Origin of the sequence: Pseudoalteromonas sp. NSLLW24 (assembly GCF_015864725.1) — a bacterium.
Classification (GTDB): Bacteria; Pseudomonadota; Gammaproteobacteria; order Enterobacterales; family Alteromonadaceae; genus Pseudoalteromonas; species Pseudoalteromonas arctica.
In genome coordinates, this window is the sequence record NZ_JADYWQ010000012.1 from 1 (window position 1) to 57,671 (window position 57,671).

Genomic DNA, 57,671 nt, shown 5'->3' on the forward strand with positions numbered 1-57,671 from the left:
ATTGCTTTATATTGTTAAAGAACGTTTTGAGTCGCTTTAGCGTCTCAAGGGATGCGAATAATACACCCTTTATTTTTCGAGTCAACACTTAGTTTTAAACTTTCTTTTGGAAGATTTAAAACCTAAGTTTTACTTAACACCCTGAGTTGTTCGTGCCTCGCTATGCGTTGGCGTTTCCCGTCTCAGTGGGGTCGCATTATAGGGAGATCCGAAAACAGATCAACCCTTTTTTGAAGAAAACTTGAAATAATGTGCTGTTCGCACATATTTGCATCGAAATGGTTACTTTAAACACTAAAAAGGCCCTGATGGGCCTTTTTAATTAGTTTACTATGAGCTTCCACCCAAGTTTACCTTGCTGTTTAGACTCTTGTTGTAGCTCGCTGGCCATTAATGGATGATCTTTTAACCAGTTACTTTCAAACTTAAGGTCTAACACTTCATTTTTAGCAGTTAACTCAAACATAGGCAGTACATCATCTTGTCTGCGCATTGATAAGATGACTGCTATCCGTAGTAATCTCACTATATATTGCGCCAATAGACTATTTACGCCGAGTGAATTAAAACAGCCTTTTGGAAAATCAGAACGATGCGCATCTGCTACCGCTACTATTAATTTATGCTCTGACTGTGAAAAACCAGGCATATCGGTATTTTCCAAAATATAAGCGGTGTGTTTATGGTACTGCTTATATTCTATTAGTAATCCAATCTCATGGAGCTGCGCTACCGCTTTTAATAGTGGTAACCCATTTAAACGTTCAATTGGCCAATCTTTATCAATACTTACCGCTAACTGCATAGCTAAGCTTGAAACCCGACACGCTTGTTTTTGATCAACGTGATAACGACTCATAAACCCATCAACTGTGCGTTTACGAATGTCGTTATTATGAAACTCCGGAACCATGCTATATAAAACGCCTTCACGCAGTGCTCCACCCGCCAATCCCATTTTTTCTATTTCAAGAGATTCAAATAGTGCGATTAAGATTGCGAGCCCTGATACAAATACCAGTCGACGGTCTTCACTTAATCCAGGAAGGTCTAGCGCTGCAATAGTGCTAAATGCAATTGCTTGCTCTTTTATAGTGTTGAGCTTTTCAAGCGTAAGTAAATCGTCAAGATTTTGAGCGACCATAATTTCTTGAATTGCTTGCACTGTGCCAGAAGCACCAGATGCAATTTGCCATCCCGCTGTTTTATATTCTGGAGAAATTTCATCAATGACTGTACGAGCTGCTTTTATGGCTGCGTTAAAGTTACTCTTACTTAATTGGCAGTCTTTGAAATAGCGTTCAAGATAGGTAACACACCCCATATTGAGGCTTTTGTAATGTAAGGCATCAAATGCTTTACCAATTACAACTTCGGTACTTGCACCACCAATGTCAATAACAAGCTGTTTGCCAGTACAAGATGAAGTATGAGCAACACCTTTATAAATTGTACGCGCTTCTAATTCTCCGCTAATAACATTAATGTTATGGCCAAGAATCTTTTCTGCATGATTTTTGAATACTTCGGCGTTAGTTGCTAACCGTAAGGTGGCTGTTGCTACTATGGTGATGTTTTTATCTGGGATATCTTGTAGACGCTCAGCAAAAAGGGCAAGGCATTCCCAGCCTCGCTGCATTGCTTCAGTGCTCAATACGTTATCTTTATCAAGCCCTGCGGCTAATCGGACTTTGCGTTTAACACGTCCAATTGTTTGTAGACCGCCAGCAATTGATTTGGCTATAAGCATATGAAAGCTATTTGAGCCCAAATCAATAACTGCGTACACATTTTTTTGCGGTTTAAGTTGCCCCACCGTTCAAAAACCTCTAGTTACTACTACTTATACAAACGGTCGTTTACGACCGTCCTTTTTGGTAACTATTATTTGGGCGACGTCCGCTGTTATTACTACGGTTACGTGGACCTGTTGAATAGTTGCGCTTTCTTTGAATAATAGGCTGAGTTAAATCATCTAGCAATGCTGTTTTATCATAATGTGATAAAGGAATGCTGTGCTCTATATATTCTTCAATTTCATGCAGGTTATATGCATATTGCTCACATGCAAAACTAATTGCGTGGCCTGATGCACCAGCGCGGCCAGTACGACCAATACGGTGAACATAATCTTCACAATCGTCAGGTAAATCAAAGTTAAATACATGACTTACTTCTGGAATATGAAGACCACGCGCTGCAACATCAGTCGCAACTAAAAAGTCTAAGTCGCCTTTGCTAAACTGCGCTAATATAGTTTGGCGTTTTTTCTGGTTAACATCACCAGTAAGCATACCTACACGATGACCGTCTGACTTAAGCCAAGCATATACTGTTTCACAACTGTGCTTGGTATTTGCAAACACGATTGCTTTCTCTGGCCATTCTTCTTCAATTAAGGTTAACAACAGCTTAATTTTATCTTCTTGCGAAGGATGAAATAGCTCTTCTTGAATACGTTTACCCGTTTTAACGTCAGGTTCAATTTGAACATGTTCTGGGTTTGTCATGTGCTCAAAAGCTAATTCTTGTACGCGATACGATAATGTGGCAGAAAATAATAAGTTTAAACGCTTTGATGTATCTGGCATACGATCGAACATATAGCGAATATCTTTGATAAAACCTAAATCGAACATACGATCAGCTTCGTCAAGCACGACTACCTCAATTTCATTAAGGGTGTAACAGCCTTGCTTATACAGATCAATTAGACGACCTGTAGTACCAATTAAAATATCAACGCCTTTTTCTAGTTGTGCACGTTGTTTTTCGTAATCTTCGCCACCATATACTAAACCTAAGTTAAGATTACAGTGCGGCGCTAAAATTTTAGCATCTTTGTGTATCTGAATCGCAAGCTCCCGAGTAGGGGCCATGATCAGGGCTCTTGGATGTTTACTAGGTGCTTTGCTAGATTGTAATAACCGATGGCACGTGGCAGTTAAAAACGCCAACGTTTTGCCTGTACCTGTTTGAGCTTGGCCCGCGATATCGCGTCCATCACAAATAAAAGGTAGGCATTTTGCTTGAATAGGTGTGCAATATTCAAACCCATTCTCGGTTAAACCGGCAACCACTTCCGGCGCGATAGCAAAGTCTGAAAACTTTTTATCGGTTAAATGTGTCTTAGTCATAGCGTTTAAGCATAACGTTTAAACTTGCAATAAGAAACAAGAGTGTTTAAATACGCACTAAATATTTCGCCTAACTAAATCGGAGAGCGCAATGAGCGAGAAAATAATCCAAATTACTGACGATAGCTTTGAAGCTGACGTATTACAATCTGACAAACCAGTACTAGTAGATTTCTGGGCTGAATGGTGTGGACCTTGTAAAATGATCGCCCCTATTCTTCACGAAGTTGCTGATGAATACGACAGCCGTGTGACTGTTGCTAAATTAAACATTGACCAAAATGCTGGCACACCGCCAAAATTTGGTATTCGTGGTATCCCTACTTTACTTCTTTTTAAAGATGGTCAAGTAGCTGCAACGAAAGTAGGTGCTCTTTCAAAAACTCAACTTATTGAGTTTTTAGAAAACAACATCTAACTGTAAGCTAGAACAATAAAAAGGGCTTTTTGCCCTTTTTTAAATTTATTTTGTATAAAGACTGGACGCTTTGCCAGTGAACTGCTAGTTTATAAAGCCAACTAATCCTTAGTTATATTCAACAAACCTCACTCAACGATCAAAGCGATTTTGAGTATGACAACTGTAATAAAGAACCCACCAATATGCATTTACGCGAATTAAAAGACAAGTCCATTAAAGAGCTTGTAGACTTAGCTGAGTCCATGGGGCTCGAAAACGTAGCCCGCTTAAGAAAGCAAGATATCATTTTTGCCATTCTTAAATCCCATGCCAAAGGCGGAGAGAATATCTTCGGCGGCGGTGTATTAGAGATTTTACAAGATGGTTTCGGCTTCTTAAGATCATCAGAAGCCTCTTACTTAGCTGGCCCAGATGACATTTATGTTTCACCTAGCCAAATTCGCCGTTTCAGCATGCGTACTGGCGATTCAATTTCAGGTCTTATTCGTCCACCTAAAGACGGTGAACGTTACTTTGCTTTACTTAAAGTAAATGAAGTTAACTTTGATAAACCTGAAAACTCTCGAACTAAAATTCTTTTTGAAAACCTTACTCCATTACATGCAAACGAACGTTTTCGCATGGAACGTGGTAACGGCAGTAAAGAAGATATTACAGCCCGTGTACTTGATTTAGCATCTCCTATTGGCCGCGGCCAACGTGGTTTGTTAGTAGCTCCGCCAAAAGCGGGTAAAACAATGCTACTTCAAAATATTGCACAATCAATTACGCACAATCATCCTGATGTAACATTAATGGTTTTACTTATTGATGAACGTCCGGAAGAAGTAACAGAGATGCAACGCCTAGTTAAAGGTGAAGTTATTGCATCAACGTTTGATGAACCAGCTTCTCGTCACGTACAAGTTGCCGAAATGGTTATCGAAAAAGCAAAGCGCCTAGTTGAACATAAAAAAGATGTTGTTATCTTATTGGATTCAATCACTCGTTTAGCACGTGCTTATAACACCGTTATTCCTTCATCAGGTAAAGTACTTACTGGTGGTGTTGACGCTAACGCATTACATAAACCTAAGCGTTTCTTTGGTGCCGCACGTAACGTTGAGGAAGGTGGTAGCTTAACAATCATAGCTACAGCTCTTATCGATACTGGCTCTAAAATGGATGAAGTTATCTACGAAGAGTTTAAAGGTACTGGTAACATGGAACTTCACCTTAACCGTAAAATTGCGGAAAGACGTGTATTCCCAGCTATCGACTTTAACCGCTCAGGTACTCGTCGTGAAGAATTACTAACAAAACCAGATGAACTTCAAAAGCTTTGGATTTTACGTAAAATTGTTCATGACATGTCAGAAATTGATGCAATGGAATTCTTAATCGATAAACTATCGATGAGCAAAACCAATGATGAATTTTTTGATTCGATGAGACGCCAATAAAAGCGTTTTAATTGAATAAAAAAAGCGCCTTAGGCGCTTTTTTTGTGTCTGGATTAAATACAGTTTAACTTTCATTATACTTTTTAAGTACACCCTGCAGCGTATCAACGAGCGCTTTAAAGTCATTTGCACTGCTTTTTTGGCTTCTGCGTAGAAGTGCTCTGTCTAAATTTTTAGCCGATTGCGCAATTTCATCCAAACCAAACATTTGTGCAGCCCCTAAAATGCGATGGCTATCTTTTTGTAGCGCATCTAAATCTTCGCTTATAAAATGCTGCGTAATCGTTTCACTCTCCAAAGCAAAGCTCTGTTTGAAACTAATCACAAGATCGCTCATATCAACTTCATTTTGCTTTGTAATTGGCTGATCTTCTGCATTATGTAGGTGACTAGAAAGCGCTTTATAAAATGACTCTTTGTCTATCGGTTTACCTAAGTAACCAGTAAACCCTAACTCTAAATAACCATCCACTTCATGACTCATAGCATTTGCTGTTAAAGCAAAAATAGGTCGCTCAAAACCACATTGTTTTAATAGCTGAAAAGCAGAACGCCCATCCATCACTGGCATTTGAATATCGAGCAATACTAAATCTGGATATTCTTTTAAGCACTGCTCTACCGCTTGCTCACCATTTTCAACAGCAATAACCTCGAGTCCCATTGAGCGTAAATAGCGACTTATTAACCTACGATTATCAGGATGATCCTCCGCAAGTACGACACGACCTGCCAATTGCTTATTTGCCTTAGGAGCACTTTGAGTTTCAATCATGCTTTGCGATTTATTTACTTCTGCGCACGGTAAAAAGAACGAAAACTGACTGCCCTTTTTGTATTCGCTTTGTACGCTGATATAACCACCCATCATCGCAGCTAATTGTTGCGATAAGCTAAGGCCTAACCCTGTACCACCAAAGCGACGGCTAATGCTGTTATCAGCTTGGCTAAAGCATTCAAAAATAAGCTTTAACTGTTTAGAGCTCATACCAATACCGGTATCTTTTACAATAATAACTAGTCCTTGCTCACTCTTATTTAATGCAATAATGATCTGCCCAGAATGAGTAAACTTAATAGCATTTGCACATAAGTTTATAAGAATTTGCTTTACGCGTATTAAATCCAGCTTAGTGTAAAACTCATTACCCACTTGATTGTCTAAAATAAGATGTAGATTTTTTGCTTTTGCTTGGGTGATAAACATTGCGTGCACATCATTTACGAGCTCTACAATATCAAAGCACGAAATATTTAACTCTAATCTATTGGCTTCAATTTTACTTAAATCGAGTACATCATTTATTAAGCTTTTTAAATGGTCACTGTGACGCTGAATTACTCTTAATTCATCTTTAAGTGACTCAGGCTCATATAATTCATTAATTAAAGCATCTGTTTGCCCTAAAATAGCCGTTAGTGGAGTGCGAATTTCGTGACTAATATTAGCCAAAAACTGGCTTTTAACATCGTTGGCTTCTCTCAACTCTTGTGCAATTGCCTGCAATTCTGCAGTACGTTGCGTAACTTGTTCTGTTAACTGCTGCTTAGCGCGTTTTTCTGCACCACGGCGATAAAGCGCAATACCAGTTACGACAACTAAAAGTAATAGTAAAAAAGAGAATAAAGTAAGCTGAGAACGCTGCGACATTTTTAGCTCTTGCACACGGCGATCTTGTTTAAGTTTTTCTATCTCTTGGTTTAATTGCGTTGCTTTAAATTGATGCTGAAGTACCGCTAGTGCATTTATAATTGCCGTACTTCTGAGCTTTCGCAACTCACTAATATATTTTTGTTGCAAAGCCATTGCGCTTGAATAATCGCCTTTACTGGCTTCAAGAAGTGCTTTGGCCCCCAAGCTCTCTCTAATTATTCGCTCACTACCATATTCATGAGCAAGTAAAATTGCTCTATCTAAATTTATTTGCGCCTCTTCTAAGTTGCCCTTAACAAACTGAATTTTAGCCAGCGCATGTAGCGCATTAAGCTCTAAATTATGGTTATCTATTTTAAGGGCGTAGTACTCACCTAATTTAGCTTGCTCGTACGCTTCATCCACTTTTTTTAATACTAAATTAGTATTTGCTAGGTTTGTATATTGTGTAGATAACTTATTGTAATCATTAGCTGAAATATAATAGCGTAGCGCTAGCTGGTAATAATGCAGTGCTAAGTCAAATTGATTACTCTCCATATGGGCAACACCCATATTGTTATATACCTGCGCAATACCGCTTTTATCATCTAATCGTTGATAAACCTTAAGTACATCTTGATAAAGACCAAACGCACTATCGTAGCGTGATAAGCGTATATAAACGCCTGCTATATTAAGTAGTATATCGGTTTTATCTTGCTCGCTGCCGTACGCCTCGTAGATAGCTTTTGCTTTTAAATAAAACTCTAGGGTATCGCCTAGCTTATTCATATTAAAATAGGCCAAACCAATATTATTTAATAAGTTTGCCTGCTCTAGTAATTGCTTATTCTTTTCTGCTAATGCTAGGGTACGGGTATATTCAATAATCGCTTTTTGAAATAAGCCTTGATAAAAAAGTACAACACCTTGCATTTTTATTGCACGAAAGTGCTCATCAGGGAAGAAAGTATCCGAAGTATGTTGTTCAAGTAATTTAAAGTAATGTAATGAGTCTTTAAAATTATCAACCGATAACGCAGTATTACCCAATGCCGAATAAACAGCGACACGCTCTTTTTTGGAGGCATTTTTATTAGCAAGTAGCATGTTTGCTAATTGTAATTTAGGCTCCCACTGCACTTCGTTTTTGAATTGCTCAAATAACGAATCATTATTTTGGGCATAGCTAGGAGCTATTAGTACACAGCATATAGTAAATAAGAGGCATTTTAACTTGCCCAGCATAATTTTAATCCTTCAAACCGTTACTTATATCAGTGTAATCTTTATTGAAGATACACCAACTACTAGGACCTAAACAATGCTTAACCCACTGATTGATGAGATTTTTGAGCTAATACTAACAAAGCAGGTTTGGCAAGTTCATACTTTAGCAGCAGAACTGACAAACCGCAGCGCTATGACCACTCTCGATAAAAGTCCTGAACGTGATTTATTTAAACGTAACTTTTTAATTATGAATGCACTGTACCAACTGCAGGCACAATTACGCCCTCAGAGTTTACTCATTTCAGCTCTGCATATCGAGCTTTTAGAAAAAGGAGATAATAGTTTAGTAACAACAAGCGAAAATTTGCGAGATTATTATTTAGATTGGCATAATTACGATACCAGTGAAGAGCAGATTGATGAGCTTTTAAATAGCTTTTGGCGTCAGTTTAAAACGATATCACCACAACAGACTTTAAATGAAAATGAATTTAAAGCATTGGCTTTAGAATGGAAGTTACCTGAAAATTTCACTCTTAAAAATGTTCAAAAGCGCTGGAGACAACTTGCATTACAAGTGCACCCAGATAAACCAAATGGCTGTGAAGTTGAGTTTAAAAAAATACAAACACAATACGAGCAGCTAAAGGTAGCTGCTCGTTAATCTATTAATTTAGAAGTTTAAATTAACGAGTAAGGCGACGTGCGCGTATTTTACGCCCTTTAATATTGCCTTCGGTTAATTTACGAAGCGCAGGTTTTAATGAGTTACGCTCAACAGCAACAAACGCTACGTTATCAAGTACGTTAATTTTACCCACCTGACGACCTGCAACCCCATCTTTACCCGTTAAAGCACCTAAAATATCACCTGCACGTACTTTTTGTTTTTTACCTGAATCAATCATCAAAGTAACCATTTCAGGGCGGTACGGTGGCTTGTCTAATAAATTAAATGGTGGCATTTGCTCTGGAGTAATATCACGTTCGTAATGTTCGCCTATTTGAGCAATTTTAAACGCTTCTGCTTCACCGTAAATAGAACATGCAATGCCCTTTTTACCAGCTCGTCCTGTACGACCAACACGATGCACATGTGTTTGCGTGTCATGTGCTAAATGGTAGTTAATCACCATATCCATATCGTCAATATCTAAACCACGTGCAGCAACATCGGTTGCAACAAGTATTGAAGCACTTTTATTTGAAAAGTGAATTAACGTACGTTCACGATCGCGCTGTTCTAAATCACCGTGTAGCGAAACAGCACTAAAGCCTTCATCAGCTAAATCGTCACACACTTGTTGTGTTTCTACTTTAGTATTACAAAACACAACACAGCTTTGTGGTGTAAATTTAAGTAATAATAATTTTAGCGTTGGATAGCGCTGCTTATTATTATCCATTTTGTAGAAGTACTGCTTAATTGTGCTTTTGGCTTGCTCTTCTTCTACTTTAACCATTTCTGGATTTTTAAGTACACGCTTAGCAATTGCTTCAATAGCTCTTGGGAATGTTGCACTAAATAACAATGTTTGACGATTTTGTGGAATGCGCTCAATAATTGCATCAAGTGTATCTTGAAAACCCATATCAAGCATTTGATCGGCTTCATCAAGTACCAATGTTTCAACATCATCTAAACGTAAAGTACCTTTACGAATATGGTCATCAACACGCCCAGGTGTGCCAACAATAATATGCGCGCCATGTTCAAGCGAGCCTATTTGTGGACCAATTGATACACCGCCACATAACGTTAATATTTTAATGTTATGGATACCGCGCGCTAATTTACGCATTTCAACCGCAACCTGCTCGGCAAGCTCACGAGTAGGACACAAGACTAAAGATTGAATACGAAAGCGTTTTACGTTTAATTTAGCTAACACACCCAAGCTAAACGCAGCAGTTTTACCTGAACCGGTTTTTGCCTGAGCAATGATGTCTTTACCAGCAAGTACAGGCGGTAAACTTTGCGCTTGTACAGGTGTCATATGCGCATAACCAAGTGTTGATAAATTATCAACGAGTCCAGCTGGTAAAGCCAAAGATGAAAAAGCAGTTGAAGTCACAGTAAGTTCCATAGCAATAAAAATAACGTGGGGGAAAGCCCCACTAAATATGCTGCTAATAATAGCAGAATTCGTAATTAGCAACCATTAACAAACACATAATAAAGCACGTTAACAAAAGGTGTTGAAAATGATAGTAGTTTGCATTAAGATCGCGATTGTTTTTTACATATCACTGCTGGAAGCAAACAATGAAACTGAATTCTCTTTACATAGCACTATTAGCAAGCATTACAACAAACACATACGCAAACACTACTGACCTTGAGCGTATAGAAGTAAAAGGTAGCTACTTTAACGATTACAAAGTAGATAACGCTAATGGCGCAATGAGAACATCAGCTTCATTACTTGAAACCGCACAATCTGTAACCGTAATAACCGACACTATTATTAGTGAGCAACTTGCCACTACCCTTGGCGAAGTACTAACAAATGACGCAAGCTTAACTGCAGGCTCACAACAACGAAATCGTGAGGTATTTAACTTGCGCGGCTTTGAGCTAAGCTCATCAACAGGTTATTTACGTGATGGGCATCAGCATTGGTCGCACTACCAACAACCAATCGAAATTTTACAACAAGTTGAAGTAATTAAAGGCCCATCGAGCATTTTATATGGTCAATCAGGTCCGGGTGGCTTGGTGAACATGGTTACTAAAAAGCCTACAGCACAAACATTATTTAATGCCAGTGCCGATGTAGATCAACATGGCTCAACGCGCTTTATGGTTGATGCTGCAGGTGCCTTGACTGAATCTGAAGATTTACGTGCTCGTGGTATTTTAGTTAAACAAGATGTTGATTACTGGCGTGAATACCAAAACGGTGAAAACCGCGAGCGTGACCGCTTTTTAGGTGCTTTAGTTGTAGATTACGATATTAGCGACAACGCATTAGTACGTGTGCATTACGACCGCACAGACGACGAAGCCGGTTTAGATACTGGCGCATGGATAGACGAAAACGCCAATGTAATTGGTGATGATAAAACAATCCGTGATATGTCTTGGGCATTTACCGACATAACCGTAGAAAACCTAGGTGTAGACCTAGAAGTATTTTTAACCGATAACTGGCAAGTAAAACTTGGTTACAACGAACAAACGTTTGAACGCCAACGCTTTGAGTCAGCACCTCGCATGCCTAATGGCTTTGCTGAAGGTGACAGCTATGAATCTCGCCCTTACGATCGCTTTGATGATTGGCAATTTAAAACTGCATTTATTGATTTTATTGGTGAGTTTGAAACCGCGGGCATTCAACACCAGTTATTAGTAGGCGCTAACTCGCTTGATTACTACTACGGGCAATTACGCACAGCACTGCCTAAAGAAGAATACCTTTACTATTCAGCAGGTCAAGACGAGCCATCTCGTCCATCAATAAGCTATAAAACAGATGATACAATAAGCGAAACTGAATACGACTACTACGGTATTTACGTCCAAGACTTAATTTCGTTCTCACCAGAGTGGCAATTATCGCTAGGTGGCCGTTACGATAAGCAAACGCGTGAAGGCCAAAATAACGAATCATTTGTACCAAAAGTAGGTGTGCTTTATCACCCAAATGCTTCTGCAACTATATACGCTAGTTACTCAGAAGGCTTTGAGCCACAAAATGAGACCATCACCGACGAAACTGATATTAACTTCGGTATGGAAATAGATGCTGTTACCTCTGAACAAAGAGAACTTGGCATAAAATGGCAACTGCTTGATGACCGTTTACTGCTTAGTGGTGCCGTTTTCGATATAAGTAAAAACGGAACGCTGGTCACTGAAGACCTTGAGGCTCCTATTGGCTCAGTTACAACCGAGACAAATCAGGTTGGCGAACAACGCCACAAAGGCTTTGAAGTTGCAGCACAAGGCGCTGCAACAGATCGTTTATTTGTAATGGCCTCTGCGATGTATTTAGATGCGAACTATGAAAGAGCGAATGAGGAGCTGCAAGGTAAACGCCCAACCGACGCACCTAAATGGTCAGCATCTCTGTGGACTCGTTATGAGCTAAATGATGCGATTGCTTTTAACGCTGGTGCTTTTTATGAAGGCGAGCGCTTTGCAGATAGCGATAATACAATTACTAAAGATGCATATACACGTGTTGATGTAGGTGCAACTTATAAGTTTAACTTAAGTAATACCGATATTAACTTACGCCTTAACATCGAAAACTTATTTGATAAAAGCTATTTAGGTGGTGGCGGCACAAATAATGTAACTGTTGGCGAGGGTACAAATCTTCGTTTAGCTGCGCAATTTAGCTTTTAAATAAATGCCTTAAATAACAGCTTTAAAATATAGCCCGCGTACATTTACGCGGGCTTTTTTATATCTAAATATTTACACTTAACAGCATTAAACCTATTACAAAGCCTATTCATCTCATCTATTTTTTATCATGTTTGTTACATGCTCTAATAGCGCTAATTATTAAAAAGGCCTACAAAAATGAAAAAATTAATTACCGCACTGCTGCTTACTAGCAGTATGGCTGCAAACGCTAACAGCGCCGAATTTACCCAAAAGCAATTACAACAAGTAGACGAAGTGCGCACCTCTGCACTAAATAGTGATTTAAGCTATAAATTACTAGAGTCATTAACAACTGAAGTTGGTCCTCGCTTACCCGGCACTGAAAACGATAAAAAAGCAGTGGCATGGGCTCAAGCCAAATTTAATGAACTGGGCTTTGATAAAGTATGGCTAGAAAAAGCCACGTTTCCTAAATGGCGTCGTTATAGCGAAAGCGGAAAAATACTAACACCAAGCGAGCAACCACTGCACTTAACTGCATTAGGTAACAGTATAAGCACGCCAAAAGATGGGATTACAGCGCCGGTTGTATTATTCGAAACACTTGATGAATTAAAAGCCGCACCGGCGAACAGTTTAAAAGATAAAATTGCATATATTAATTACCGCATGAACCGCGATATAGACGGGAATGGTTACGGGCCGGCTGTAAAAGCACGCGGTACAGGCGCTATAGAAGCGTCTAAAAAAGGCGCTGTTGCCTTCATGATGCGCTCGGTTAGTACCGGTCATCATCGCTTTGCACACACCGGCGGTAGTTACTACAAAGAAGGTGTTACAAAAATACCTAACGTAACAATTGCTAACCCAGATGCAGATCAAATAGCACGCTTAGTTGCTTTAAATAAAGACGTATCGGTAAATATTAATGTGCAAACCGAAAGCCTTGGTGAAGGCACTGGTTATAACGTTATTGGCCAATTTAATGGTACCGAAAACCCTGAGCAATATGTATTAATTGGCGGGCATTTAGATTCTTGGGACTTAGGGACTGGCGCATTAGATGACGGCGCAGGCGTTGCACTAACAATGGCAGCCGCTAAACATATTAGCGATGTAAAACGTCCTAAGCGCAGTATTCGTGTGGTACTTTTTGCAGCTGAAGAGCTAGGTCTTTGGGGTGCAAAAGCTTATTTTGCAGAGCATAAAAACGAGCTAAGCAATATTGTTGCAGCCGCTGAGTCTGATTTTGGCGCCGATGTTGTATATGCTTTTGAGTCGAACGTAAGCGCAGAGTCACTTCCTGTAGTTCGCGCTATAGCAAAAGAACTTGCGCCGTTAAATATTGAGTACATTGGTAAAAACCAAGCGAATGGTGGCCCCGATCTAATTCCACTTAAAGCAGCAACGTCAGCGCCTATTTTTGAACTTGCTCAAGATGGAACAGATTACTTTGATTACCACCATACAGCTGACGATACGCTTGATAAAGTAACACCTGCTAAGCTTCGTCAAAATACCGCTGCATATGCTGTATTTGCTCTAATGGCTGCCGATGCAAAAACCACTATCAAGCCTAAAGCTCAAAATAAGTAATAACAGACATACTTACTTACAGTTTGTAGCTTTAACTAACACGCTTCTTGTTTTACCTTTAGGTAATTAAACAAGGAGCGTGCTTTATGTTACTTTTCAACACGAGTGAATCATTTCCACATTTTGCACAAATAACACGCTGCCCTCACTGCCAAAGCGACGCCTACCATTTAGTAAATAAAAGCCGCTATTTACGATTTAGCATTTTACCTATGCTTGCCTTAAAATTAAGCTATAAACGCGAGTGCTATCAATGCGGAAAAAGCGAACCTGTTAAAATACCGCAACTACCGTTAATAGAAAAACTAAGCCTACCTAAATACTTTATTGGCGTATTTTTATTGCTTTGGATTGTTTCGTTTTTTTATCAACAACACCTTGATACCGAGACTCAAAAGCAAAGCTATTTGAATACACCTAAAATATATGACACCTACTTAGTACACGCCGACAAATTTACACACGAACCCTGGACCCTAACCAATTTAAGAATTGCTCAAGTTTTAAGTTTTGATAAGCAGTTTATTACCTTTCAGATAAGCAACTACAGCTATAAACGTAATAATAGTATTACCTTGGCAATGCGTACCAGCCAACTAATTCAAGACAATTACTTCTCCACTAAAACAATCACCCTCCCTCGTGATGAAGTAAAGCGTTTATATAAAGACGAAGCTATTTATGACGTGCTGCGACCTTATGCCAACAGCCTTTATGGCGGGTTTGTGATGTTTCCTCCCAAACCTAAGCCACTATATAAAGGTTTAAAACTCGATAAAAACAATCAACAAGGCATTATTTATTTTAAAGATAAGTTGTTTTTTGAAGCATTTAATAGCTTTAAGCTAGCTGCTGAAGCGGGTTCTCAATGGGGGCAATTAAATTTAGCGCAAATGTATCGTGATGGTCAGGGAATAGCTCAAAATTATCAACAGGCTATTTATTGGTATAAAAAGGCCATTGAGCAAAAAAATACTAAAGCACAATTTGAATTAGAATCGCTTTGTAAAATAGCTAACTGTGAATGAGTGAATTTAAATATAGCTGGCGCAACAAGTACGCCAGCTATAAACTATTTTTTAAATAACTTTGTATAACTTACATGTATAAGCACAACAACTAAGCCGGCAATAACACCTAGCAAACCATCAAACAAGAGAGGCGCTAATACTTCTCCAGTGCCGCCAGCAACAGACTGAGCATAGCTTGTTACATCCACTTGAGTATGATGCAGTAACTCAACACCATGCACTAAAATCCCGCCGCCTACTAAAAACATTGCAATGGTGCCCGCAAATGCTAAAAACTGCATCAACCTAGGCGCTGCTGCGAGTAAGCCTTTACCAAGTAACTCTTTAAATTTATTAGCTGACACTTTAGATTGGTTGAGTAAATAAAGCCCGGCATCATCCAGCTTTACAATACCGGCCACTAAGCCATAAACGCCAATCGTCATTATAATTGCGATAACACAAAGCACTAAAGCTTGGTTAAGTAATGTAGCGCCTGCCACAGTGCCTAAAGTAATAACAATAATTTCGGCAGAAAGAATAAAGTCGGTTCTTATTGCCCCTTTTATTTTTTGTTTTTCATACTCAACTAAATCTAATTTTTCATCTTCATCTACCACTTCATTGTGATGAGGCAAAAACTTAGCAAATACTTTTTCAGCTCCCTCAAAACACAAAAACAAACCACCCATCATTAAAAGCGGTGTTATTAACCAAGGCAGCCATACGCTTATTAATAAAGCAGCGGGTACGAGTATCGCTTTATTTAAAAATGAGCCCTTTGCCACAGCCCAAACAACCGGTAATTCACGCTCTGCTGCAACACCTGTAACCTGCTGTGCATTGAGCGCTAAGTCATCGCCTAATACACCCGCTGTTTTTTTTGTTGCTACCTTACTCATTGTCGCAATGTCATCAAGTAAAGTGGTTATATCGTCTAATAACGTTAAAAGGTTAGTGCCTGCCATAAAGCTTCCGAGCTCAAAAAATATTGCTATAAACATAACGTAAAGCGCTACTTTCACCAACGGTTAATTTTGCTTTGTTATTCTTACATTAGATTAAAATTTTGCCCTGTGTTTTAACTAACTTTTAAAGAAGATGGGAGGAAAAATGAAAGTATATTTAGCATTAATCGCTATTTTACTAAGCTTAACCGCATGTAGTGATTTACAAACCAGTACTGCTTACCAATGCGATGATGAGAGCGTAAAACTCAATATCATTAATAATTCTGAAGCCGAACTTATCTTTAACAATAAAGTGCATGTACTTAATCACGAAAAAAGTGCATCAGGGAATAAATATATAAGTGAAGAGGTACTGTTTTGGGGTAAGGGAAATGAAGCCATGCTAATCATTGCTGGTAAAAAAAGACAGTGCATCAAGGTTTAACACAAAACCAACCAATAAATTACAGCAATGCTACAATAATTAAAGACCCATTATTGTGATGAAGTTATGCGTTCAATTGCGATCAAACATAAAATAATTTTAGCTTTTACAGCCATTGGTTTATTGGTGCTAACAAGTAGTGTGTTTTTTTATTGGTCATTAAACAAAATTAGCGTTAACAATACCCGAACCGAAAAATTAGCAGTTCCGGTACAACAGTTCAGTAAAGATTTAAGGCTATCATTACTGTCTATTACCAAATTTAATGCCTTAGCTTACAGCCAAGCAAACCTTGATTTACTTCAACAAAATAAAAAACAGGCGCAAGCTGAACAACAACAATTTAGCGATATGCTCAATTCGTTAAGCACTCAACTAAATCAACAAATAACAATGCAAAATTTACTCACCAGTACCAACGCAGGCTTCGAGCAACTGACTAAAGTAAGTGTCGCAATGTTTAGTGCTAAAGAGAGTAAGTTTGTAGCGCAAAATTCCACCATAGAATTATCAGCAACGTTTAACGAGCAACTTTACAATTTAAGTTCTAACTTACTTGATATAGAACTTTTAGAAGTGCCTGCAAAACAGCAGGCGCTACTTAATGCGATGTTTGGAACAGCGACCCGTATAGATGATTTATTGTTTAACTTAAGCAATAATATAAAAAGCATTACTCAAACTACAAGTATCAATGATTTAAATAGCCATCAGCAAGATACCCTATTTCTACTAGATAACATCCAACCTAATTTCACCTATTTAGAGCAACAAGCGCTACCTTTTAATAATGCGTTTAATGCTAAAAATTTAACGGCTAAATTTAATCAATTAAGAGAGTTACTTAACAACGATACAGGAATTTATGCCCAACAAAATAAAGTACTCAAAAGTACTATTGCTGCGGCTCAAAATTTTGAACACTTTCAACAGCAATTTATAACAACAGAAGGTCAGCTTATTGAACTTAATAAATTGGCTGATGAGCGCTTTAATGCCTTACAAACTAATGCAAAGGCCGCCATAAATACAGGGATTAGTTCTGTAGTAATTATTACGCTTGTTTTAATTATATTGATTATCGCTATCTCTATTTTTACAACTCGCGCAATGCTAAAACCGCTTAAAAAAGTAAACCGCGATTTAGCCCGAATCGCCTCAGGTGATTTATCAAAGCGAAGCCATCCGCGCAGTAAAGATGAATTTGGTACTTTGCTAAATAACATAAATAAACTCAGTGAAGACCTTACCCAGTTAATTGGCGCAATTAGTAGTGACGCCCATGAACTAGACCGCAGCGCTATTAAAACCAGTGAAAAAGGTCAGCAAATGACGGTTGTTGCACAACAGCAGTTGGAGCGAAGCGCGCAGGCAACATCGCTTGCACAAAATATGCTAACCAACTCACAAGCGGTTTATGAACAAGCAGATAAAACATCAAGTGAAATAACCAATGCATCGCAATTTGCCAATGACGTAAACAAGATTGCTAATAAAAATAGTCTAAGTATAGAAACTTTATTACAGCGCCTTGATAAAGCAGTAGGCAGCACTGAGGAACTAGCCCAACACACTCAGCTTATTGAAGCCATTGTTGAAACAATTAGCAGCATTGCCGAGCAGACCAACTTATTGGCACTCAATGCTGCAATTGAAGCAGCGCGAGCGGGTGAAAACGGACGCGGGTTTGCTGTAGTTGCTGATGAGGTTCGATCATTAGCTGCACGTACACAGACCTCGACTAGCGAAATAAACACCATGATCCAAACATTGCAACAGCACACTCAAACAACTCAAGAACACATTACCGATGGCCAACACCAAGCCAAGCAATGTGTTAAAAACAGCACTGAACTAAATAAAGCCGTAGAGCGTATTAAAAGCACATTGTTGTCTGTTAATCAGATGAGTGAGCAGATTGCTCATGCATCACATGAGCAATTGACTAACAGTAACGACATTCAACAAATAATGGCCAAGGTGACAGAGCAAGCAACCTTGAATGCCAAAAACGCGACAACCCTAGCAAGCGAAAGTGAAGACGTAAATCAACTTGCACACTCCTTAACAAGTGCCGTAGAGCGCTTTAAGTTTTAAGTGCAAGTAATGACTTGGCTTGCATGAAATGGGTATAATACTTCAACTCTTTTGCTTAATAGCGGCCCACAATGAAATATAAAGATCTACGTGATTTTATCGATTTGCTTGAAAAAAAAGGCGAACTTAAACGTATCACCCAAGAAATCGACCCGTATCTTGAAATGACCGAAATATCTGATCGCACATTGCGTGCAAAAGGCCCTGCGTTATTATTCGAAAATCCAAAAGGCTACGATATGCCGGTGCTTACCAACCTATTTGGTACACCAAAACGCGTAGCAATGGGCATGGGCCAAACAGATGTTAGCGAGCTTCGCGAAGTGGGTAAGCTACTCGCTTTTTTAAAAGAACCTGATCCACCAAAGGGTATTAAAGAAGCTCTAGGTGCTATACCTATTTTTAAGCAAGTGCTTAATATGCCTGCAAAAGAAGTTAAAAAAGCGCCTTGCCAACAAGTAGTTTTAGAAGGTGATGATGTAGACTTAACTAAATTACCTATTCAGCATTGCTGGCCAGGTGATGCAGCGCCATTAATTACTTGGGGCCTTACAGTCACTAAAGGGCCTTATAAAAAGCGCCAAAATTTAGGTATTTATCGCCAGCAATTATTAGGCAAAAATAAAATAATTATGCGTTGGTTGTCGCATCGTGGTGGCGCGCTTGATTTTCAGGAATGGTGTAAAGAAAACCCAGGGCAACCTTACCCTGTCTCGGTAGCACTAGGTGCCGATCCAGCTACTATATTAGGTGCAGTAACGCCTGTACCCGACACATTAAGCGAATATGCATTTGCTGGTTTATTACGTGGTAGCAGAACCGAAGTTGTAAAATCTATTTCAAATGACCTACAAGTCCCTGCCAGTGCAGAAATAGTACTTGAAGGTTACATTATGCCAGGTGAAATGGCGCCAGAAGGCCCTTATGGTGACCATACCGGTTACTATAATGAAGTAGATGACTTTCCAGTAATGACGGTAACTCACTTAACGCATCGTAAAGATCCTATTTATCACAGCACATTTACTGGCCGTCCGCCTGATGAGCCTGCAATTTTAGGTGTAGCACTTAATGAAGTGTTTGTGCCGATATTACAAAAGCAATTTCCTGAAATCGTCGACTTTTATCTGCCGCCTGAAGGGTGCTCGTACCGTATGGCGATTGTAACAATGAAAAAACAATATCCTGGCCATGCTAAGCGCGTGATGATGGGAGTTTGGTCGTTCTTACGTCAGTTTATGTATACCAAGTTTGTAATTGTGTGCGATGACGATATTAATGCCCGTGATTGGGAAGATGTTATTTGGGCTATAACAACCCGAATGGATCCTGCTCGCGATACAACATTAATAGAAAACACACCTATTGATTATCTCGATTTTGCATCGCCAGTCTCTGGCCTTGGTTCAAAAATGGGAATGGATGCCACCAATAAATGGCCTGGCGAAACCACCCGCGAATGGGGCGAGCCTATTGTTATGGATAAAGACACCAAAGACCGCGTAGATGATATTTGGGAAAGCCTTAATATTCTTTAAGTGTTTATATGTAAGTACATAACAGGCTATAAAATAACCCTGCAGATATGCTAGAATCGAGTCATTCGATTGCGTATCTGCTGTTTAAAGCGCTGCTAAAAGGTAAAAAATGCAAACATTAAAAGCTGAAGTTGTAGCTATCAGCCCACTTACAGAATTTGTTCACAAAGTAATTTTAAAGCCACAACAACCTGTGACCTTTGAAGCTGGCCAATACATGCAACTCGTATTGGGCGAAAAAGACAAACGTGCTTTTTCTATAGCTAGTCGCCCTTCACAGTGCGATGCAATAGAACTGCATATTGGCGCGTCAGGTGCCGATTCGTATGCAATGCAATCGCTGGAACATTTACGAAACGCCCATACCACTGGGCAGTTAGTAGACATTGAAGCTGGCTTGGGTATTTCACAGTTGCGCCTGCAATGTGAGCGCCCTATTATTTTACTTGCCGGTGGCACTGGTTTTTCATACGCAAAATCAATGGCTGATCACTTAGCTGAAATTAAGTGCGACCGTCCTGTATTATTTTACTGGGGTGTAAAAGAAGAGTCAGCTTTATACGCACATACAGAAATGCAAACATGGGCCGATAGCCACAAAAACTTTGAGTTTATCCCTGTGGTAGAAAATCCATCTGCTAATTGGCAAGGTCACACTGGCTATGTACATAAAGCGGTAATGCAAGATATTGTATCACTTGAACCATACGATATTTATATGGCCGGTCGTTTTGACATGATAGGTATTGTCCGTGATGACTTTATTACTCATGGTGCAATTCGTGAAAACATGTACGCAGATGCATTCGCATTTATCAAATAATTGAAATTAACTTTCAGTTATGAATAAAGGCACCTAATCGGTGCTTTTATTTTATATAACAACAAATACTTAATAGTTAAAACCTATCAATCTCATCAACATAAACAATTTCCTAAATCCCTATCTATAAACCATACTTTGTATAGAACATCAGCGGGAGAGACCCAAATGCTAAATACAAAAGTAAAAGATTTTATGCAACGCAAGTTGCCAAATATCACACCAGATACAGAAATGACGACAGCCATCGCAGAACTACAAAAATTTAAACTACTTGGCGCACCAGTATTTGATAAAGATAAATGCCTAGTCGGATTTATATCTGAGCAAGAACTATTAAAACCACTTACGCAAAGCAGTTATTTTTGTGATGGGATGGTTAAAGTATCGCAACTTATGCAAACAAAGGTAGTGACCGTTAGCGGCGATACCAATATTATTGAGCTTGCAGAGCAAATGCAGCCCGGTAAACCAAAAAACTACCCTGTTGTAGAGGGTGTTAAAGTAATCGGTATGATCAGCCGAGCAGACGTACTTAAAGCGCTTTACGATAATTACATAAGCTGTCAAACGCGTTAATTAAACTGACATTACAAATACAAAAATGCCGCTTATATAAAGCGGCATTTTTAATATTCTTAAATTAACGTGCGCTAACGATTGCTGAAAGTTCTTTTTTATCGCCATCGCTTAAAAATGCTATTTCTAATGCATTTTTTTGGGCTTTTTCCATATCAGCTTGAGATAAGCCCGCTTTAGGTGCTGCAACGGTATATTCGTACTCAATTTCAATGCCTTCAACCGCAGGGTCATCAGTATTAATACACGCTAAAATACCGTGATCTAAAAACTGTTTAAGTGGGTGCTTAGCTAAATCGTTTACTGTACTGGTTTGAATATTACTTGTTAAGCACGACTCAATACCAATACGGTTATCGCGTAAGTAATCCATTAGTTTTGGATCTTCAATAGCTTTAACGCCATGCCCTATTCGGCTTGCACCTAGCTCATTAATTGCTTGCCAAATACTTGGAGCACCGAGTGCCTCTCCAGCATGAATAGTCGAAGCTAAATAAGCATTTCGTACTTGTTTAAAGTGCTCTACAAACAACTCACCAGGAAAGCCAATTTCGTCACCGGCTAAATCAACAGCGACTAAATCATTTTTAAATGCGAGTAAAGCATCAAGCTCTTTTTGACATGTTTTTACGCCATAAGTACGCGATAAAATACCAATCAAGTTAGCTTTTATATTTGCACCCTTTGTAGCTGATTTAATACCATCAACAACCGCCTCTACAACCCCTTCTGGGTGTAAACCTTGGCTTTGTGCCATGTAGTAAGGGCTAAATCGAAGCTCTACATAATCAAGGCCTTGTGCTTGTGCATCTTCAATGTTTTCAATCGCTATGCGTCTACACGCATCGTAGTCGCCAAGTACAGTGACACCCCAATCTAACTTTTGTAAAAAAGCCATAAGGTTTGGCTCAGGGTCAATAACTTGAACATGAGGAATTAATGCCTCAACGTTATCTGCAGGTAACTCTATATTAAACTGACGACCAAGTTCTAATATGGTTTGCGCACGTACATTACCATCTAAATGACGGTGAATATCTAGCAAAGGTAATTTTCTATTGATCATAATAGCAACCCAGTTTAGTTAAATTTGCGCGCATGATACGCAGATATAGTTATTTTTCAAGTCTATATGGTTTGCGTTAAGTTTAAGCGGTCATATGTCTGCTTTTTGTGCAAAAAATAACGTTACTTATTTATTTGATAAATAGTGCCAAAGAGTTTTAAAAAGCGTATTTGCATCAATAGGTTTGGTAATATAACTATTCATTCCAGAGGCTAATGCCTTTTTAACGTCATCGTCATGGGCGTTCGCCGATAGCCCTATTATGGGTAAATCAATTAACCCTAAATCACAACGAATTACTTTTGTTGCTTGGAGTCCATCCATTTTTGGCATCTGAATATCCATAAGAACAATGTCGTAGCTATTTTCGGTTAGCTTTTCTATGGCTTCAAAACCATCATTAGCAATGTCGGCAATACACCCTTTTGTTTTTAAAATGGCACTGGCAACATGCTGGTTAAGTGGGTTATCTTCGACTAAAAGTAACTTATAGTTTGCGAATGATAAGGTACTTACATCTATTTCGTCGTATTGCTGTTGAATTTGCTCTGCCTTTGGTAAAGGCGATATAAGCGGCAAACTAAATGTAAATGTAGAACCTTTGCCTTCATAACTAACTAAATCAATTGCACCACCCATTAACTCAACCAGCTTTCTGCAAATACTTAACCCTAAGCCTGTACCACCATATTGACGTGAGGTTGAGCTATCGGCTTGCGCAAACGGTTTAAACAATTGTTTTTGTGCTTCGCTACTAATACCAATACCCGTATCGTTAATACTAAAGTAAGTCATTTTTTTCGACTGCCAAATTTTCAGAGTGATCTCACCTTCCCCTGTAAATTTAACCGCATTATTGAGCAGATTCAGCAGCACTTGTTTTAAGCGGATTGGATCGGTATTAATGACCAAATTTGATGTTTTATCAAAATCGAGACTTAACTTTATTGATTTAATGTCAGCTTCAAACTGAAGTAAATTAAGCATTTCATCCGCTAAACTCGCTACGTTAATAGGCTCTTGCATTAAGTCTAGCTTGCCTGCTTCCATTTTTGAAAAGTCGAGCACATCGTTTAATACCCGCAGTAAAACACCCAGTGCTCCATCTGCTTGTTCAATGTAACTCCTTGCTTGTTGCCAATCATTCTGTTGCAGCGCTAAATAATGCAGCCCTTTTATACCGTTAATAGGGGTGCGGACTTCGTGACTCATGTTTGCTAAAAACTGTCCTTTAATATGACTCGCTTCATCTGCTTTTTGTTTTTCTTTGCGTAATGTATGCGTTTGCTTAGCCACTTGTTCGCGAATTTGTATGTTTGTACCTGTAACTGAAATCAAAAATGTAATCAGTAACCACACAAACAACATACCTACTATTTGTGCAAGCCAATACATTAACCAAGACGTTCTAACTATTGGTTCATATAACTCGACCTGCCACATGCGTTTGCCAATCAACAATTGGTATTCTTTAAACAGCGTTTGCGAGTTATCGGTATCGGCAATATAAATTGCCTGCTTTTTCCCTGGTATCGTTGTATCAAAAAAACTGACTGAAATTGAGTTGTTGTGATCAAATAATAGTGTTTGCGATAAGCGTTTCAGACTGACAATCGCAGCCACAAAACCTTGAAAATCATCTTCGGTAGACGACTCTCCAAAAACAGGATATAAAAAGAGTACACCGTCTTCAGCTGTATTTTGGACTAAATTAATTGGCTCACTTAGTGCAAGTTCATTAAGCTCTTTCGCTTTGCTAAGCGCTGCACCTCTTACTTTACTAGAAGCTAAATCAAACCCTAAAACACCTTCATTATCTTTTAAGGGATATACATATTTTACAGGAAAGTAATTACTACGAGTACCTGCAGGTTGCCAACCTCCATCAAGTGACTTTTCTTTTATATATAAAGGTTTGCCTGTGGCTGTATTTTCATGTGTTTCAAAATCTGCGAGTTTATTTGCTGGTACATAAGGTATCCATTCAAATGCTAAAATTTCTTGGCTATAGTCCAACTGCTTTGAAGTAAATTGTTTAAACTCTTTAAAGTTCACGTCATTACTACTAGCAAAAAATGTAGCTAACAATCCTAAGTGAGCAGTAATACCATCGAGCTTCTGGCTTATAGCATTTTGCACAGTAAGTATTTTGGCTTCTTGCTTTTGAATGTCTTTTTCTTTTTTAACACTGGCAGCGCCATAAAAACTAACGCTGATTAGTATATAAATTAATAGTGAAGGTAAAATTACCAACATACGGTGGCGTACTTGCGTGTAATTAAAGGCTGCGAGCATGAGTGGAGTAAATATAAGTACACCGATACTGTCGCCAATCCACCATGCTATAAAGCTATCAAAAATAGCATGCGTAGGGATCACATTATTCAATGCTAATAAACTAGTTCCCACACCTGCAGCAATAACACAGCATATTGGTCCTGCTACTATTAAGCTCTGCACACTGTGTTTTAAAGAAGATAAATCTAGTGGAGCCTTTATAACATTTACTATAATTTGACGACCAATCCAAGCCTGTAAAACAGAGGCTAAAGTGACGCAAATAGCTTGTAAAAGCACATTAAAATGAAGAATATCTACGGTGTTATCAAGATGAATTAAGTTAGTACAGAAAGCACCAAGAATAAGGCCAATAAATGACTTACGTCCCCAAATTAAAAAGCTCGCTAAAGCAATTCCTGAGGGCGGCCAAGAGGCGACCGCATAGCCATCTACAGAAAGAAGTGAGTTGCTAAAATACCCAGTAAAAAAGTAAGCACAAGCCAAGCTAAGGGTTAATATTAAAAACTTTCTCAATGCTTGTGCTCCTGAACTACAAAAAATGCTAAGTAGTTATAGTGTAGTCATTTATTGATATAAAACGAGCGCCTTTTCTGCTTGTGCACTATTTTTATAACTCAAAACAGCTTGTTCAGAGAACTGTTTTTTATTGTCACTATTCAGTGCTTTATCAAAAATTCTAGCTGCTAAGTCATAATCACCTTTAGCATTAGCAAGGCAAGCCAGCGCAAGTAATAGTGAATTATTTGAATCATCCTTTTTAAGGCGTTCTTGTATGTTTATTTGCAACTTAGGCGCATCGGCTGCTGTTGATTTACTTAATATATTGGCAAGCTCTAAGTGTTGCTCATTGTGCTTAACCATTTTAATTAAGTCACTTTCAATAACAGCCAATTGACCTGCTTGCGCCATTTGCATTAAATATGCGGTGTGGGCATGAGCTTGCAGCTTTTTAGGTAGCTGTTTATATTTTTCGCTCAGTTTGTCTGCATCTAACGCATTAAAGTAGGCACTAAATAACTGCGTCCACTGTGCATCAGTAAGTGCTTTTTTGCGCAGTAAACGCGGCAAAAAGTCTTCCAGCGCACTAAAGTGTTGTTGCTGTACTAATACTTCTGCATAAAGTTTTAACTCAAGTGCGGTGACTTTTTTAGCTTCTGCACTAATACGCATTTGTGACTCAATCGCGCTACTGTCGCCACTTGCCAACCATAGCTTTGCTACTTTTAATTGATGCTCTGGGCTTATTTCAAATAAACGCTCAAGTGCTTTATCTGTTTGATTATTAGCAAGCGCTGCTTTTGCAAGTAATGCTAAGCGAATATCTTCAAACTTATCTGGTACGCTATTACCCGATAAAGCCTGTTCTACGTGCTCGTAATCATCATTAATAGCACTCCACAGAGCCTGCTCAATAGCTGCTTGTTTGCGCTCTTGGCTACGTGCAAAAAAGCCATGTTTAGTATTATGATAAATCGATAATAAGTAGCGGATTAGCTTGTATGTTAAATATAAAACAACAGCGGTAATGACTGCCATTATACAAAACGATACTATCGTGCCTTCTATCGTCGTATTGTTAAATGAAATAAGTACATAACCTTTTTCATCTAGCACAAATGGAGTAACCGCTAGTACAACAACAATAGCTACAATTAAAATAATTAGCCCTATCATTGCGCCCACTCCTTAACCTTTTGTGTACTATTTAAGGTTATTTTTGGATTAAAATTAAGCTGCTCTTTTTCGAGTTTAGACAACGCTTTAAGTACCGTTTTGGTTGCATCATCGTCTTGCTTAAAGTACTCACCAACTAAACGCTTTGCTTCACTTAAGGCGCTAAAGAAAATACTCGCCTGCTTACTCATAAGTGCATCTTGTGCCTGAGTTATATTAAGCTTTATACGTTGATTAATTAAATGGCGCTCTTGATCTGTAAGTAATGGCTCAATGGAAACACCCTCGTGCTGGCGAATAGTAATAAAGCTATCCACAATTTTATTCCAGCTATTACTCAGGTTTTGCTGCCAATCACTCACGTCATCACTTAAAGCATTTTCATCTATTGCAGCCGCTTCTTCTGGCAAGTTAACCGCATTAAAAACTAAATTATCAACGCTATTAAGTGCACTGTTTAGCTGTAAATAAATAGCCTCTGTTGCTATAGGTTTAAGGCTATCAAGTGTTTGTATGTCTTGCATAATAGCTTGGCGAACTTCAACTGTTCCTGGGTGTTCGCTAAGTAATGCATCTAAGCGCTTTAAAACAGCACTAGTGCCTTGGTAATCTTTTTCAGCCCATAGTTTAAATTCAGCCATACGCTGTAAGCTGGTTACTTCTTGTGGGTTTAAAGACGAGCCTTGTTGCTGCGCTTTTTGCAGGGCTGCTTTTAGCTCTTGCTGATTTTGAGCTGCACTTTCACTTAGGGTTGCGGCTACTTTTTTCTCACTATTAAACAGCGCTTGCTGCAAATTAGATTGCGCCGATTTAAGTGCTTGCAGCTCTTGAACGAGTAACTTATTTTGCTCGCTTAACTCATTAACGGCTAGGTTTTGCGCCTTACCAGCATTTAATTTTTGATAAAACTCGTATCCAACACCAGAGGCCACAATTAACGAAATAAGAAGCGCAAGTGCTGCAACCTTACTTACCTTTTTTTTGTTTTTTTCTGTCGTATTTTTTGTAGCTGCTGGCTCTTGCTTAGCTGATTTAGCTGAGGCCGTGTTAGCTATTGTTGATGTGGCTTTTTCTGCCGTAACTGGCTTTGACTGTTCGCTCATGTTGCTACCTTGCTGATTTATGCAGGTAAACATAGCATTATCGCTAGCCCCTGCTGCAATGTGTATATTAGCCGAACTTACCTGTTGCAACTTTAAATAAGCGGCTATCCGCTCGCTTGCAACATAAAATCGGCACTGTTGTAACCATTGTAGTTGGTGTGCAGTAAGGCTTTTAAATATAGCATCAACTGCTGCATTACTTGTTATGACTATACCGTGTACATTCTGGCCTTTCCAGTGGTCTGTCCAGTTAGGGGTGATACTCTCTGTGGGTTCACGTTTGTACACAACACAATTATTTAAAAAAGCACCACGCTCTTTTAGCGTTTTAGCTAACTCAGGGCGGCCACCTTGCCCCTTAACTAACACTATATTACTGCCATCAACCTCGGCGAGTGATTTGAGCGCAAGTAACCCTTCTGAATCATACTGCTTTGGTACTGCTGCGCGCACACCAAATTGCTCATATATAATGTTGGCTGTTTGTTGTCCAACCGCATAAAACTGCGCTTTGGTATTTATATCGGGTTTTAATTGCGAAAGTGCACTGACTGCATCTTGCGATATAAATATTATTTTATCTGCATTTAACAGCGGACTAAGTTCAGTGCTGGAGGGTGTTAAATGCGTTATTTTTAATACCGGAAATAAAGACGCCTGATAACCCGCTTGCTCAAGTTGCTGTGCAAGGGCTGCGCCTTTTCCTTCGGGCCGAGTTATCAGAATATGTGTCATTTATGCGTCTCTATAAACTTCAGCTAATATTTTGTCTGCGCCTTGAGCTAGTAATTTTTTAGCAAGCTCAATACCTAGTTCTTCTGCGTCATTTACATGACCTGTTACTTCGTCACGTAAAATTTCGCTGCCATCAACAGCACCAACTAAACCACGCAAATGTACCTGCTCGCCATCAACTAATGCATAAGCACCAATAGGAACTTGGCAACCACCTTCTAAATAGCGGTTCATCGAACGCTCTGCGTTTACGCGAATACGTGTTTGTATATGCTCAAGTGGTGCAAGTAATGCCTTTGTTACTTCATCATCAATACGACATTCGATACCTACAGCGCCTTGACCATTTGCCGGTAATGACACTTCTGGCTCAATGTAGTCAGCAATACGCGACTCCATTTCTAAACGAATAAGCCCTGCAGCCGCTAAAATAATAGCATCATATTGGCCGTCATCTAATTTACCTAAACGCGTATTTACATTACCGCGCAAATCACGAATATCTAAATCAGGGCGAAGTGCTTTAATTTGGCACTGGCGGCGTAAGCTAGAAGTACCCACAATGGCGCCCTGTGGTAGCTCGTTTAAATTTGCAAAATTGTTTGATACAAACGCATCACGCGGATCTTCACGCTCACAAATAGTATACAGCTCTAATCCTTCTGGGAACTCTACTGGCACGTCCTTCATAGAATGCACGGCAATATCAGCTCGGCCATCTAACATGGCTTGCTCTAGCTCTTTAACAAATAAGCCTTTACCGCCAATTTTAGCCAATGGCGTATCTAAAATTATATCCCCTTGCGTCGACATTGGGACTAATTCTACGCGCACATCTGCATGAAAACGCTCAAGCTCTGCTTTTACAAATTCGGCCTGCCAAAGTGCTAAGGCGCTTTTGCGCGTTGCGATGCGTACTAATTTTGTTTTTTCTGTCATAGGGGTATCCAATTAATTACTGCGTTTAGCTAGTTTTAGTCAGCTAAAATTCTAAATTCTTTTTGGGCAATTAAATTGCCTTGCTCATCAACTACATCAACACGCCAATGGCCTGTCTGTGTGTCCATGATATTTTTTGTTGAGTACGTTCTGTAGCGAGGCGAAGTAACATTAAGTGTAATTTCAGCCATAGTTTCACCTTCAAACGACCAAACATGCTTAACTTGCTGGCCTTGAAGGTTTTTAATCTCACTAAAAAACGAAAGCCCTTCATCAAACTGACTTAATCTAATATCAGCAGCAAACACATTAGTAGGTTCACGCTTACTTACTTTGCGAGTAAGTACTGCACGGCTAATTTTACCTGTATCTATTTGCGCCCCCAATGCCACACTTGCCACTTGTGCTGTAGGTGAAAAACCTTCAGTGCCACTCAATGCACCATCATCACTTTCTAACTCTAAAAGTAAGTCGCTTTGACTGGCTGGCTCAGCTACGTTTTGAGCTTCTGCGGTTTCTTCTTGCACATCATTATCAAGGTTTGAGTTTAACTCTGTATTAATACTCTCACTTTGATCAATCACAATATCGTTGTTAGCTAATAAAACTGTATCAGTATTTACAAGATCCGCTTTATCAGGTGCATTAATTGATATGCTTTGCTCAACCTCATTCTGCGCAAATAATAACGGTTCAATGCTCGGTTGCGTTATCTCTGCGGGCTCGTTAGGAGTGTTGTTTACTGATGATTGAGGCTCAACATCCGTTACTTCAACGCTTGTCTGGTTTTGAGCGTTACTACTAAAGCTTAAAAATTGCTCCTGCTCATTTGGATGCTCACCTTGCTCTGCACTGGCTGACGTTGTTAAGCCATACACAACTGCTGCAGAGGTCATTAATACCAACATAGCAATACTCACAATACGACGCCAATTCCACTCGTAGCTTACCGTTGGTACACTCTCTTGTAGTTCGCGTTTAACATTTGCTTTAATAACTATTTTTTGACTCATATTGACCTCAGCGGTTCCAAAATTAGCTTAAACGAGCAATTAACCATTGGCGAATAGCTTGCAATTCTTCTGCGCAAACTTGGTGGGCCATTGGGTATTCTTGCCAGCTTACATCCATGTTATGTGCTGTTAATACTTCAAACGCACTTCTTCCCGCACTATGCGGTACAACGTTATCTTGGCTACCATGAGCCATAAATACGTTTAAATCAGTATGCTTTGCTTCATCAGTAAATTTTTGCGGCACACACATATAAGTAGAAAGCGCCATAACACCCCCAAGCTTTTGCTCAAAGCGCGGTGCTAAATGCAGAGACACAACACCACCTTGAGAAAAACCAGCTAAAATAATTTTATTAGCAGGTATGCCATTAGCAATTTCTTTATTAATTAACTCTTCTACCTTTGCAGCCGAATCCCTTACGCCTTGTTCATCGGCACGCTTATCTAATTCTATAGATTTAATATCGTACCAAGAGCGCATTTCCATACCACCATTTATGGTGACCGGTTGTACTGGCGCATGCGGAAAAACAAACCGTATACCAAGCTCACTTGGTAAATTAAGCTGCGGAGCTACGGGTGCAAAACCATCCCCAGAGTCACCTAAACCATGTAACCAAATAACCGTTGCTTTGTGCTCACTTTGGGCTGCATATTCTACAAATTCTAAACTCATAGTGATGATTGCCACTTAACTTCTTGGCCTGCTTGGCGAGTTGAGGCTTCATTTATAAACGCCCAAAATTCAGCGCCAGAGCGGTTATCAATCCATAACCCATCACGCATTTCAAAATGATGTCCGTTAAACTTAGTCGCAACCCATACTTGATGAAGAGGTGCTTGCTTATTAATCACTATTTTACTTTTATCAGGAAAAATAATTTCTAAAATACCTTGTGCCGATTCGTAATCTAAATCAGCTTCGCAATCATCAACCTGCTCTTCAATAGTGAACATAAGAGCTTCGGCTAATTGGTGATATTCGTGTTCAGTCATTGTTATTTCCTTTGCAGGCGAGCCGCCTAATATTGGGTACGTTTTAGCTTTGAATTAGCTTTAAAAATGTGCAGCTAGGGCCTGTTAACCTTTCAGGATTGAAATTTGTTCTATCTAGGGGCGATTTAATCGCGGCGCGAGGTTTGTAACCTAGTGGACTAAGTTAAAACCGAGCAACAAAGAGTAAATCGTTCCTAGGACGAACCCAACGGGCAGCGCAAATTCAACCTCGAGAGATAAACAAGTCCTAGTGTAACAGGAATAAAATCATCCGCGAATAGCTGCATTTTTTAGATATTCTGTTACTCTGCGATTATAAAGCCAGCAACCGTATTAATCTAATGAAAGCGACACATACCTTACAATTAAAAAAACTATTAATAAGCACTGTACTGTTAAGCGCCTTAGCTGGCTGCGGACAAAGCGGTCCGTTATATTTACCAGAGCAACAAACAGAGCAAAACCAACCTCAAAATACAGCTAAACCAGCCACTACCGCTGAGCAAGCCAAAACATCGCAAAGTCAGGAGCAATAAATGGATTATTTTAACTACAAAAACAACCAATTATTTGCCGAAGACGTAAGTGTGGCAAGCATAGCGCAGCAATACGGTACGCCGTGTTATGTGTACTCGCGCGCCACATTTGAACGCCATTACTTAGCGTTTGCTAACGCCACTAAAAATCATAAAAGCTTGGTATGTTACGCCGTTAAAGCAAACTCAAATATAGCCGTGCTTAATATATTAGCGCGCCTAGGATCGGGTTTCGATATTGTATCCAAAGGCGAACTTGCACGTGTAATTAAAGCGGGAGGCGATGCTTCTAAAGTGGTTTTTTCGGGCGTGGCTAAAACAGCAGACGAAATAGCGTACGCATTAAAATTGGGGATTAAATGCTTTAACGTTGAATCAGCCTCTGAGCTTGAGCGTATTTCTGAAGTGGCTTGCGAGCTTAACTTAGAAGCACCTATTTCTATTCGCGTAAACCCCGACATAGATGCAAAAACACATCCGTATATTTCTACCGGCTTAAAAGAGAATAAATTTGGTATTGATATACAAACTGCTGTAAGTGTTTATCAACAAGCAGCGGCTTTACCTGGTTTAAAAATTATTGGTGTTGATTGCCATATTGGCTCTCAATTAACTGAAGTCAGACCTTTTTTAGAAGCCCTTGATAAATTAATGGCGCTTATTGATGAGCTAAAAACCAACGGTATTGAGCTAACTCACTTAGATATTGGTGGCGGTTTAGGCGTGCCATATAACAACGAGCAACCACCGCACCCAAGTGAATATGCAGCGCAAGTTACCGAACGCTTAGCTAACTACAAACACCTTGAACTTATTTTTGAACCAGGGCGCGCTATTGCAGCTAATGCAGGTATTTTAGTTACTCAAGTTGAATTTATTAAACAAAACCAAGACAAATTTTTTGCCATTGTAGATGCCGGTATGAACGACATGCTTCGCCCTGCGCTTTATCAAGCGTGGCAAAAAATCATTCCGGTATCAGTTCGCGACGACGAAACACCTACTCACAACTTTGATATTGTGGGTCCGGTGTGCGAAACCGGCGACTTTTTAGGAAAAGATCGTGAACTAGCGCTTAAACAAGGCGACTTACTCGCACAACGAAGTGCTGGTGCATATGGCTTTACCATGAGTTCAAACTACAACTCGCGCCCGCGTGTTGCAGAAATAATGGTAGATGGTCAGCAGCATCATCTTATTCGTGAACGCGAAACTATTGAAAGCCTTTATCAAGGTGAGAAAGTTTTACCATAAACGTTTTTGTCTACTAGCTGCTCTGTGGCATGATTAGCACAGAGCAAAACCGAATTAGAGCGCTATGTTAGTTAATTTTTCCAAAATGCACGGCTTAGGCAACGACTTTGTTGTGATTGATAACATTACACAAAATGTTTTTTTGTCGCGAGATCAAATCAAAAAACTGGCAGATCGCCATTTTGGCATTGGCTTTGACCAATTGCTAATGGTTGAAGCGCCATATTCTCCTGATCTCGACTTTCATTATCGAATATTTAATGCCGATGGTACCGAAGTAGAACAATGCGGTAACGGCGCACGCTGTTTTGCCCGCTTTGTACGTATGAAGGGCCTTACTAACAAGCATAAAATTACTGTGTCGACCAAGTCGGGCAACTTAACGCTCTACATAGAAAAAGACGGTCAAGTAACGGTTAACATGGGTCATCCAAATTTTGAGCCAAGTAAAATCCCTTTAAAAGCGAGCAAGCGTGAGCTTACTTATATTATTAGAACCGAAGAACACACTGTATTTAGTGGCGCGGTATCTATGGGTAACCCGCATTGCGTGCTAGAAGTTGACGACGTAACCACCGCGCAAGTTGATATATTGGGTCCATTACTTGAAAACCACGAACGTTTTCCGCAAAAAGCGAACATTGGCTTTATGCAAGTTGTATCGCATGAACACATTAAATTAAGAGTGTGGGAGCGCGGCGTTAACGAAACCCTAGCCTGTGGCACAGGTGCGTGTGCAGCAATGGTGATTGGTCATATGCAAAATAAGTTATCAACAACCGTTCAAGTAGATTTACCAGGCGGTAGCTTACAAGTACGTTGGAGTGGCGAAGGTCACCCAGTACGCATGACTGGCCCCGCAGAGCATGTGTTCGACGGGCAAGTAGCGCTATGAGCGAGCTAAGTAAAGAACAGGTTATTGATTACTTACATCAACATCCTGATTTTTTGGTTCAACACCCGGAGCTACTCGCACAACTTGAGCTGCAACAGCAAGCTCAAGGTGCAACGTCGCTGGTACATATTCAGCAACGCCAATTACGCGAGCACAACACGCTTTTAAAAAGCCAAATAGACGCTATGAGCAAGCATGCAACGCAAAACGAGCTTGTATATCGTTTGTTTAGCCAGTGCCATCGCCAACTTTGGAATCATGACGATTTTGATACTCTTGCAAATAATCTACGCAATATAATTTGCTCAAGTGAAGATGTTAACGACTGCAAATTAGTAAAATATAATCCCAAATACGACGAACTTATTTCACATCGCCTTACCCATTCTGGGCATTATTTAGGGCGTATTAATCAGCAAGAGCGCGAATTATTATTTAGTGAAGATACACAATCCGTCGCTATTTATTTAATTGGCGACACCAAGCACCCTATCGCTATTTTGGCGTTTGGTAGCAATAACGTAAACCATTTTGAGCCCGCTCAAGATAATCTGTTTGTACTCGACTTTATAAACGCATTACACCTGCGGTTACAAAAACTAGCATGAGTGACGATGCGCCTAATATTACCCAGTTAAGCGATAATTGGCGTACACCCATAACGCTATTTAGCGATTATTTAAAGTTTGAAAAACAATATTCAGCGCACACAGTTAATCAATACGTAAGCCAACTTGGCTTTGCAGCCCTTTATTTTAGCAAATTATGTGACGACTGGTTTGGCGTACAAGGCGAGCATATTCGCCGCTACAGCATGGCACTGCGATCAAAACAATTAAGTGGCCGTACTATTAGTTTAAAGCTCAGCTGCATTCGTAGTTTGTATAAGTTTTTAAAAGCAAAAAACATTGCCGAGCAATCGCATTACCATAATCCGGCTATAGGTATAAAAGGCCCTAAGTTTGCAAAGCCCCTACCTAAAAATCTCGATGTGGATCAAATGGCACGCTTGCTCGAAATACCTGACGACGAACCTCTCGCAATTAGAGATAAAGCAATGATGGAGTTAATGTATTCATCAGGGCTGCGTATAAGCGAGTTAGTTGGCGCTAACATGCAAGATATTAGCGCTGCCAATGGTGAAATTTTAGTGCGTGGTAAAGGTAATAAAGAGCGATTAATTCCGGTGGGCAAAAAAGCGTTAGACGCATTAAAAAAATGGCTCACAATACGCCCTCAGTTTGCAAAGCCCGATGAAATAGCAGTATTTTTAAGTAGCCAAAAAAACCGTATTTCGATTCGCCAAGTGCGCCTACGCATGCAAGAGTGGGGAATAAAACAAGGTATTAGCTCGCAGGTTCACCCGCATAAGCTGCGCCACTCGTTTGCGTCACATATTTTAGAATCGTCTGGTGATTTACGCGCCGTGCAAGAATTACTAGGGCACAGCAGTTTGTCGGCTACACAAGTGTATACGCATTTAGATTTTCAACATTTAGCCAAGGTGTACGACAACACTCACCCTCGCGCAAAAAAACGAACTGATTAGGAAAATAAATATGATCCGATTTAATCGTGCTATTAAGCCATTTTCTGTCATGAGCTTTGATTTAGACGACACGCTATACAGCAATCACCCTATTATAAAAGCAGCCGTTAAAGCCCAACAAAATTATTTAAACGCGCTACCGGGCTATCAAGAGCAAGGTCCAAAGTACTGGCAACTATGTCGCGAACTTGCCGTAATACAAAACCCAGATCTCGCAGATGATGTAACTAAATGGCGCAAACACACCCTACGTTTAGCGCTTTCTAAACTTGGGTTTACCGCAGATGATGTAGAGCGCCATGCAAATGCCGCCTATAACGCCTTTGCCGATGCGCGCAGCAACATAGTCGTAAGCGATGACGTACTAAACTTACTAGATAACCTAGCCAAACACTTTACGCTTGTTGCGATTACTAACGGTAACGTTGAAATTGAACGCTTTAACTTACACGATAAATTTGAACTCGTACTGCAAGCAGGTATGCACGGTAAAGCAAAACCTCACAGCACCTTATTTGATAAAGCAGCCACACATTTAAACGTTGCTAAAAGTGAAATTTTACACATTGGCGATAGCCTAGATACCGACGTACAAGGCGCAAATAATGCCGGTTGCCAATCGGTATGGTTAAACGATCAAGGCGCCAATTATGCTTATAAAGGGCTGGCTGATATTGAAATAGTCAACATCCATGCTTTAACGCACTTTATTAAATAACCTACTCGTTTAAAAATAAGAGGTCACAATGAGCCACTATACCAAGCTAATCACCTTGCTATTAATTGGCTCGCTTAGCCTTAACGCTTATTTATTATGGCCGCAGCCTGCGTTAACTACACCACAAAAAACGCAAAGTGCCCAGCAAAGCATATCGCCTAAACAACAAAATACGTTACTAAATACGGCAAAGCAGCAATTTAAACAACACCAATTTGAAGCCGCACTTAGTAGCTATCAACAACTCAAAAATAGCTACCCAGAAAGTGCAAAAAAACTTTATTCATCGTGGCTGATACAGCTTAAAACATGGCTAAATAGCAATTTATTACTCAGCGAGTCATTTCTCAATGCGCTATTAAATAACAGCCCTTATAACGTAGAATTACTTAACTTACAGGTTGAGTATTTAATAAATAGCGAGCAAACACAAAACGCCATTATTGCTTTATTTGAGCTTAATTCATTACAACCTGCTGATCAGCAAAGTAACGAAAATACACGTTTAAATACGCTCACTCAAAACGAATTACACACATTAACTGAGCAACAAAATTGGCAAGCTATTATTGAGCAAACACAAATTTGGCTTGATTATAAAAGCGATAACGCGCAGTTTTTATATCCGCTTGCGTACGCCCACTATCAGCAAGGCGATTTAATTAGCGCACAAGCAACCCTTGATCGAATGCCAAACCAGCACAATCTGAAAAGCCAAGTGCAAACACTGCAAGCGATGATCAATAAAGCACAATCGCTAGACGACTTTGTTGCTTTAACGCCTTACGGCGCGCATTACTTAATAAACACCGAAATAAATAACAATCTATCGACCGAACTAATGATTGATACAGGCGCAAGCGTAACCTCACTACCTACAAGTATAATTGAGCAAATTTCGCCACAACCTTTATATTTAGGCGATGTAACGGTAAACACAGCTAACGGTCAAATTGTTGTAAAACGTTATCAAATTGAATCGTTTAAAGTGGGCTCGCAAATTATTTATGGTTTTGAAGTGTTGAGCATTGAAAACACACGCGGACAAGGTTTGCTAGGGATGAACTTTTTATCGCGATTTAAATTCAATATAAATCAGCAAACAGATGAGCTAGAGTTGAGCGCTAAATAATTAAAAATCCAAAGGTAACACATGACACTAAATAACTATTTAAAAGCACTTGCTGAAAACCCAAAAAGCATTCAATTTACCGATACAATGGCTGTGATTGAAGCAAATTACGACTTTACTGCATGTGGCTTTAATAACCATGGATTACTTAGCGCTGCGAGTGAGAACAACGGCTCATGTAAAATTTTTGCGTTTGCTAAATTAAACGATTTAAGTAAACAAAATACGTTAGATTGCTTTGGTAAGTTTTACCGAGAAGACGTGCTGCAAAACCCAAAAGGCGATGATCACCTAAATATTCGCACGTTTATGTTAGCACCAGAGGCAACACCTTTTTTAGGTATTACCTTTGAAGGCGAGCCACTAAAAGAAAAATAGCCAGCAAAAATTAAAGTGGCTTTTCCATAAAGTAACGCGTACCTGAGCGTGGGTAATTATTAAGTTGATACTTAACACTATAACCGCGCTTTTCGTAAAAAGGTTTTGCTTGAAAATCAAGTGTATCAAGCTGAGCAGTTGTTGCTCCTAGCTCAATAGCAGCTTGCTCAAGTGCCGTTAGCAGTTTATCTGCAAGCCCTTTACCTCGTGCACTATCGCTACACCAAAGCCAACTAATCATCAGCCAATTTCCAAACACACACCCACTAATACCGGCAACAAGCTCGCCTTGCTCATCAGTAAATTTATAGCCTAATGGCACTCTTTGCGCATCAAAATGCTGGGCGTTAAATTCAACCATTTGTGCGCGAAGCGCTGAGTTTAACGCATCGATATTATCTACTTTTAATTGATACATTTATCGCCCTTAAAAAGCAGATACTAGCAAATTAGCTCAATCAATAAAGATTATTTTTACCGTAAGGTACTTCAAGCATATTGCTACCGGTTTTTTCTGGCTGACCGCACATTTCGTCGTAAGCGCTTGTTTGGCGCAGTACCATTTCGGCATACGCTATTTTGTCAAAACGCTTTTGAACATGCAGTGGGCTTAGCGCTCTTAAAAACTCACCGCTGTCTTCTGTTACATAGTATTCAACGTTATTAATCATTACTGATACTTGATAAAGCGCCATATCTAACGAGTGAACAATGACTTTTTGTAGCGGCTCGTGCTTTTTTAACTGTGAAAATTTAATACCCATCTTGACTACCTTTTTATATTTAACCTGAGTTCTGGTTATTTAACATTATCGATACGCAGCTTTGCTATAATCACGATCAAATTTTTATTAGCCGCTGGCGTCACACGTTATGAGCACAAAAATCCGACTCGCTAAATATATTGCCCATGCAGGTATTTGTTCTCGTAAACAGGCATCGCGTTTAATTGATGAAGGTGTTGTGACTGTAAATAATCGCCCAGCGAATCATATAGATCACGTTGATGAGCAAGACATTGTAATAGTGAATGAAAAAGAAATTAAAGGTGCTGCCGATTTAGTTTATTTTGCGTACCACAAACCAGTAGGTATTGACTGCAAATTAAATATTGATGACCCAGCCAGCCTTATTCACCATTTGCCCACACTCACCCGCGTTTACCCTATTGGTCGATTAGATAAAGACTCTCGCGGTTTGCTTATTTTGACCAACGATGGGGATTTTTGTAATCAACTAATACATCCTGACTTCCACCAGCCTAAACATTATTTAGTCACCGTAAATAAGCCTTTAGACGATGCTTTTTGTAAAAAAATGGCAGCAGGCGTACCCGTTGATAAACACATAACCCTGCCTTGTGAAGTAAATAAAATAGCCAGCAATCAGTTTAGTATTGTTTTAAAACAAGGGCTAAACAGACAAATACGTAAAATGGCGCATTACTGCGGATATAAAGTAATTGATTTATTTAGAGTGCAATTTAGTGACCTCACCCTTTCAAAACTAAACCTACCTGAAAACCAATATATACAAATTAATAAAAACGATATTTCAAAAATCTAATACCAAGTCACTTAATTACATCTCAAAAAGTTAAAAATAAACTTGCAATTAAAGATTACATGTGTAGTCTTTAATTAAAGATTACATTTGTAGGCAATAGCATGATTGAGTTATCAAAAGCAGAGTTTGACGTGCTCGACGCACTTTGGATTAACTACCCCGCCACCGCGAGCCAAATAATTGAGCGCTTAAGCGACGATAAGCAATGGCACGAAAAAACCATTAAAACCCTACTAGGTCGACTAGTAAAAAAAGGCGCACTTACATTTGAAAAAGAAGGTCGTCAGTATATTTATATGCCGTGTATGGAGCGCGCCGACTACACCTTAAAAGAAAGCCAAAACTTTATTGAGCGCTTTTTTAGTGGACGTATTGCGCCACTTGTAAGCGGCTTTGCTAAATCGGAGCAGCTTTCTCAGCAAGATATAAACGAGCTTAAAAAAGTTATAGATGACTGGGAAAAAAACCAAAAGTAAGGGATTAACATGGTTATTCAAACTGGGTTTAATTGGTTAATTGAGCAACAACTACTATTAAGTATCTTGTTTTGTGGATTTATTTTACTCGAGCGATTTAGTTTAAAAGCCCTTGGCTCGCGGTTTGTATATAAATTAGCATGGCTATTACCTGCAGCATTGGTTATTGCTAATTTACCAAATGCGATTAAACCACTGCAAAATAGCAATATTAGCCATTACTTAATCACCCCTAACCAGCCTTTTACACATGAAATGGGTATTAGCTGGGCGCTCATGTATGTACTTATTACCGCAGGGTTATTAATAGCTAGCTTTATTACGCATACCCGCTTTGTTAAAAGCCTGCAGTTAACTGAGTTAACACAATTTGAAGGCACTCTTACCGCTGATGTTAAAACTTATACCAGCCAACATGTAGCCACGCCAATGGTGGTCGGTATTTTAAACAGCAAGCTGGTGTTACCGAGTAACTATAATACCCAGTTTGATAAAGCCACATTAGCGCTTATTTTAGAGCACGAAAACGTACACATTAAACGCAAAGACAACTTAACAAACGCACTTATATTACTGCCTACTATTTTACTGTGGTTTAACCCACTAGCTTGGTTTTGTTACGCAAGCATGCGCCGACTACAAGAGCTGACTTGTGATGAACGGGTATTAGCCGATAAAACCACTCAACAACATATTTTATATAGCAAAGCCTTAATAAACTGCGCGGCAAATGTGCCCACAGGACTTATGGCTTATTCACACTACGGAGATAAAAAAACCATGTTACAACGACTAATTAATATAAAACACAGCGGGGAGCGTTCAAAGCTTGCTAAAGGTGGCTTATTACTTGTAGCCGCAAGCATGCTAAGCGGCTTAGCAATTGCAAAGCAACCAGAAGTAAATAAAACGCAAGAGGAACATATTTCACCAACAATACGCATTGAACCTGCTTATCCAATACAAGCAGCTCAACAAGGGATCAGCGGCTCTGTTGTATTAAAATACGATATTGCAGCAAACGGTAAAACAAAAAACATTAGTGTTATTCAATCTAAACCTAAAGATGTTTTTGATAAATCAGCGAAAGAGGCGCTAGCAAAATGGAAATATAAAGCATCAGATTCAGGTTTTGAAGATGTACTTGTGCAACTAGATTTTGCGATTAATAGTGAAGTGGCACCTACCGATTTAATTGAGCGAATTAAAGTATCGCATTAACGCCACGAGTTGTTCAAGACTACAAAGCAAGCGCCCTTTTAGGCTGCTTGCTTTGTGGTTTTAAAGTATAAACCTACAAACTCACCACAATCATGGCAATGGCTGTACCCAAACCAATAAACCACACTAATGAGCGAATTATATCTAGGTTCATATAGTAAAATACGCAATACAAAATACGCGACACAATATGCGTAACCGCTAGCGTTTCGGTCACTGCACCTACAGAGTTAGTGCCCAGTACAACTGCAATAGCGACAGCAAAAACAGCAAGCGATTCAAAACAGTTTTGATGAGCAGCGAGCGCACGTGCACCAAAGCCGGTTAATTTTATTTGTTGAGCCCTTGGGTGTTTATTGTCGTATCGACCTAATTTTGCCATTGCTATAGCAACCGGCACTTTTGCAAAGTAAGGCATTAATACCGCAAGTAATGCACATACAACTAATGTTGTCATAATTTATCCTTTTGATGTTTCGGATAATTTAGCATAAGCGCAATAAAAAAGCCGCCAGATACGTTTTATGACAAACGCTGGCGGCTAACAATAACATCAGGCTTACTATAGCTAAATTTATCCCCAAACCCGTGCGACATAATGTCGCAGATGATGAATATTCAATATCACGGTTAATGAATCGCTTTACTTCATAAAGCTTGTTAACTTTACTGCCTTACATTTTAACGATGACGACCATGACCTGGATATTTTTCACTTTTTTAGCCGCCTTCATGCAAGCATGGCGTAATGCCCTGCAAAGTAAATTAAGTAACGATGTGAGTGTTGCTGGCGTAACCCTCTCCCGCTTTATTATTGCAGGTCCTATTGCTGCCGTGTATTTATATGGTTTGTATCAATACCAAGATACAGCCATGCCTACGTTTAATAATGCCTTTTGGGGATTTATTGTAGGCGCAAGTGTTATGCAAATACTTGCCACTGGTTTAATGGTTAAGTTATTTAAAATGAATAATTACGCTGTAGGTGCTGGTCTTGCCAAAAGCGAAGCGTTAGTGGCTGCTATTTTAGGTGTATTATTTTTTGGCTCGGCACTTTCTTTACTCGGTTGGCTTGGTGTGTTTTTTGGCGCTATTGCCGTATTGCTACTCAGCGGCATAACAAGCGTTAAACACTTTAATGCTAAAACTGCATTACTAGGACTTTCTTGTGGTACTTGCTTTGCACTTACATCACTGTGGGTACGTGAAGCGAGCTTAAACTCAGGATTATTATTTCCACACTCAGCCGCTTGGGTTTTGCTGTTTGTAATTAGCTTACAAACACTAATACTACTGAGCTATTTATTATTAAAAGAGCCGCAAACACTCAGTAAACTGTGGCAATACAAAGGCACTACAGCCGCAATTAGTGTTTTTAGTTGTATCGGCTCTATTGGCTGGTTTAGTGCCATGAGCTTACAACATGTTGCTTACGTTAAAACACTTGGACAGGTTGAAGTATTTTTTACCATGCTAATTGCTGTACTTTGGTTAAAACAGCCACTTAAAAAACAAGATACTGCAGGCTTAATACTCATAGCCATTGCCGCTTTTTTGGTCATATTGCCAAGTTAAGAGCATAAAAAAGCGCAGGCTTTTATACCTGCGCTATTCATAATTAAGCGTTTATTCGAATTACCAATTAAGAGCTTATTTTAAGTGTTATCACACCGCTAATAATCATCAGTACTCCCGCAATACGACCAAATGTAGCTGCATCGTTATAAAACAATATACCTACTAAAAACGTACCCGCAGCGCCAATACCTGTCCACACGGCGTATGAGGTGCCCATTGATATTTGCCTTTGAGCAAGCCACAACATAAAACCACTAGCGACTAAAAATGCCACCGCTATTGCTATGCCTTGCCAGCGAGTATCTGAATTTTGCGAAATTTTTAAACCTATCGGCCAGCCAATTTCAAGTAAACCGGCAATAACCAAATAAATCCACGCCATTAAACATCTCTCTTTTTCAATATAACTTCATATAAATCTTCGCGGCGATCTTTTAAGTTACGCACTGTGCCTTCGCTGTGAAGAATTTTTAACTTATCCATATCAAGGTCACTAAATAACAGCATTTCTGTATTAGGTGTGGCTTCGTTAAGTGTTGCATCGTGCGGGAACGAAAAGTCCGATGGCGTTAATACAGCCGATTGTGAGTACTGCACATCAAGGCTTTCTACTTGTGGTAAGTTACCTACCGAGCCTGCAATAACCACATAACATTCGTTTTCTATTGCACGCGCTTGTGCACAATGGCGCACACGTAAGTAGCTATTTTTAGTGTCGGTCCAAAATGGGACGAACAAAATATCTAACCCTTGTTTTGCTAATATGCGTGAAAGCTCAGGAAACTCTACGTCATAACAAATTTGAATACCTACACGCCCAGCATCGGTTTCAAATACAGCAATTTTGTCGCCGCCTTGAATAACCCAATCGTTTTGCTCATGCGGGGTAATATGTATTTTACGTTGCTCGTCTATTTTACCGCTGCGGTGGCATAAATAACTTACGTTATAAATTTTATCGTCTTCGGCAAGCGGCATAGAGCCGGTAATAATATTGGCGTTGTATTCTATTGCCATACGCGACATCGCGTTTTTAAACGTTTCGGTATATTCCGCTAAATAACGAATCGCTTCAGTTTGATTGCTTTGATTTCCTAAGCCCATTAATGGCGCGTTAAAAAATTCAGGGAATAGTATAAAGTCGCTTTTGTAGTCAGATACGGTATCTACAAAGTATTCAACCTGTTTTAGCATTTCTTCAACCGATTCAACACAACGCATTTGCCATTGCACAGCACCTACGCGCACAATTGATTTAGTTGACTCGAGTACCGTGTCGGTTGGTTCATACATAATGTTATTCCACTCAAGTAAAGTGGCGTAACCAACTGACTCTTGATCCTCTGGTAGGTACTTTTTAAGTAAACGCTTTACCTGGAAATCGTTAGATAGCTGAAAGCTTAAAATAGGATCGTACAGCTCTCTCTGATCTACTTTTGCAATGTATTCCATTGGCGTCATTTCACTACTGTGATTGTAATAACGTGGAATACGACCACCCGCTAAAATAGCGCGTAGGTTATATTGGCGGCACAGTTCTTTACGGGCATCATAAAGGCGACGACCTAAGCGCATGCCTCTGTGAGTTTCGCTAATGGCAACATCTAAGCCGTATAGCGCATCGCCATCGGTATCGCTAAATACACGGTCGTGACCATCTGCAATATCTTCGTATGTATGCGGGTTTGAAAAACGTGTGTAATCAACTTGTACGCTCAGCGCTAAGCCCACCAGCACGCCGTCATCTACAATACCTATTTGCCCTTCAGGAAATTGGTCTATTAATCTAAAAATGGTATGACTTGGCCACGCACCACCTAAGTCGGGATACGCTTGATCCATCAAGGTTTTAATTTGCGGATATTGCTCTCTGGTTAAATTACAAATTTCAAGATGGGTTTTTTCTGCCGACATACACAACTCCTTTAGGCATAAGAAAATAAAAGCCGAATGTACGCTCGATTAAATCAAGAATACACTCAGCTTTGTATCATGTTTTTTACTTTAGACGTACTACTTTAAGCTGCGATAAAAAAGTGTGGTTACTTTCTCTTTTGGTAACCAGCCTGCGTATTCAAGACCAAGTTCTGCCAATGGATCGGCTTTAAGTACTTGCTCTAAGCTTGCATTATTTTGCATTGCTTTTAGCATTACGTCTTTCGCGTTTTGAACTAGCTTACCATACGCTATCAGTCCTGAACGGTCACTTACCTTACCGTGTCCTGGTATTACTTTAGTGTTGTCGTCAATTTGATTAACTACATCGTTTACTGCTGCTAAAATACCATCAACGCTGCCGCCGCTATCTACATCAACAAACGGTAAGCTGCCAAAATTAAAGTAAATGTCGCCCATGTGCACTATGTTGTCGTTACTAAAAAAGATAACCGAGTCGCCATCGGTATGTGCATGTTCGTAATGCACTACATGGGCGTGTTCGTTATTAAAATGTAGTTTTAAGTCGTGACCAAAACTAATGCGCGGTAAAAAGTCTGACCCTTCGCCGTGCTGCTCTTCTAAACGTTTGTGTACATTGTCGTGTGCTATAACGTGCGCACCCGCTTTAGCAAAGTTTTCGTTGCCACCGGTATGATCGCCATGATGATGCGTATTAATAACAAACTCTGCACTGCCTGGTTTTAAATCACTAATCGTTTTTTTAATGTCGTCTGATAACTTGGCAAACTGATCATCAATAATATAAATGCCATCATCGCCTACACTTGCTGCAATATTACCGCCTTGCCCAAATAGTACGTATACATGCTCACTTAGTTTTTGTGCTGTTACTGGGCCCTCGTCTGCTTGCGCTGCTGTACTTAGTAATAAACCTGTTATTAATGCGGGTAGTATTTTTTTCATTTTTGTTCTCTGTTGTATGAATTAATAAATATAGAACGTTTTTATCACTATTTAAGCTCACTCACTTATCACTTAAACGTTATTTAATAGGACTTATGACTATTTGATGCATAAGTGTTTGTGGCAATAAAGGTGTATGTTTACCCTCTACGTAATCACTAAACCCCGCTCTATAAAACTCAGAAAGAGGATGCCCCGATTGCCCACCCGGAATAGCTAAAATTGCATGTTCTAAATGCCCAGGTTGAGCAATAAAGCGCTGCGATGCGCCAAAACTACGCCCTTGTACGGCGGGCATGTAGCTATCACCAAAACCCGCTGCTGTGGGCATATTTAATAACTTAGCAAGTAACGGCATTTGCTTTGCAAACGGATGCTCTATCACTAACTCATTGACCTTGCCCCACTGCCAGCTTTGTACATTATTACCAAATTGCTCAGTAAGCTTAGTAATAGTTTGGTTAAATGCACCGTGTAATTGTGCATCCCAGCTTTTAAATTGCGGGTTTATCCACGTATCGGGTTTGTTATTAATAAGCTGCCAAACTGCGGGCTCTAAATCTCGTTTTACGTATTTAAGTGTGCCTTGCTGTTTATTTAATTGGCTTTCAATATTACTAAATAAAATATTAATCACTTCATCGCGGTAGCGCTTAACTAAGGTATACCCTATGGAGGTTGAACACGCACATTGCTGCCAATTTTCGAGCGCTGTTATATATTGCTGATTTTTGGTTTGATCTGTTTTTAATTGCTTTAATAGCAGAGCATACCAAGGTATTAAAAAGCGAGCTTGATTATCAAGTTGTAATGCGTAAAAGTCGCTCTCTGCAAATGTTTGTTTTTCAAATAATCTATCGCGAATTTGACTCGAGCGTGCGCCGAGTGCATAGCCGCCATTACCAAAGCGGGCGTTATCTTCAGCCGATACCACGCGAGAGTTACCAGTCCATAACCGCCCGCTTTGTGGATTTTTAATAAAGGGGCGTTCTAATTCGGTTTGCTGCCAAAGCGCTGAGTAGTCACCGGCATTTACACCGAGCTCACTTGGCGTTTTACGAGCAGGTATACCGCCCATATTTTTCCACGCTGCGTTACCAAGGCTGTCTACCACCATTAGGTTTTGTACCGGTATTCCTACATCGCTTGCTACGTCAAGTGCATCATCTACTGTTTTGGCTTGCTCTAACTTTAATAGTTGCATATTAACGGCGTAAGGCTGATGTGCAGCCCAGCTCAATGCATAAGGTTTTTCGTTAATGTATTTTACAGGGCCATATTCGCTAAGTATTAATGAATAGTTTTCAACCTCCCCATCGGGTAATGCAATAGGTTCATCTACTTGCCATGTTTTACTATCATCGTTTAATGCAATCCAATCGGCTGTATCTAAATAACCGTTAGTAAATCCCCATGCAACATTGTTGTTAGTGCCAACAACAATTGCCGGCGCTCCGGGCAGCGATACACCGGTTACCTGAGTCTGCTCACCACTGTGCATGTAATTTAATTGTGCCCTGTACCAAATTACAGGTACTGCCATCGATAAATGCATATCATCCGACACCATACCAGCACCTGTTTTAGTCAGCGCCCCTGTAACAGCCCAGTTATTACTGCCGCGCTCTTGGTTAGCTTCAATGCTTTTAACTGTATGCTGTGTTTGAGTGGGCAAAGTAGGTATACCGGCGTTATAAGGCGTTAATTTACTGCCATCAAGTGCGGCTTGGTACTTACTTGGTTGCGTTAAAAAATCAACCATTTGCTTACCATACGCTTGCTCAATTTGAATGAGTGCTTGGTCACGTTCAAATGTCGCGCTTTGTAAATCAAGGTACATGCTAAATATCACAAGTAGGCTGTCTTCACTTTGCCATGGCTTTTGCGCTGCACCGGTTAGTAAATATTCAAAGCTTGAATACCCTACTTGCGCTAAACCTTCGTTTACACCTTGAGCGTAACTTTTAAGTAATTGCTTATCGGTCTCAGGCAGGGTTTGTAAAATAATTTGGCTGCGTTTACGTAATTGATGAAAACGCATTTTTTTATCGAGCTCCAACGCTGCTTCGCCAAATAATTCACTTAGCTCACCTGCGGCATTACGCCTGAGTAAATCCATTTGAAAAAATCGGTCTTGCCCATGCGCATAACCTAAACCGTAGGCGGCGTCGTTTCGGCTATTGGCGTTTATTACTGCTTGCCCTAATGCATCTCGCGAAATTTTTACAGGCTCTGCTACCGCGTTACTGCGTCCGTTTCCATCAAGGGCAGGTAAACTTAAACTAAGTACACCATAAACAACAGCGGTACTTGCCAGCCCTAAAATCACAATTAATAATAACAAGCGTTTGATTACTTTAAACATCAACCTTTCCTTTGCACGTTTTGACCAAGCGTTAAGGACATATAATAACCACAGTTTTATTAAATAATAATGTTCTTGCTCGCAAAGGGTGAAATAAACATCAAAATCCACGATAATGTCAGCTCCACACATCGTGCAGAACTAGTTGAGATCAATATGACTGAAAAAACATTTATCAAAGGTAAAGACCGCGACCTAGAATCGTCAATCTCTACCATGCAAAACAAGCTTGAAGCCCTACACATTAATGTTGAAGAAGCGCTTTGGCTTAACCCTGTAGCTAACTGTTATTCGGTTCATATAAAAGACAGTGACTGCGGTGTTATGTTTACCAATGGTAAAGGCGCAACCGACAAAGCATCTATTGCCTCAGCACTCGGTGAATACTTTGAGCGTTTAAGCTGTAACTACTTTTTTGCAGACTTTTATCTAGGTGAAGAATTTGCCAATGGCGAGTTTACTCATTACCCAACCGAAAAATGGTTTAAAGTTGAAGGCGATGAAGTACCACAAGGTATTATGGATGAAAGCTTATGGGATTACTTTGACCCAGAGCGCGAACTTAACGCATCGCACCTTTTTGATTTTAACTCTGGCAATATTGATCGTGGCATTTGTACCCTGCCCTACACTCGCCAACGCGATAACCAAGACGTATACATTCCGGTAAACGTTATTGGTAATATTTTTGTATCTAACGGTATGAGCGCAGGTAACACGAAGTTTGAAGCTCGCGTACAAGGTTTATCAGAAGTATTTGAACGCGCCATTAAAAACCGCATCATCGCCGAAGGTATTTGTTTACCAATCGTGCCTGAAGACGTTGTTAAGCAATATCCTCTAATTCACGAAGCGTGTGAAGAACTTCGCAGCCATGGCTTTCATTTACGTATTGCCGATGCATCGCTTGGGGGGATTTACCCAGTAATGAGCGTAACGCTTATTAACCCAACTGATGGTTCTGTATTTGCTTCTTTTGGTGCTCACCCATCATTTGAAGTTGCGCTTGAGCGTACAGTTACAGAGTTACTACAAGGTCGTCGCCTTGATCAGCTTGATGTATTTCAACCAGCAACATTTGATAACGATGAAGTAGCAACACCAGAGAACATTGAACTGCACTTTATTGATTCAAGCGGTTTGATTTCGCATGATTTTTTCCGTGCAAAACCTGACTTTGAATTTGTACACTGGGACTTTAGCGGCACAACAGAGCAAGAATATAACTTCTGTACTGACCTAATTCACAGCATGGATCACGATATCTACATCATGGATTACACGCACCTAAACGTATACGCATGTCGTATTTTAGTACCGGGCATGTCAGACATTTACCCTGTTGATGAGCTTATTTGGCGCAACAACAACGAAGGCGCAAAGTTTCGCGAAGCATTCCTATCGCTTGATCAGTACGATGCAGAGCAATGGATGGAAATTTACGACAGCCTAGAAGAAGCAGGTCATAGCGATATTATCCGCGCCGCAGAATTTATTGGCTTAGCAACTGATGCCGACACACCATGGCACACACTGCGTATAGGTGAACTTAAAGCCCACCTATGTTTAGCCGCAGGCAGCGAAGAAGCCATTGATTGGGTTGACTGGATACTTCATACAGGCCAAGTAAACGAAGATGCAATGCGCCACTTCCGCTGTTTAAAAGCGATTCTTGAAATTAAATACGATGACGAGCGCGAATACGCTGATTATCAAGATGCATTAGGCTTAATGTTTGGTGCTAATAATGTAGCGCTGGCTATAGAAATTGCCGAAGGTAAAAAGCAGTTTAACGGTTTAACTTTCCCAGGTTTATCGCTTGAAGGCTTTAAAAAGCATGCAGCGCTACTAGATGGCTACCGTAAACTACACGTAGCAAAGCAAAATCATTGGGCGCGTGAAGTTAGCGATAGCTAAACTACTAATTATAAAAAATAAACAGCGCATTTGTTAATGCGCCGTTTTCATTTATGTCATAAATTAGCTATAGTTAATTTGCCTAAATTAACGCCACGATGTAGCTAATGCCACCGTCTAGTAACAATAAAAAAACGAATGTTCATAACTTTAAGCTGACCTTTTGGTTATCGCTTACGCTAACTGTACTAGTTGGTGTTGTTCTTGATCGTATTAACTACAATCGTGTAAAAGATGCTCACCGCCTACAAATTCTTTCTGAAGTAAGTACATATCGTGCTCAATTAGAATCTATTTTAGTTTCTAATATCCAACTGGTTCGAGGTTTAGGTGTTGCCGTAGCGGCGCAGCCTAATTTACAGCAAACACAATTTGAACAAATTGCTCAACCGCTATTTAAAACCTCAAATGAGCTTCGCAATATTGGTGGCGCTCCCGATATGGTAATACGCATGACTTACCCCTTAAAAGGTAATGAAAAAGCACTCGGTTTAAACTTTTTAGAAGAAAAAAGCCAACGCGCTGATGCGATTAGAGCTCGCGATACAAATACCATTGTAATGGCTGGCCCATTAAAATTAATCCAAGGTGACATCGCACTTATAGCCCGAGTTCCTGTTTACATACCGCCAGAGAATCGCTTTTGGGGATTACTCTCAGTTGTTCTCAATATTGACAAAGTCTATGAAAATTCAGGTATTTATGAGCTAGGAAAAGAGTACAACGTCGCTTTACAAGGCAGGCATGGACTTGGCAGCAAAGGGGAATTTTTTTACGGTGATCAAAACATAATAGAGCAAGATCCCCTTGAGTTTACGTTAAGCTTTCAAGGTGGAAACTGGCAACTTTATGTTGCACCTAAAATAGGTTGGAGCCCTCCAAACTCAGCTGTATGGCCACTTCGGTTATCGATTATTATTATTTGCGGGTTATTAATTTGGGCCTTTTTATTCTTTTTAAAAATGCTTAATCGTCAGCAACAAAATGAAAAAATGCTTGAAGCAATGAGTGATCTAGCCCAAATAGGCGCATGGTCATTTAACTTAGAAACTAAACAAGTGTATTGGTCTGATATGACCAAAAAACTATTTAAACACCCATTAAATAACCAACCAGAATGGCCTAAAGATTTAAATTACTTTAAAAAAGGCACCAGCAGAGAAACAATTCAGCCTTTAATTGAGCGAGCCATAAAGTATGGTGAAAGCTACGAAGTTGAATTAGAAGTAATGGATGAAGAAGGCGAATCTGTTTGGGTACTCGTACATGGTGAAGCAGAACGAAAAAATGGACGATGCACACGTATTTTTGGCTCACTACAGAATATTGATACCCGTAAAAAAATTGAATTAGAAAATAATAAAACCGCATTACATAACGAAATTTTAGCTTCTCTCACCGTTAATAAATTAATATTAAATGGCCAACTTAGCCAATCGAAAGATATTATCACTAAGGCAATCTGCCAAGCATTCGATATTAAACGTGCCAGTATTTGGTTTTTTAATGAAGACAAGTCTCAACTAAGTCCCTTTGCTATACATAGCAAACATTCGCCCAGTGACAAAATTGACTCTATTTGGCTAAGAAAAAACAATCCCGGCTTTTTTAATGCAATAGATCATCAAGCAGTGTTTAATGCACCCGATGCACTAGAACACCCAATACTCGCACCAATTAAAGAGCAGTATTTAATGCCACTCGAGATTAAATCAATGCTGTGCGTAATTATTCCTGCGGGAAGTGGTGCTATAGGCGTTGTTTGCGCCGAGCAATGTCAATCCAAGCGCCACTGGTCTAAAAACGAAGAAAGCTTTTTAATTGCTGTTGCAGCGTTAATAGGCAGCTTGCACTCGAGCCAGCAACGAATTGAAACTGAACAAAAGCTGGTTGCCGCCAAAGAAACAGCAGAACAAGCTGTTGAAGCTAAAAGTGAATTTTTAGCAAGTATGAGCCACGAAATTCGCACACCAATGAATGGTGTTTTAGGCATGCTTAATATAATTAAGCAAACGCAACTAGACCTACAGCAAAAGCATCATATCGAACTTGCTCAGTCATCAGCTCAATCTTTACTTAATATAATTAACGACATATTAGACTTTTCTAAAATTGAAGCCGGTAAGCTCGATATTGAAAACGTGCAATTTAATCTGCCTCGGTTATTAGGAGAAGTGGTTGAGTCGTTTGCTTTAAAAGTAGAGCAAAACAATACAAAACTTATTTTAGATGCCACTCAAATTACAGTTAGCGAAATAATTAGTGACCCTAACCGCTTACGCCAAATTTTGAATAACTTAATTGGCAACGCCGTTAAATTTACCATAGATGGCGAAGTCGTTATTACTGCCAAAGTGGATGAAATAACGGATGGCTCGTTCCTACAATGTTCGATTATTGATACTGGCATTGGTATTGACCCTAAAAAACAAGCGTCGCTATTTGATTCGTTTACACAAGCAGATACCTCAACTACACGCCAGTTTGGGGGCACAGGGCTTGGCCTTGCCATAGTAAAACAACTGTGTGAACTAATGAACGGTGAAGTAAGCGTAAACAGCATGCAAGGTGAAGGAAGTACATTTTCTTTCACAATACAAATACAGCCTCGCTTAAGCAAAGAACAAGATTTACCGAGTCATTTAATTAAAAACAAACATATTTTAATTATTGATGAGTGCTCGTTAAATGCAAATACAGCCAGCAAACAACTCACGGTATGGGGTGCAAAGATCAATTGCTTACATGACTATCTCGAGGTTGATGATTATTTAAATAATGTAACCACCCACCCTGAAGCTATTTTAGTCGATTACTACTTTTTTGAAAAAGCGCCGCAAACGCATATAACTGCGCTTAAAAACTTTATAAATATGCATAGTTGCAAGTTAGTTCTTATGGCGCCAATGAGTTATTCACCTGAGGAGTCTAAAGTAGGTATGGAAGTCGACTGTATGATTTTCAAACCACTCACACCTTCTGATTTGTTTGACTCACTCACGAACGATAAATACATTGAACAACAGCAGCAACAAGCACAGCTGCAAAACAAGCTAACTAAAGCACCGGTACTCGATTCATCAGAGCCACAACTACTGCTCGTTGAAGACAATAAAATAAACCAAGTAGTTGCCTCGGCGCTATTAAAGCAAGCAGGTGTGACTTTTGATATTGCTGAAAATGGGCTTGAGGCAATTGTAAAACTCAATGCAAAACAAGGTAAGCCATATAAGCTAGTTTTAATGGATTGCCAAATGCCCGAAATGGATGGCTACCAAGCCACTAAAGCCATTAGAGAAGGCGATGCGGGTAGGGGTAATGAAAATATTACTATTATTGCACTTACAGCCAATGCCATGCAGGGCGATAAAGAAAAATGCCTAGCAGCAGGCATGAACGACTATTTAAGTAAGCCGCTCGATTTAGCTGCCCTAAAACCTAAACTCCAGCAATGGCTTGGTATCCAATAAAGGTGTAAGCTAATAAAATACGCTTACTAATTTGAGATTATTTATGCAGTTATCAGCAAATCAACAACGTATTCTTGGTTGCTTACTAGAAAAACAAAGCACAACGCCCGAGCATTATCCGCTATCGTTAAACGCTCTAGTGAACGCATGTAACCAAAAGTCTAATCGCGACCCTGTGTTAAATCTTACAGATAGTGACGTGCAAAACGCACTTGATGAGCTAATAGACATGCGTTTGGTAACTATAGATGAAGGGCTTTCTGGTCGCGTAAATAAATACGACCACCGCTTTTGCAATACTGAGTTTAGTAATCTGCAATTTTCTGCTCAGCAACGTGCCATTGTTTGTTTGTTACTTTTACGCGGCGCCCAAACCCCTGGTGAATTAAGAACCCGCAGCGCTAGGCTTGCTGATTTTAATAACGTAAATGAAGTAGAAACAGCACTCAATAAACTGATTGAAAGCGAGTACACGCGTAAATTAGAGCGAGAAGCTGGTAAACGCGACAGCCGATACATTCATTTATTTGGCGAACAACGAAATAACCCCGCTGATGCCTTTGTTGCTCTACCAAGCGAAGTAATTAAAGACAAAGAGTTGAGTGATTTACTTGCAGAAGTAGAAGAATTAAAAGTAGAGCTTCGCCGAATAAAAGCTCATTTAAAACTTTAATTAATTAAAACTAAATCACATAATAAGTTTATTGCGTATCACATATTAAATTTAATAAGGAGCTGGCAATGCGCGCCGAAATTATGGCTGAAATGAAGGTTCAGTCAACGATTGATGTAAATGCTGAGATAACTCGTCGAGTTGCTTTTATTAAAGCACGTTTAGTAGCTGCTCACTCACGATCATTAATACTGGGTATTAGTGGTGGTGTTGACTCGTCAACTTGCGGTCGCTTATGTCAACTTGCCGTAAACGAGCTAAATAAAGAGCAAAACACAAACAAGTATCAGTTTATTGCTGTACGTCTACCTTACGGCATACAAGCCGATGAAGATGAAGCGCAAATGGCGGTTGATTTCATTCGACCAAGTAAACGTATGACCGTAAACGTACAACCTGCTGCTGATGCACTGCATGAGCAAGCGATAGCTGCCGTAGTTGGCTGTGGTGAAGCACTGCCTGAGCAAGCGCAAATAGATTTTATTAAAGGTAATGTTAAAGCACGCCAACGTATGGTTGCTCAGTACGAAATAGCCGGTTTTTGCCAAGGTTTAGTAGTAGGTACCGATCATAGTGCTGAAAACATTACTGGTTTTTATACTAAATTTGGTGACGGCGCGTGCGATTTAGCTCCGCTATTTGGCTTATCAAAACGCCAAGTGCGTGCACTTGCTACTGCACTCGGTGCCCCAGCTTTATTAGTAGATAAAGCACCTACAGCTGATTTAGAAAGTGACCGCCCAGGCTTAACAGATGAAGAAGCACTTGGTTTGAGCTATGAGCAAATTGATGACTTTTTAGAAGGTAAACCCGTTTCTAAAGACGTTGAACAAAAGCTTGTAAGTATTTACATGCGTACACAACATAAGCGCCAACCAATTCCGACAATTTACGATTAATGTTTTAGTAAATAAAATAAAGCAATTAACGCCTTTGAGGATTAATTGCTTTTTTGATCGACAGATTAAGAAACTGCGTATATTTTAATAAATTAACGCTTTGAATTATATAATACCAATTGCGTTAAATTAGTGATCTATTATAGCCCTAAGAAAATAGCGATAGATCGATCTTGTTTTAATAATATTGGTATAAGTTACCCGCCAAAGAGAACACTGCCTTATATGACATCGCCCATCTTAATTACCGGTGCAGGACAACGTATTGGTTTAGCACTTGCTCAGCATTATATAGCTCAAGGGCAAGCTGTTGTTATTACGTATCGTACTCGCCACGACGCTGTTGATGCATTAGAGCAACAAGGTGCTGTGTGTATTTATGCCGACTTTAGTACCGATGACGGTATAAGTGCATTCATAAATACGCTTAAAGAGCATACAACATCGCTGCGCGCTGTTGTTCACAATGCATCAAGCTGGGACTGCGAAGCTAACAATCCTGACTTTGCAGTACTGTTCGATAATATGATGCGTATACACGCCAAAACACCGTATTTAATTAATTTAATGTGCGCTGAGCTGCTTATAAACTATCAGCAAAGTGAAAAAGTACCTGCTGATATAATTCACCTTACTGATTATGTAGTTGAAACAGGCAGCCCTAAACACTTAGCTTATGCAGCAAGTAAAGCAGCTCTCGATAACTTAACTAAATCGTTTAGCGCTAAATATGCGCCAAACATAAAAGTGAACTCGGTTGCTCCATCACTCATTATTTTTAATGAACATGACGATGAGCAATATCGAGCTAAGACCCTTAAAAAATCATTAATGGGCATTGAACCCGGATGCCAAGAAATTATCAATAGTATTGATTTACTATTACAAAGCCACTACATCACAGGGCGCTCCTTGCCTGTTGATGGCGGACGCCATTTAAAGTAGAACACACTAGACTGAGAAACTTATGCATGACGAGTTAAAAGAAAGTTACCAAAAAATAATTACTGCTGTAGGTGAAGATGCTAACCGCGAAGGTTTACTTGATACGCCAAAACGTGCCGCAAAAGCAATGGAATATTTAACACAAGGGTATCGCCAAACGCTTGATGAGATAACCAATAAAGCAGTATTTACGTCTGATGCTGACGATATGGTTTTAGTGCAAGACATAGAGCTTTACTCTATGTGTGAGCATCATTTACTGCCTTTTATTGGTCGTTGCCATATTGCTTATATTCCAAACGGTAAAGTATTAGGCTTGTCTAAATTTGCACGTATTGTTGATATGTTTTCACGTCGCTTTCAAATTCAAGAGCAGTTAACTCATCAAATCGCTAAAGCAGTCGAAGAAGTTACTGGCGCTAAAGGCGTTGGCGTTATTGTTGAGGCAAAACACATGTGTATGATGATGCGTGGTGTAGAAAAGCAAAATTCAAGCATGCGTACATCAGTAATGTTAGGTAACTTTAGAAGCGATCCTAAAACACGCAACGAATTTTTGCAGCTTATAAAAGGTTAACCCTATGGCTAATGCAATTATTAACGTTACTAATTTGCGCCTGCGTACGTTTATTGGCTTTAACCCCGATGAGCGTGAAAAAAAGCAAGATGTAGTGATCAATCTAGAGATTCACTACCCTGCTGATGACGCGTGTAAAACGGATGAAGTTGACCAAGCACTTAATTATAAAGTGATCACCAAAGAAGTAATTAGCTTAGTAGAGCAAGGGCATTTTTTATTGCTCGAAAAATTAGTGGCTGAAATTCTTGCGGTTTGTCACTCACACCCAAGTGTTCATTACGCTAAAGCACGTGTTGATAAACCACATGCACTGCGTTTTGCCGACTCAGTGTCGTTAACGCTTGATTGGGCTAAATAAGGTCTTAAAAAACTTATTTAAAAAAGCTTTTCGAATCCTACGGCAAGGGCGATAACCGCTAAATAGCGCGCGCCTTTGCCTAGTGTTACTAGTAATAAAAACATACTAAAGCGTACTTTAAATATCCCCCCAATTACAGTTAGCGGATCGCCTACTACTGGCAGCCAAGCAAACAACAAACTATACACACCGTATTTATTAAATTGCTTTTGTGCGTTATCAAGCCCTTTTTGCGATACCGGAAACCATTTTTTATCTTTAAAACGCAGTACTTGTGTACCTAACCAGTAATTAACGCAGCTTCCCAATACATTTCCAAGTGTTGCTACGCACCACATAAGCCATAAATTAACTTTACCTTGGGCAATCATCCCCACCATTATCACCTCAGAAGAGCTAGGCAGTAATGTGGCAGATATAAATGCGCTAATAAATAACGTGAGATAAAGCATAATGTCCTTATGGCTAAACGTAAAAACCCAGCCTATAGCTGGGTTTATAATACCAATTTTATTAAAAACATGATCACTCTAGCGTATTAAATAACTCACTAACTACGTTAAAAATTATTTATATAGAACAACTATGTATCATAATTTTAGCCTTGTTATTGAGCTATTTTCTTATCGCTATAATAGATCACTAATTTAATGCAATTGGTATAAAAATAACTGAGGTTTTATTTTATCAAATTTAAACTAAACGGGTAATTAAACTCTTTACCTTCGTTAGCTTTAATACTTGCCATTACAACCATTACAAACCCAAAAATTGCCACTATAGGTAGTAATATTAAGCCTACTGCTACAAACATCAGTAAAAAACAAACTACATATGCAATTGCCATCGTTATTTGAAAGTTAAGCGCCTTTTTACCGTGCACGTCAACAACTGGCATCTCATCTCTTTTAATTAACCACACAATTAATGGCCCAATTATTGAGCCAAACGGCACAATAAACCCGGCAAGCGCACTCAAATGGCATAACATAGCCCACATACGGTCATCTTTATTAACTGGTTCAACCTGTTGATTTTCTTCCATAACACTCTCCTTTTTGTTTTATGTATGTTGCCTTTTAACTAAACAAATGTCTACAAATCAACCAACGTATTTGTATTTAAAAATCACAGCGTAAAATCTTGTGATAAAAAAGTGATAAGTTTGTGAGAGTTTCTGGAGACGATTATTCAATACTAAACTCGAATCATCACTTACAGGA

The 57,671-nt window shown here is 39.5% G+C and carries 52 protein-coding genes; 30 read left to right on the plus strand and 22 right to left on the minus strand.

Annotation, left to right across the window (positions count from 1 at the left end; genetic code table 11):
* Positions 1-322: 322 nt before the first annotated feature.
* The gene (gene gppA / locus I6E72_RS13100) at positions 323-1,816 is read right to left on the minus strand and encodes a guanosine-5'-triphosphate,3'-diphosphate diphosphatase (protein ID WP_007580584.1); all 1,494 of its coding nucleotides are present in this window, start codon (positions 1,814-1,816) and stop codon (positions 323-325) included.
* 43 nt (positions 1,817-1,859) lie between these two features.
* The gene (rhlB, locus tag I6E72_RS13105; protein WP_002960940.1) at positions 1,860-3,137 is read right to left on the minus strand and encodes an ATP-dependent RNA helicase RhlB; all 1,278 of its coding nucleotides are present in this window, start codon (positions 3,135-3,137) and stop codon (positions 1,860-1,862) included.
* A 91-nt stretch (positions 3,138-3,228) separates the two neighbouring features.
* Here rhlB and trxA point away from each other — a divergent pair, with 91 nt between their 5' ends.
* Positions 3,229-3,555, plus strand: a complete 327-nt coding sequence (gene trxA / locus I6E72_RS13110) for a thioredoxin TrxA (RefSeq protein ID WP_002960942.1) — start codon at positions 3,229-3,231, stop codon at positions 3,553-3,555.
* Positions 3,556-3,740: 185 nt separating this feature from the next.
* Entirely contained in the window at positions 3,741-5,000 is a 1,260-nt protein-coding gene (gene rho / locus I6E72_RS13115; RefSeq protein ID WP_002960945.1) for a transcription termination factor Rho, read from the plus strand.
* Between the two features lie 64 nt (positions 5,001-5,064).
* On the opposite strand, the gene I6E72_RS13120 is transcribed toward rho, so the two are convergent.
* Entirely contained in the window at positions 5,065-7,884 is a 2,820-nt protein-coding gene (locus I6E72_RS13120) for an ATP-binding protein (RefSeq protein ID WP_007580583.1), read from the minus strand.
* Positions 7,885-7,960: 76 nt separating this feature from the next.
* On the opposite strand from I6E72_RS13120, the gene I6E72_RS13125 reads away from it, so the two are divergent.
* Positions 7,961-8,533 carry a DNA-J related domain-containing protein gene (locus I6E72_RS13125; RefSeq protein WP_121954361.1) on the plus strand — a complete coding sequence of 191 codons (573 nt, stop codon included), beginning with the start codon at positions 7,961-7,963 and terminating at the stop codon, positions 8,531-8,533.
* Between the two features lie 22 nt (positions 8,534-8,555).
* Here I6E72_RS13125 and dbpA read toward each other — a convergent pair whose 3' ends face one another.
* A complete protein-coding gene (gene dbpA / locus I6E72_RS13130) occupies positions 8,556-9,944 on the minus strand; it encodes an ATP-dependent RNA helicase DbpA (RefSeq protein ID WP_007580581.1) in 1,389 nt (462 codons plus the stop codon).
* 191 nt (positions 9,945-10,135) lie between these two features.
* Between dbpA and I6E72_RS13135 the strand changes: the two genes are divergently transcribed.
* The 3 genes from I6E72_RS13135 (at position 10,136) to I6E72_RS13145 (ending at position 14,832) form a co-directional block, all read left to right on the plus strand.
* Entirely contained in the window at positions 10,136-12,223 is a 2,088-nt protein-coding gene (locus I6E72_RS13135; protein WP_121954362.1) for a TonB-dependent siderophore receptor, read from the plus strand.
* Positions 12,224-12,403: 180 nt separating this feature from the next.
* Entirely contained in the window at positions 12,404-13,804 is a 1,401-nt protein-coding gene (locus tag I6E72_RS13140) for a M20/M25/M40 family metallo-hydrolase (RefSeq protein ID WP_197112584.1), read from the plus strand.
* 86 nt (positions 13,805-13,890) lie between these two features.
* Entirely contained in the window at positions 13,891-14,832 is a 942-nt protein-coding gene (locus tag I6E72_RS13145) for a tetratricopeptide repeat protein (protein WP_024589662.1), read from the plus strand.
* 44 nt (positions 14,833-14,876) lie between these two features.
* On the opposite strand, the gene I6E72_RS13150 is transcribed toward I6E72_RS13145, so the two are convergent.
* A complete protein-coding gene (locus tag I6E72_RS13150; protein ID WP_024592606.1) occupies positions 14,877-15,782 on the minus strand; it encodes a DUF808 domain-containing protein in 906 nt (301 codons plus the stop codon).
* A 145-nt stretch (positions 15,783-15,927) separates the two neighbouring features.
* Between I6E72_RS13150 and I6E72_RS13155 the strand changes: the two genes are divergently transcribed.
* The 5 genes from I6E72_RS13155 (at position 15,928) to I6E72_RS13175 (ending at position 21,246) form a co-directional block, all read left to right on the plus strand.
* Positions 15,928-16,209 carry an MliC family protein gene (locus I6E72_RS13155; protein ID WP_007580576.1) on the plus strand — a complete coding sequence of 94 codons (282 nt, stop codon included), beginning with the start codon at positions 15,928-15,930 and terminating at the stop codon, positions 16,207-16,209.
* 66 nt (positions 16,210-16,275) lie between these two features.
* Positions 16,276-18,306, plus strand: a complete 2,031-nt coding sequence (locus I6E72_RS13160; protein WP_165736044.1) for a methyl-accepting chemotaxis protein — start codon at positions 16,276-16,278, stop codon at positions 18,304-18,306.
* A gap of 71 nt (positions 18,307-18,377) precedes the next feature.
* The gene (gene ubiD, locus I6E72_RS13165; protein ID WP_007580574.1) at positions 18,378-19,844 is read left to right on the plus strand and encodes a 4-hydroxy-3-polyprenylbenzoate decarboxylase; all 1,467 of its coding nucleotides are present in this window, start codon (positions 18,378-18,380) and stop codon (positions 19,842-19,844) included.
* 109 nt (positions 19,845-19,953) lie between these two features.
* The gene (gene fre / locus I6E72_RS13170) at positions 19,954-20,667 is read left to right on the plus strand and encodes an NAD(P)H-flavin reductase (protein WP_024589658.1); all 714 of its coding nucleotides are present in this window, start codon (positions 19,954-19,956) and stop codon (positions 20,665-20,667) included.
* 168 nt (positions 20,668-20,835) lie between these two features.
* Positions 20,836-21,246 carry a CBS domain-containing protein gene (locus I6E72_RS13175; RefSeq protein WP_024592608.1) on the plus strand — a complete coding sequence of 137 codons (411 nt, stop codon included), beginning with the start codon at positions 20,836-20,838 and terminating at the stop codon, positions 21,244-21,246.
* A 64-nt stretch (positions 21,247-21,310) separates the two neighbouring features.
* Here the strand turns inward: I6E72_RS13175 and add are convergent, their stop codons facing one another.
* From add to cyaY, 8 genes are all read right to left on the minus strand, one after another.
* Positions 21,311-22,312 carry an adenosine deaminase gene (add, locus tag I6E72_RS13180; RefSeq protein WP_007580566.1) on the minus strand — a complete coding sequence of 334 codons (1,002 nt, stop codon included), beginning with the start codon at positions 22,310-22,312 and terminating at the stop codon, positions 21,311-21,313.
* Between the two features lie 126 nt (positions 22,313-22,438).
* Positions 22,439-25,126 carry a CHASE domain-containing protein gene (locus I6E72_RS13185; protein WP_165736043.1) on the minus strand — a complete coding sequence of 896 codons (2,688 nt, stop codon included), beginning with the start codon at positions 25,124-25,126 and terminating at the stop codon, positions 22,439-22,441.
* A 51-nt stretch (positions 25,127-25,177) separates the two neighbouring features.
* Complete coding sequence (locus tag I6E72_RS13190) at positions 25,178-26,287, minus strand: heme biosynthesis HemY N-terminal domain-containing protein (protein ID WP_024607744.1); 1,110 nt, start codon at positions 26,285-26,287, stop codon at positions 25,178-25,180.
* The gene (locus I6E72_RS13195; RefSeq protein ID WP_197112586.1) at positions 26,284-28,125 is read right to left on the minus strand and encodes a uroporphyrinogen-III C-methyltransferase; all 1,842 of its coding nucleotides are present in this window, start codon (positions 28,123-28,125) and stop codon (positions 26,284-26,286) included. Before I6E72_RS13195 ends, I6E72_RS13190 begins: the two co-directional genes overlap by 4 nt.
* Positions 28,126-29,064: a hydroxymethylbilane synthase gene (gene hemC / locus I6E72_RS13200; protein ID WP_101217677.1), complete on the minus strand. Its 939-nt coding sequence runs from the start codon at positions 29,062-29,064 to the stop codon at positions 28,126-28,128.
* Positions 29,065-29,099: 35 nt separating this feature from the next.
* On the minus strand, positions 29,100-30,077 hold the full coding sequence (locus tag I6E72_RS13205; RefSeq protein WP_197112588.1) for a DUF2914 domain-containing protein: 978 nt from the start codon (positions 30,075-30,077) through the stop codon (positions 29,100-29,102).
* 22 nt (positions 30,078-30,099) lie between these two features.
* A complete protein-coding gene (locus I6E72_RS13210; RefSeq protein ID WP_024589652.1) occupies positions 30,100-30,756 on the minus strand; it encodes an alpha/beta hydrolase in 657 nt (218 codons plus the stop codon).
* The gene (cyaY, locus tag I6E72_RS13215) at positions 30,753-31,076 is read right to left on the minus strand and encodes an iron donor protein CyaY (RefSeq protein WP_002960979.1); all 324 of its coding nucleotides are present in this window, start codon (positions 31,074-31,076) and stop codon (positions 30,753-30,755) included. Before cyaY ends, I6E72_RS13210 begins: the two co-directional genes overlap by 4 nt.
* Positions 31,077-31,417: 341 nt before the next feature.
* Between cyaY and lptM the strand changes: the two genes are divergently transcribed.
* From lptM to I6E72_RS13255, 8 genes are all read left to right on the plus strand, one after another.
* Positions 31,418-31,612, plus strand: coding sequence for an LPS translocon maturation chaperone LptM (gene lptM / locus I6E72_RS13220; protein WP_024589651.1), 195 nt, complete (start codon positions 31,418-31,420; stop codon positions 31,610-31,612).
* Positions 31,613-32,866: a diaminopimelate decarboxylase gene (lysA, locus tag I6E72_RS13225; protein ID WP_024589650.1), complete on the plus strand. Its 1,254-nt coding sequence runs from the start codon at positions 31,613-31,615 to the stop codon at positions 32,864-32,866.
* 64 nt (positions 32,867-32,930) lie between these two features.
* Positions 32,931-33,761 (plus strand): diaminopimelate epimerase, encoded by an 831-nt coding sequence (dapF, locus tag I6E72_RS13230; protein ID WP_007580548.1) that lies wholly within the window; start codon positions 32,931-32,933, stop codon positions 33,759-33,761.
* Positions 33,758-34,369, plus strand: coding sequence for a DUF484 family protein (locus I6E72_RS13235; protein ID WP_101217673.1), 612 nt, complete (start codon positions 33,758-33,760; stop codon positions 34,367-34,369). Before dapF ends, I6E72_RS13235 begins: the two co-directional genes overlap by 4 nt.
* The gene (locus tag I6E72_RS13240; RefSeq protein ID WP_024607738.1) at positions 34,366-35,310 is read left to right on the plus strand and encodes a tyrosine recombinase XerC; all 945 of its coding nucleotides are present in this window, start codon (positions 34,366-34,368) and stop codon (positions 35,308-35,310) included. Before I6E72_RS13235 ends, I6E72_RS13240 begins: the two co-directional genes overlap by 4 nt.
* A gap of 10 nt (positions 35,311-35,320) precedes the next feature.
* Complete coding sequence (locus tag I6E72_RS13245) at positions 35,321-36,028, plus strand: HAD-IA family hydrolase (RefSeq protein WP_121954373.1); 708 nt, start codon at positions 35,321-35,323, stop codon at positions 36,026-36,028.
* Between the two features lie 28 nt (positions 36,029-36,056).
* Positions 36,057-37,160: a retroviral-like aspartic protease family protein gene (locus I6E72_RS13250; protein WP_101163818.1), complete on the plus strand. Its 1,104-nt coding sequence runs from the start codon at positions 36,057-36,059 to the stop codon at positions 37,158-37,160.
* 21 nt (positions 37,161-37,181) lie between these two features.
* Positions 37,182-37,538: a HopJ type III effector protein gene (locus I6E72_RS13255; RefSeq protein ID WP_024592619.1), complete on the plus strand. Its 357-nt coding sequence runs from the start codon at positions 37,182-37,184 to the stop codon at positions 37,536-37,538.
* A 10-nt stretch (positions 37,539-37,548) separates the two neighbouring features.
* Here I6E72_RS13255 and I6E72_RS13260 read toward each other — a convergent pair whose 3' ends face one another.
* Together I6E72_RS13260 and I6E72_RS13265 are read right to left on the minus strand one after the other, a co-directional pair.
* A complete protein-coding gene (locus tag I6E72_RS13260; protein WP_101163819.1) occupies positions 37,549-37,956 on the minus strand; it encodes a GNAT family N-acetyltransferase in 408 nt (135 codons plus the stop codon).
* A gap of 40 nt (positions 37,957-37,996) precedes the next feature.
* Positions 37,997-38,302, minus strand: coding sequence for a DUF6482 family protein (locus I6E72_RS13265; RefSeq protein WP_024589642.1), 306 nt, complete (start codon positions 38,300-38,302; stop codon positions 37,997-37,999).
* 109 nt (positions 38,303-38,411) lie between these two features.
* Here I6E72_RS13265 and I6E72_RS13270 point away from each other — a divergent pair, with 109 nt between their 5' ends.
* From I6E72_RS13270 to I6E72_RS13280, 3 genes are all read left to right on the plus strand, one after another.
* Entirely contained in the window at positions 38,412-39,104 is a 693-nt protein-coding gene (locus tag I6E72_RS13270) for a pseudouridine synthase (RefSeq protein ID WP_024589641.1), read from the plus strand.
* Positions 39,105-39,205: 101 nt separating this feature from the next.
* Positions 39,206-39,580, plus strand: coding sequence for a BlaI/MecI/CopY family transcriptional regulator (locus tag I6E72_RS13275; protein WP_007580531.1), 375 nt, complete (start codon positions 39,206-39,208; stop codon positions 39,578-39,580).
* 9 nt (positions 39,581-39,589) lie between these two features.
* On the plus strand, positions 39,590-40,801 hold the full coding sequence (locus I6E72_RS13280) for a M56 family metallopeptidase (RefSeq protein WP_197103191.1): 1,212 nt from the start codon (positions 39,590-39,592) through the stop codon (positions 40,799-40,801).
* A 73-nt stretch (positions 40,802-40,874) separates the two neighbouring features.
* On the opposite strand, the gene I6E72_RS13285 is transcribed toward I6E72_RS13280, so the two are convergent.
* A complete protein-coding gene (locus I6E72_RS13285) occupies positions 40,875-41,258 on the minus strand; it encodes an MAPEG family protein (RefSeq protein WP_101163821.1) in 384 nt (127 codons plus the stop codon).
* A 239-nt stretch (positions 41,259-41,497) separates the two neighbouring features.
* On the opposite strand from I6E72_RS13285, the gene I6E72_RS13290 reads away from it, so the two are divergent.
* Positions 41,498-42,376 carry a DMT family transporter gene (locus I6E72_RS13290; RefSeq protein WP_197112590.1) on the plus strand — a complete coding sequence of 293 codons (879 nt, stop codon included), beginning with the start codon at positions 41,498-41,500 and terminating at the stop codon, positions 42,374-42,376.
* Between the two features lie 67 nt (positions 42,377-42,443).
* Here I6E72_RS13290 and I6E72_RS13295 read toward each other — a convergent pair whose 3' ends face one another.
* From I6E72_RS13295 to I6E72_RS13310, 4 genes are all read right to left on the minus strand, one after another.
* The gene (locus I6E72_RS13295; protein ID WP_007580521.1) at positions 42,444-42,761 is read right to left on the minus strand and encodes a DMT family transporter; all 318 of its coding nucleotides are present in this window, start codon (positions 42,759-42,761) and stop codon (positions 42,444-42,446) included.
* Positions 42,761-44,293: a bifunctional GNAT family N-acetyltransferase/carbon-nitrogen hydrolase family protein gene (locus I6E72_RS13300; protein WP_010554553.1), complete on the minus strand. Its 1,533-nt coding sequence runs from the start codon at positions 44,291-44,293 to the stop codon at positions 42,761-42,763. The genes I6E72_RS13295 and I6E72_RS13300 overlap by 1 nt, the downstream gene beginning before the upstream one ends.
* Positions 44,294-44,392: 99 nt before the next feature.
* A complete protein-coding gene (locus I6E72_RS13305) occupies positions 44,393-45,241 on the minus strand; it encodes an MBL fold metallo-hydrolase (RefSeq protein WP_010554552.1) in 849 nt (282 codons plus the stop codon).
* Positions 45,242-45,320: 79 nt separating this feature from the next.
* On the minus strand, positions 45,321-47,606 hold the full coding sequence (locus I6E72_RS13310) for a penicillin acylase family protein (protein WP_197112592.1): 2,286 nt from the start codon (positions 47,604-47,606) through the stop codon (positions 45,321-45,323).
* Positions 47,607-47,762: 156 nt separating this feature from the next.
* On the opposite strand from I6E72_RS13310, the gene ycaO reads away from it, so the two are divergent.
* From ycaO to folX, 7 genes are all read left to right on the plus strand, one after another.
* On the plus strand, positions 47,763-49,523 hold the full coding sequence (ycaO, locus tag I6E72_RS13315) for a 30S ribosomal protein S12 methylthiotransferase accessory factor YcaO (RefSeq protein ID WP_101217689.1): 1,761 nt from the start codon (positions 47,763-47,765) through the stop codon (positions 49,521-49,523).
* A gap of 107 nt (positions 49,524-49,630) precedes the next feature.
* Positions 49,631-52,993 (plus strand): ATP-binding protein, encoded by a 3,363-nt coding sequence (locus I6E72_RS13320; protein ID WP_197112594.1) that lies wholly within the window; start codon positions 49,631-49,633, stop codon positions 52,991-52,993.
* 43 nt (positions 52,994-53,036) lie between these two features.
* Positions 53,037-53,666, plus strand: a complete 630-nt coding sequence (locus tag I6E72_RS13325; RefSeq protein WP_024598806.1) for a YceH family protein — start codon at positions 53,037-53,039, stop codon at positions 53,664-53,666.
* A gap of 68 nt (positions 53,667-53,734) precedes the next feature.
* Complete coding sequence (gene nadE, locus I6E72_RS13330) at positions 53,735-54,565, plus strand: ammonia-dependent NAD(+) synthetase (RefSeq protein ID WP_197112603.1); 831 nt, start codon at positions 53,735-53,737, stop codon at positions 54,563-54,565.
* Between the two features lie 225 nt (positions 54,566-54,790).
* The gene (gene folM / locus I6E72_RS13335) at positions 54,791-55,510 is read left to right on the plus strand and encodes a dihydromonapterin reductase (protein ID WP_197112605.1); all 720 of its coding nucleotides are present in this window, start codon (positions 54,791-54,793) and stop codon (positions 55,508-55,510) included.
* A gap of 22 nt (positions 55,511-55,532) precedes the next feature.
* Complete coding sequence (gene folE / locus I6E72_RS13340) at positions 55,533-56,087, plus strand: GTP cyclohydrolase I FolE (RefSeq protein ID WP_024598803.1); 555 nt, start codon at positions 55,533-55,535, stop codon at positions 56,085-56,087.
* Positions 56,088-56,091: 4 nt separating this feature from the next.
* Positions 56,092-56,448: a dihydroneopterin triphosphate 2'-epimerase gene (gene folX / locus I6E72_RS13345; RefSeq protein WP_007377309.1), complete on the plus strand. Its 357-nt coding sequence runs from the start codon at positions 56,092-56,094 to the stop codon at positions 56,446-56,448.
* Positions 56,449-56,465: 17 nt separating this feature from the next.
* Here folX and I6E72_RS13350 read toward each other — a convergent pair whose 3' ends face one another.
* A complete protein-coding gene (locus I6E72_RS13350; RefSeq protein WP_197112607.1) occupies positions 56,466-56,900 on the minus strand; it encodes a YqaA family protein in 435 nt (144 codons plus the stop codon).
* Between the two features lie 227 nt (positions 56,901-57,127).
* Positions 57,128-57,493 carry a DUF4870 domain-containing protein gene (locus I6E72_RS13355; RefSeq protein WP_007580507.1) on the minus strand — a complete coding sequence of 122 codons (366 nt, stop codon included), beginning with the start codon at positions 57,491-57,493 and terminating at the stop codon, positions 57,128-57,130.
* Between the last annotated feature and the right edge of the window lie 178 nt (positions 57,494-57,671).

Bases quoted from the DNA above. Each gene is read 5' to 3' on its own strand.
- rhlB (WP_002960940.1), bottom strand. From the start codon at position 3,137: ATGACTAAGACACATTTAACCGATAAAAAGTTTTCAGACTTTGCTATC.
- trxA (WP_002960942.1), top strand. From the start codon at position 3,229: ATGAGCGAGAAAATAATCCAAATTACTGACGATAGCTTTGAAGCTGAC.
- rho (WP_002960945.1), top strand. From the start codon at position 3,741: ATGCATTTACGCGAATTAAAAGACAAGTCCATTAAAGAGCTTGTAGAC.
- I6E72_RS13120 (WP_007580583.1), bottom strand. From the start codon at position 7,884: ATGCTGGGCAAGTTAAAATGCCTCTTATTTACTATATGCTGTGTACTA.
- I6E72_RS13125 (WP_121954361.1), top strand. From the start codon at position 7,961: ATGCTTAACCCACTGATTGATGAGATTTTTGAGCTAATACTAACAAAG.
- I6E72_RS13135 (WP_121954362.1), top strand. From the start codon at position 10,136: ATGAAACTGAATTCTCTTTACATAGCACTATTAGCAAGCATTACAACA.
- I6E72_RS13140 (WP_197112584.1), top strand. From the start codon at position 12,404: ATGAAAAAATTAATTACCGCACTGCTGCTTACTAGCAGTATGGCTGCA.
- I6E72_RS13145 (WP_024589662.1), top strand. From the start codon at position 13,891: ATGTTACTTTTCAACACGAGTGAATCATTTCCACATTTTGCACAAATA.
- I6E72_RS13150 (WP_024592606.1), bottom strand. From the start codon at position 15,782: ATGGCAGGCACTAACCTTTTAACGTTATTAGACGATATAACCACTTTA.
- I6E72_RS13155 (WP_007580576.1), top strand. From the start codon at position 15,928: ATGAAAGTATATTTAGCATTAATCGCTATTTTACTAAGCTTAACCGCA.
- I6E72_RS13160 (WP_165736044.1), top strand. From the start codon at position 16,276: ATGCGTTCAATTGCGATCAAACATAAAATAATTTTAGCTTTTACAGCC.
- ubiD (WP_007580574.1), top strand. From the start codon at position 18,378: ATGAAATATAAAGATCTACGTGATTTTATCGATTTGCTTGAAAAAAAA.
- fre (WP_024589658.1), top strand. From the start codon at position 19,954: ATGCAAACATTAAAAGCTGAAGTTGTAGCTATCAGCCCACTTACAGAA.
- I6E72_RS13175 (WP_024592608.1), top strand. From the start codon at position 20,836: ATGCTAAATACAAAAGTAAAAGATTTTATGCAACGCAAGTTGCCAAAT.
- add (WP_007580566.1), bottom strand. From the start codon at position 22,312: ATGATCAATAGAAAATTACCTTTGCTAGATATTCACCGTCATTTAGAT.
- I6E72_RS13190 (WP_024607744.1), bottom strand. From the start codon at position 26,287: ATGATAGGGCTAATTATTTTAATTGTAGCTATTGTTGTTGTACTAGCG.
- I6E72_RS13195 (WP_197112586.1), bottom strand. From the start codon at position 28,125: ATGACACATATTCTGATAACTCGGCCCGAAGGAAAAGGCGCAGCCCTT.
- hemC (WP_101217677.1), bottom strand. From the start codon at position 29,064: ATGACAGAAAAAACAAAATTAGTACGCATCGCAACGCGCAAAAGCGCC.
- I6E72_RS13205 (WP_197112588.1), bottom strand. From the start codon at position 30,077: ATGAGTCAAAAAATAGTTATTAAAGCAAATGTTAAACGCGAACTACAA.
- I6E72_RS13210 (WP_024589652.1), bottom strand. From the start codon at position 30,756: ATGAGTTTAGAATTTGTAGAATATGCAGCCCAAAGTGAGCACAAAGCA.
- cyaY (WP_002960979.1), bottom strand. From the start codon at position 31,076: ATGACTGAACACGAATATCACCAATTAGCCGAAGCTCTTATGTTCACT.
- lptM (WP_024589651.1), top strand. From the start codon at position 31,418: ATGAAAGCGACACATACCTTACAATTAAAAAAACTATTAATAAGCACT.
- lysA (WP_024589650.1), top strand. From the start codon at position 31,613: ATGGATTATTTTAACTACAAAAACAACCAATTATTTGCCGAAGACGTA.
- dapF (WP_007580548.1), top strand. From the start codon at position 32,931: ATGTTAGTTAATTTTTCCAAAATGCACGGCTTAGGCAACGACTTTGTT.
- I6E72_RS13235 (WP_101217673.1), top strand. From the start codon at position 33,758: ATGAGCGAGCTAAGTAAAGAACAGGTTATTGATTACTTACATCAACAT.
- I6E72_RS13240 (WP_024607738.1), top strand. From the start codon at position 34,366: ATGAGTGACGATGCGCCTAATATTACCCAGTTAAGCGATAATTGGCGT.
- I6E72_RS13245 (WP_121954373.1), top strand. From the start codon at position 35,321: ATGATCCGATTTAATCGTGCTATTAAGCCATTTTCTGTCATGAGCTTT.
- I6E72_RS13250 (WP_101163818.1), top strand. From the start codon at position 36,057: ATGAGCCACTATACCAAGCTAATCACCTTGCTATTAATTGGCTCGCTT.
- I6E72_RS13255 (WP_024592619.1), top strand. From the start codon at position 37,182: ATGACACTAAATAACTATTTAAAAGCACTTGCTGAAAACCCAAAAAGC.
- I6E72_RS13260 (WP_101163819.1), bottom strand. From the start codon at position 37,956: ATGTATCAATTAAAAGTAGATAATATCGATGCGTTAAACTCAGCGCTT.
- I6E72_RS13265 (WP_024589642.1), bottom strand. From the start codon at position 38,302: ATGGGTATTAAATTTTCACAGTTAAAAAAGCACGAGCCGCTACAAAAA.
- I6E72_RS13270 (WP_024589641.1), top strand. From the start codon at position 38,412: ATGAGCACAAAAATCCGACTCGCTAAATATATTGCCCATGCAGGTATT.
- I6E72_RS13275 (WP_007580531.1), top strand. From the start codon at position 39,206: ATGATTGAGTTATCAAAAGCAGAGTTTGACGTGCTCGACGCACTTTGG.
- I6E72_RS13280 (WP_197103191.1), top strand. From the start codon at position 39,590: ATGGTTATTCAAACTGGGTTTAATTGGTTAATTGAGCAACAACTACTA.
- I6E72_RS13285 (WP_101163821.1), bottom strand. From the start codon at position 41,258: ATGACAACATTAGTTGTATGTGCATTACTTGCGGTATTAATGCCTTAC.
- I6E72_RS13290 (WP_197112590.1), top strand. From the start codon at position 41,498: ATGACCTGGATATTTTTCACTTTTTTAGCCGCCTTCATGCAAGCATGG.
- I6E72_RS13295 (WP_007580521.1), bottom strand. From the start codon at position 42,761: ATGGCGTGGATTTATTTGGTTATTGCCGGTTTACTTGAAATTGGCTGG.
- I6E72_RS13300 (WP_010554553.1), bottom strand. From the start codon at position 44,293: ATGTCGGCAGAAAAAACCCATCTTGAAATTTGTAATTTAACCAGAGAG.
- I6E72_RS13305 (WP_010554552.1), bottom strand. From the start codon at position 45,241: ATGAAAAAAATACTACCCGCATTAATAACAGGTTTATTACTAAGTACA.
- I6E72_RS13310 (WP_197112592.1), bottom strand. From the start codon at position 47,606: ATGTTTAAAGTAATCAAACGCTTGTTATTATTAATTGTGATTTTAGGG.
- ycaO (WP_101217689.1), top strand. From the start codon at position 47,763: ATGACTGAAAAAACATTTATCAAAGGTAAAGACCGCGACCTAGAATCG.
- I6E72_RS13320 (WP_197112594.1), top strand. From the start codon at position 49,631: ATGCCACCGTCTAGTAACAATAAAAAAACGAATGTTCATAACTTTAAG.
- I6E72_RS13325 (WP_024598806.1), top strand. From the start codon at position 53,037: ATGCAGTTATCAGCAAATCAACAACGTATTCTTGGTTGCTTACTAGAA.
- nadE (WP_197112603.1), top strand. From the start codon at position 53,735: ATGCGCGCCGAAATTATGGCTGAAATGAAGGTTCAGTCAACGATTGAT.
- folM (WP_197112605.1), top strand. From the start codon at position 54,791: ATGACATCGCCCATCTTAATTACCGGTGCAGGACAACGTATTGGTTTA.
- folE (WP_024598803.1), top strand. From the start codon at position 55,533: ATGCATGACGAGTTAAAAGAAAGTTACCAAAAAATAATTACTGCTGTA.
- folX (WP_007377309.1), top strand. From the start codon at position 56,092: ATGGCTAATGCAATTATTAACGTTACTAATTTGCGCCTGCGTACGTTT.
- I6E72_RS13350 (WP_197112607.1), bottom strand. From the start codon at position 56,900: ATGCTTTATCTCACGTTATTTATTAGCGCATTTATATCTGCCACATTA.
- I6E72_RS13355 (WP_007580507.1), bottom strand. From the start codon at position 57,493: ATGGAAGAAAATCAACAGGTTGAACCAGTTAATAAAGATGACCGTATG.